The organism is Streptomyces sp. NPDC058257 (assembly GCF_042881845.1).
Taxonomy (GTDB): Bacteria; Actinomycetota; Actinomycetes; order Streptomycetales; family Streptomycetaceae; genus Streptomyces.
In genome coordinates this window covers 1-57,671 of sequence record NZ_JBHVXJ010000033.1, presented here as the reverse complement: position 1 = coordinate 57,671, position 57,671 = coordinate 1, and the positions used below count along the sequence as shown (strand labels likewise).

43 protein-coding genes and 2 pseudogenes (1 of these 45 running past the window's edge) are annotated in these 57,671 nt (G+C 69.7%); 24 read left to right on the top strand and 21 right to left on the bottom strand.

The window, feature by feature from the left end:
• Positions 1 to 6,863, bottom strand: part of the annotated coding region (locus tag ACFVXC_RS40610; protein ID WP_389916551.1) for a type I polyketide synthase (this coding region is incomplete at its 3' end). 5,321 nt of the annotated region lie to the left of the window's left edge; 6,863 of its 12,184 annotated nt are in view.
• Between the two features lie 201 nt (positions 6,864 to 7,064).
• Between ACFVXC_RS40610 and ACFVXC_RS40605 the strand changes: the two genes are divergently transcribed.
• Positions 7,065 to 8,054: an ABC transporter ATP-binding protein gene (locus ACFVXC_RS40605; protein ID WP_389916549.1), complete on the top strand. Its 990-nt coding sequence runs from the start codon at positions 7,065 to 7,067 to the stop codon at positions 8,052 to 8,054.
• Entirely contained in the window at positions 8,051 to 8,869 is an 819-nt protein-coding gene (locus ACFVXC_RS40600) for an ABC transporter permease (protein ID WP_389916547.1), read from the top strand. Before ACFVXC_RS40605 ends, ACFVXC_RS40600 begins: the two co-directional genes overlap by 4 nt.
• A gap of 87 nt (positions 8,870 to 8,956) precedes the next feature.
• Here ACFVXC_RS40600 and ACFVXC_RS40595 read toward each other — a convergent pair whose 3' ends face one another.
• On the bottom strand, positions 8,957 to 10,585 hold the full coding sequence (locus ACFVXC_RS40595; RefSeq protein WP_389916557.1) for a flavin monoamine oxidase family protein: 1,629 nt from the start codon (positions 10,583 to 10,585) through the stop codon (positions 8,957 to 8,959).
• Positions 10,586 to 11,338: 753 nt separating this feature from the next.
• Here ACFVXC_RS40595 and ACFVXC_RS40590 point away from each other — a divergent pair.
• Positions 11,339 to 11,989 carry a hypothetical protein gene (locus ACFVXC_RS40590; RefSeq protein WP_389916546.1) on the top strand — a complete coding sequence of 217 codons (651 nt, stop codon included), beginning with the start codon at positions 11,339 to 11,341 and terminating at the stop codon, positions 11,987 to 11,989.
• Positions 11,990 to 12,053: 64 nt separating this feature from the next.
• Here ACFVXC_RS40590 and ACFVXC_RS40585 read toward each other — a convergent pair whose 3' ends face one another.
• Entirely contained in the window at positions 12,054 to 14,879 is a 2,826-nt protein-coding gene (locus ACFVXC_RS40585) for a LuxR C-terminal-related transcriptional regulator (RefSeq protein ID WP_389916545.1), read from the bottom strand.
• Between the two features lie 1,019 nt (positions 14,880 to 15,898).
• Here ACFVXC_RS40585 and ACFVXC_RS40580 point away from each other — a divergent pair.
• On the top strand, positions 15,899 to 17,164 hold the full coding sequence (locus tag ACFVXC_RS40580; protein ID WP_389916544.1) for a glycosyltransferase: 1,266 nt from the start codon (positions 15,899 to 15,901) through the stop codon (positions 17,162 to 17,164).
• Complete coding sequence (locus ACFVXC_RS40575; RefSeq protein WP_389916542.1) at positions 17,161 to 17,868, top strand: 4'-phosphopantetheinyl transferase; 708 nt, start codon at positions 17,161 to 17,163, stop codon at positions 17,866 to 17,868. The genes ACFVXC_RS40580 and ACFVXC_RS40575 overlap by 4 nt, the downstream gene beginning before the upstream one ends.
• 274 nt (positions 17,869 to 18,142) lie before the next feature.
• Here the strand turns inward: ACFVXC_RS40575 and ACFVXC_RS40570 are convergent, their stop codons facing one another.
• The 4 genes and pseudogenes from ACFVXC_RS40570 to ACFVXC_RS40555 form a co-directional block, all read right to left on the bottom strand.
• The gene (locus tag ACFVXC_RS40570) at positions 18,143 to 18,781 is read right to left on the bottom strand and encodes an ATP-binding cassette domain-containing protein (protein ID WP_389916540.1); all 639 of its coding nucleotides are present in this window, start codon (positions 18,779 to 18,781) and stop codon (positions 18,143 to 18,145) included.
• Positions 18,782 to 18,860: 79 nt separating this feature from the next.
• Positions 18,861 to 19,055: pseudogene (locus ACFVXC_RS40565) on the bottom strand (ABC transporter substrate-binding protein); the annotation flags it as partial.
• Positions 19,056 to 19,143: 88 nt separating this feature from the next.
• Complete coding sequence (tsaD, locus tag ACFVXC_RS40560) at positions 19,144 to 20,202, bottom strand: tRNA (adenosine(37)-N6)-threonylcarbamoyltransferase complex transferase subunit TsaD (RefSeq protein ID WP_389916555.1); 1,059 nt, start codon at positions 20,200 to 20,202, stop codon at positions 19,144 to 19,146.
• Positions 20,203 to 20,436: 234 nt separating this feature from the next.
• Positions 20,437 to 21,501: an aldo/keto reductase gene (locus tag ACFVXC_RS40555; protein WP_389916538.1), complete on the bottom strand. Its 1,065-nt coding sequence runs from the start codon at positions 21,499 to 21,501 to the stop codon at positions 20,437 to 20,439.
• Positions 21,502 to 21,653: 152 nt separating this feature from the next.
• Between ACFVXC_RS40555 and ACFVXC_RS40550 the strand changes: the two genes are divergently transcribed.
• From ACFVXC_RS40550 to ACFVXC_RS40535, 4 genes are all read left to right on the top strand, one after another.
• Complete coding sequence (locus ACFVXC_RS40550) at positions 21,654 to 22,490, top strand: helix-turn-helix transcriptional regulator (RefSeq protein WP_389916536.1); 837 nt, start codon at positions 21,654 to 21,656, stop codon at positions 22,488 to 22,490.
• A 373-nt stretch (positions 22,491 to 22,863) separates the two neighbouring features.
• On the top strand, positions 22,864 to 23,931 hold the full coding sequence (locus tag ACFVXC_RS40545; protein ID WP_389916534.1) for a hypothetical protein: 1,068 nt from the start codon (positions 22,864 to 22,866) through the stop codon (positions 23,929 to 23,931).
• Between the two features lie 2 nt (positions 23,932 to 23,933).
• Positions 23,934 to 25,043, top strand: a complete 1,110-nt coding sequence (locus tag ACFVXC_RS40540; protein ID WP_389916532.1) for a hypothetical protein — start codon at positions 23,934 to 23,936, stop codon at positions 25,041 to 25,043.
• Positions 25,044 to 25,238: 195 nt separating this feature from the next.
• Complete coding sequence (locus ACFVXC_RS40535) at positions 25,239 to 26,141, top strand: NADP-dependent oxidoreductase (RefSeq protein WP_389916530.1); 903 nt, start codon at positions 25,239 to 25,241, stop codon at positions 26,139 to 26,141.
• 80 nt (positions 26,142 to 26,221) lie between these two features.
• Here ACFVXC_RS40535 and ACFVXC_RS40530 read toward each other — a convergent pair whose 3' ends face one another.
• Together ACFVXC_RS40530 and ACFVXC_RS40525 are read right to left on the bottom strand one after the other, a co-directional pair.
• On the bottom strand, positions 26,222 to 26,626 hold the full coding sequence (locus ACFVXC_RS40530) for a rodlin (RefSeq protein ID WP_389916528.1): 405 nt from the start codon (positions 26,624 to 26,626) through the stop codon (positions 26,222 to 26,224).
• A 117-nt stretch (positions 26,627 to 26,743) separates the two neighbouring features.
• A complete protein-coding gene (locus tag ACFVXC_RS40525) occupies positions 26,744 to 26,884 on the bottom strand; it encodes a hypothetical protein (RefSeq protein WP_389916526.1) in 141 nt (46 codons plus the stop codon).
• Between the two features lie 452 nt (positions 26,885 to 27,336).
• On the opposite strand from ACFVXC_RS40525, the gene ACFVXC_RS40520 reads away from it, so the two are divergent.
• From ACFVXC_RS40520 to ACFVXC_RS40505, 4 genes are all read left to right on the top strand, one after another.
• Positions 27,337 to 27,810 (top strand): polyketide cyclase, encoded by a 474-nt coding sequence (locus tag ACFVXC_RS40520; RefSeq protein ID WP_389916524.1) that lies wholly within the window; start codon positions 27,337 to 27,339, stop codon positions 27,808 to 27,810.
• Between the two features lie 377 nt (positions 27,811 to 28,187).
• Positions 28,188 to 28,550, top strand: a complete 363-nt coding sequence (locus ACFVXC_RS40515) for a rhodanese-like domain-containing protein (protein WP_389916522.1) — start codon at positions 28,188 to 28,190, stop codon at positions 28,548 to 28,550.
• 184 nt (positions 28,551 to 28,734) lie between these two features.
• Positions 28,735 to 30,132: a rhodanese-like domain-containing protein gene (locus tag ACFVXC_RS40510; RefSeq protein ID WP_389916520.1), complete on the top strand. Its 1,398-nt coding sequence runs from the start codon at positions 28,735 to 28,737 to the stop codon at positions 30,130 to 30,132.
• Entirely contained in the window at positions 30,129 to 30,878 is a 750-nt protein-coding gene (locus ACFVXC_RS40505) for a sulfite exporter TauE/SafE family protein (RefSeq protein WP_389916518.1), read from the top strand. The genes ACFVXC_RS40510 and ACFVXC_RS40505 overlap by 4 nt, the downstream gene beginning before the upstream one ends.
• Before the next feature lie 100 nt (positions 30,879 to 30,978).
• Here the strand turns inward: ACFVXC_RS40505 and ACFVXC_RS40500 are convergent, their stop codons facing one another.
• The 3 genes and pseudogenes from ACFVXC_RS40500 to ACFVXC_RS40490 form a co-directional block, all read right to left on the bottom strand.
• Positions 30,979 to 31,977 (bottom strand): D-alanyl-D-alanine carboxypeptidase family protein, encoded by a 999-nt coding sequence (locus tag ACFVXC_RS40500; RefSeq protein ID WP_389916516.1) that lies wholly within the window; start codon positions 31,975 to 31,977, stop codon positions 30,979 to 30,981.
• Between the two features lie 234 nt (positions 31,978 to 32,211).
• A pseudogene (locus ACFVXC_RS40495) lies at positions 32,212 to 32,409 on the bottom strand (response regulator transcription factor); the annotation flags it as partial.
• 7 nt (positions 32,410 to 32,416) lie between these two features.
• Positions 32,417 to 32,641 carry an Atu4866 domain-containing protein gene (locus ACFVXC_RS40490; protein WP_389916553.1) on the bottom strand — a complete coding sequence of 75 codons (225 nt, stop codon included), beginning with the start codon at positions 32,639 to 32,641 and terminating at the stop codon, positions 32,417 to 32,419.
• Between the two features lie 224 nt (positions 32,642 to 32,865).
• Between ACFVXC_RS40490 and ACFVXC_RS40485 the strand changes: the two genes are divergently transcribed.
• A complete protein-coding gene (locus ACFVXC_RS40485) occupies positions 32,866 to 33,714 on the top strand; it encodes a helix-turn-helix transcriptional regulator (protein WP_389916514.1) in 849 nt (282 codons plus the stop codon).
• An 82-nt stretch (positions 33,715 to 33,796) separates the two neighbouring features.
• Entirely contained in the window at positions 33,797 to 34,540 is a 744-nt protein-coding gene (locus tag ACFVXC_RS40480; protein WP_389916512.1) for a VOC family protein, read from the top strand.
• A 404-nt stretch (positions 34,541 to 34,944) separates the two neighbouring features.
• Here the strand turns inward: ACFVXC_RS40480 and ACFVXC_RS40475 are convergent, their stop codons facing one another.
• Positions 34,945 to 35,961 carry an alpha/beta hydrolase family protein gene (locus ACFVXC_RS40475; protein ID WP_389916510.1) on the bottom strand — a complete coding sequence of 339 codons (1,017 nt, stop codon included), beginning with the start codon at positions 35,959 to 35,961 and terminating at the stop codon, positions 34,945 to 34,947.
• A gap of 195 nt (positions 35,962 to 36,156) precedes the next feature.
• Between ACFVXC_RS40475 and ACFVXC_RS40470 the strand changes: the two genes are divergently transcribed.
• From ACFVXC_RS40470 to ACFVXC_RS40460, 3 genes are all read left to right on the top strand, one after another.
• The gene (locus ACFVXC_RS40470) at positions 36,157 to 36,537 is read left to right on the top strand and encodes a MerR family transcriptional regulator (RefSeq protein WP_389916508.1); all 381 of its coding nucleotides are present in this window, start codon (positions 36,157 to 36,159) and stop codon (positions 36,535 to 36,537) included.
• A gap of 91 nt (positions 36,538 to 36,628) precedes the next feature.
• On the top strand, positions 36,629 to 36,991 hold the full coding sequence (locus ACFVXC_RS40465) for an SRPBCC family protein (RefSeq protein ID WP_389916507.1): 363 nt from the start codon (positions 36,629 to 36,631) through the stop codon (positions 36,989 to 36,991).
• A 117-nt stretch (positions 36,992 to 37,108) separates the two neighbouring features.
• Entirely contained in the window at positions 37,109 to 38,797 is a 1,689-nt protein-coding gene (locus ACFVXC_RS40460; RefSeq protein ID WP_389916505.1) for an amidase family protein, read from the top strand.
• Positions 38,798 to 39,029: 232 nt separating this feature from the next.
• Here ACFVXC_RS40460 and ACFVXC_RS40455 read toward each other — a convergent pair whose 3' ends face one another.
• Both ACFVXC_RS40455 and ACFVXC_RS40450 read right to left on the bottom strand, forming a co-directional pair.
• Complete coding sequence (locus ACFVXC_RS40455) at positions 39,030 to 39,566, bottom strand: GNAT family N-acetyltransferase (RefSeq protein WP_389916503.1); 537 nt, start codon at positions 39,564 to 39,566, stop codon at positions 39,030 to 39,032.
• A gap of 273 nt (positions 39,567 to 39,839) precedes the next feature.
• A complete protein-coding gene (locus tag ACFVXC_RS40450; protein WP_389916501.1) occupies positions 39,840 to 41,495 on the bottom strand; it encodes a methyltransferase domain-containing protein in 1,656 nt (551 codons plus the stop codon).
• 360 nt (positions 41,496 to 41,855) lie between these two features.
• Here ACFVXC_RS40450 and ACFVXC_RS40445 point away from each other — a divergent pair, with 360 nt between their 5' ends.
• Both ACFVXC_RS40445 and ACFVXC_RS40440 read left to right on the top strand, forming a co-directional pair.
• Positions 41,856 to 43,466 carry an alpha/beta hydrolase gene (locus ACFVXC_RS40445; protein WP_389916499.1) on the top strand — a complete coding sequence of 537 codons (1,611 nt, stop codon included), beginning with the start codon at positions 41,856 to 41,858 and terminating at the stop codon, positions 43,464 to 43,466.
• 235 nt (positions 43,467 to 43,701) lie between these two features.
• Positions 43,702 to 44,517, top strand: a complete 816-nt coding sequence (locus ACFVXC_RS40440; RefSeq protein ID WP_389916497.1) for a phytanoyl-CoA dioxygenase family protein — start codon at positions 43,702 to 43,704, stop codon at positions 44,515 to 44,517.
• A gap of 128 nt (positions 44,518 to 44,645) precedes the next feature.
• Here the strand turns inward: ACFVXC_RS40440 and ACFVXC_RS40435 are convergent, their stop codons facing one another.
• Positions 44,646 to 45,941 (bottom strand): PAS domain S-box protein, encoded by a 1,296-nt coding sequence (locus tag ACFVXC_RS40435; RefSeq protein ID WP_389916495.1) that lies wholly within the window; start codon positions 45,939 to 45,941, stop codon positions 44,646 to 44,648.
• Between the two features lie 260 nt (positions 45,942 to 46,201).
• Here ACFVXC_RS40435 and ACFVXC_RS40430 point away from each other — a divergent pair, with 260 nt between their 5' ends.
• From ACFVXC_RS40430 to ACFVXC_RS40420, 3 genes are read left to right on the top strand one after another with little or no spacing between them, the layout of a single operon-like run.
• Positions 46,202 to 47,575 carry an acetyl-CoA carboxylase biotin carboxylase subunit family protein gene (locus ACFVXC_RS40430; protein ID WP_389916494.1) on the top strand — a complete coding sequence of 458 codons (1,374 nt, stop codon included), beginning with the start codon at positions 46,202 to 46,204 and terminating at the stop codon, positions 47,573 to 47,575.
• The gene (locus ACFVXC_RS40425) at positions 47,572 to 49,611 is read left to right on the top strand and encodes a PEP/pyruvate-binding domain-containing protein (protein ID WP_389916492.1); all 2,040 of its coding nucleotides are present in this window, start codon (positions 47,572 to 47,574) and stop codon (positions 49,609 to 49,611) included. The genes ACFVXC_RS40430 and ACFVXC_RS40425 overlap by 4 nt, the downstream gene beginning before the upstream one ends.
• Positions 49,608 to 50,999, top strand: a complete 1,392-nt coding sequence (locus ACFVXC_RS40420; protein WP_389916490.1) for an MFS transporter — start codon at positions 49,608 to 49,610, stop codon at positions 50,997 to 50,999. The genes ACFVXC_RS40425 and ACFVXC_RS40420 overlap by 4 nt, the downstream gene beginning before the upstream one ends.
• On the opposite strand, the gene ACFVXC_RS40415 is transcribed toward ACFVXC_RS40420, so the two are convergent.
• Positions 50,890 to 51,585 carry a hypothetical protein gene (locus tag ACFVXC_RS40415; protein ID WP_389916488.1) on the bottom strand — a complete coding sequence of 232 codons (696 nt, stop codon included), beginning with the start codon at positions 51,583 to 51,585 and terminating at the stop codon, positions 50,890 to 50,892. The two genes, ACFVXC_RS40420 and ACFVXC_RS40415, sit on opposite strands and share 110 nt — an antisense overlap.
• A gap of 282 nt (positions 51,586 to 51,867) precedes the next feature.
• Here ACFVXC_RS40415 and ACFVXC_RS40410 point away from each other — a divergent pair, with 282 nt between their 5' ends.
• A complete protein-coding gene (locus ACFVXC_RS40410) occupies positions 51,868 to 53,694 on the top strand; it encodes a protein kinase (protein WP_389916486.1) in 1,827 nt (608 codons plus the stop codon).
• Positions 53,695 to 53,744: 50 nt separating this feature from the next.
• Here ACFVXC_RS40410 and ACFVXC_RS40405 read toward each other — a convergent pair whose 3' ends face one another.
• The 4 genes from ACFVXC_RS40405 to ACFVXC_RS40390 form a co-directional block, all read right to left on the bottom strand.
• On the bottom strand, positions 53,745 to 54,551 hold the full coding sequence (locus ACFVXC_RS40405; RefSeq protein ID WP_389916484.1) for an SDR family oxidoreductase: 807 nt from the start codon (positions 54,549 to 54,551) through the stop codon (positions 53,745 to 53,747).
• Positions 54,552 to 54,717: 166 nt separating this feature from the next.
• On the bottom strand, positions 54,718 to 55,263 hold the full coding sequence (locus ACFVXC_RS40400; protein WP_389916482.1) for a TetR/AcrR family transcriptional regulator: 546 nt from the start codon (positions 55,261 to 55,263) through the stop codon (positions 54,718 to 54,720).
• Positions 55,250 to 56,782 (bottom strand): MFS transporter, encoded by a 1,533-nt coding sequence (locus tag ACFVXC_RS40395; RefSeq protein ID WP_389916480.1) that lies wholly within the window; start codon positions 56,780 to 56,782, stop codon positions 55,250 to 55,252. The genes ACFVXC_RS40400 and ACFVXC_RS40395 overlap by 14 nt, the downstream gene beginning before the upstream one ends.
• Positions 56,783 to 57,087: 305 nt before the next feature.
• Positions 57,088 to 57,453: a hypothetical protein gene (locus tag ACFVXC_RS40390; protein WP_389916478.1), complete on the bottom strand. Its 366-nt coding sequence runs from the start codon at positions 57,451 to 57,453 to the stop codon at positions 57,088 to 57,090.
• Positions 57,454 to 57,671 lie beyond the last annotated feature (218 nt).

Sequence of the window (57,671 nt, the reverse complement as noted above, 5' to 3'; positions counted from 1 at the left end):
TGCGCATACCCCGTCCCGGACAACAGCTCGGCATCGTTACCGAACATCACGTCCTTCAACGGCCGCTCAAGAAGCCCGTCCAAATGCGCACACACCTCATCCAACGCATCCGCGAACACCGGGAAAGCCTCATACAACTCACGGCCCATCCCCACCCGCTGGCTACCCTGACCGGTGAAGACAACACCCAGGCGCCCCTCCACCACAGCCCCGGAAACCTCACGCTCCCCCAGAAGCACAGCCCGATGCTCAAGAACCGCCCGCCCCGAAACCAGAGACCAGCCCACATCGACAGCACTCGCCGGGATCAACTCACCGTCACCAGCGGTGCGTTCACTCAGCCGCTCCACCTGCACCCGCAGCGCATCAGCACTCTTCGCCGACACCACCCACGGCACCACGCTCGACGGCGGGGCACTCACTACGGCGTCACTGTCCGAGACGGCCTCAATCGGCGCCTGTTCCACGATCACGTGCGCGTTGGTCCCGCTCACACCGAACGACGACACACCGGCCCGACGCGGGGCGTCGCCGCGCTCAGGCCACTCCCGCGCCTGCGTCAACAGCTCAACACCACCGCGCTGCCAGTCGACTTCGGAAGTGGGAGCGTCCACGTGCAACGTCGGCGGCAGCACACCCGCCCGCATCGCCATAACCATCTTGATCACACCGGCAACACCCGCAGCGGCCTGCGTATGACCGATGTTCGACTTCACCGAGCCCAACCACAACGGCTCGCGCCCCTCACCCCGCTCCCGCCCGTACGTCGCCAGCAGGGCCTGCGCCTCGATCGGATCACCCAACGTCGTACCCGTACCGTGCGCCTCCACCGCGTCCACATCACCCGCAGCCAACCCCGCACTCGCCAGCGCAGCCCGGATCACCCGCTGCTGCGACGGCCCATTCGGCGCCGTAAGCCCATTGCTCGCACCATCCTGGTTCACGGCCGAACCGCTCACCAACGCCAACACCTCATGCCCATTCCGGCGCGCGTCCGACAACCGCTCCAACAGGAGCAGCCCGACACCCTCACCCCAACCCGTACCATCCGCAGCCTCCGCGAACGCCTTGCAACGGCCATCCACCGCCAAACCCCGCTGACGGCTGAACTGCACGAAGGTGTCGGGGGATGACATCACCGTGACGCCGCCCGCGAGCGCCAAGTCGCACTCACCCTGACGCAGCGCCTGCGCAGCCAGATGCAGGGCGACCAGGGAAGCCGAGCAGGCGGTGTCCACCGTGACGGCGGGGCCTTCGAGGCCGTACGCGTACGACAGACGTCCGGACATGACGCTGACGGCATTGCCGGTGAGGACATGGCCCTCGATCTCCGGAGGGACCGTCGCCATGCGGGAAATGTAGTCCTCGCCGTTGGAGCCGACGAAGACTCCGGCGCGACTGCCGCGCAGCGCCGTCGGATCGATGCCCGCGTTCTCGAACAACTCCCATGATGCCTCCAGGAGTTGGCGCTGCTGGGGATCCATGGCGAGGGCCTCCCGCGGGGAGATGCCGAAGAAGTCGGCGTCGAACTCGTCGGCCCCGTCGAGGAATCCGCCTTCACGCACATAGCTGGTGCCCGGGCGGTCGGGGTCGGTGTGGTAGAGACTCTCGAGGTCCCAGCCGCGGTCGGACGGGAACTCCGTCATGGCGTCCCGGCCCTCGGCTACGAGGTGCCACAGCTCTTCGGGCGACCGGACGCCGCCGGGGAAGCGGCAGCTCATCGACACGATGGCGATAGGGTCGTCGGCCGTGCCGTTCACCGTCATGCCCGGGCCCGCCGCGGCAGCCGTGGCGTCCCGCGTCGTGTCCGTGCCGCTCCCGAACAGTTCGGTGGCGAGGTGCTCCGCGAGGCTGGTGGAGCTGGGGTAGTCGAAGACGAGGGATGCCGGGAGGCGCAGGCCCGTGGCGGCCTGGACGCGGTTGCGCAACTCCACGGCGGTGAGTGAGTCGAAGCCCAACTCGCGGAAGGCGCGGGAAGGTTCGATGGTGTCGTGGGTGGCGTACCCGAGCACGGTGGCGGCCTGGGAGCGGACGAAGGCGAGCACGGCAGTGGCGCGCTCGGGAGCGGGGAGCGGTGCGAGACGGCGTACCCAGTCGGGTCCGGTGGCGGCGTCGGGGGCGCTCGTGGGCCCGGTGGAGTCGGCCGGGGCCGCGGGGCGCGCTTCGGGGAGTTCCGCGAAGAGCGGTCCCGGCCGGGCGGCGACGAAGCCGGGCAGGAAGGTGCCCCACGCCACGGACGCGATGACGGCGGTGGTGTCGCCGCGTTCGACGGCCTGCCACAGGGCGGAGACGGCGAGTTCGGGGTCCATGGGCGGCATGCCGTCGCGGCGCGCCCGGTCGGCGCGTACGGCGGTGTCGGCGAGGCCGCCGCCGTCCCAGGTGCCCCAGGCGATGGAGGTCGCGGGCAGTCCGTCGGCGCGGCGCTGTTCGGCGAGCGCGTCGAGGAAGGTGTTGGCGGCGGCGTAATTGGCCTGTCCGGCGCTGCCGAGGGCGCCGGACGCCGATGAGTAGAGGACGAACGCGTCGAGGTCGAGGGTGCGGGTGAGCTCGTGCAGGTGGCGGGCCGCCGCGGCCTTGGGGCGCAGGACGCCCTCGATCCGCTCGGGGGTGAGGGCGTCGAGGACTCCGTCGTCCAGGATCCCCGCCGTGTGCACGACCGCCGTCAGGGGCACGTCGTCGGGGATGCCGTCGAGGAGTCGGGCGAGGGCATCGCGGTCGGCGGCGTCGCAGGCGGCGACGGTGACTCGAGCCCCCAGCTCCTCAAGCTGCGCGGTGAGTTCGGTGGCGCCGGGAGCGGCCGGGCCGCGGCGGCTCGTGAGGAGGAGGTGTTCGGCGCCCTCGCGGGCGAGGCGCCGTGCGATGTGCCCGCCAAGGGCGCCTGTGCCGCCCGTGACGAGGACGGTGCCGCGGGGGGTCCACTCGGTGTGGCGGGGAGGTTCGGCGCCCGCTGCCTCGGCGCGGACGAGTCGGCGCACGAAGACTCCGGAGCCGCGTACGGCGAACTGGTCCTCGTCGCCGGTGCCCGCGATGGCGCCGGCGAGCCGGGCACCCGTGCGGGCGTCCGGTGTCGCGGGCAGGTCGACGAGGCCGCCCCAACGGTCGGGGTGTTCGAGGGCGGCGACCCGGCCGATTCCCCACACCTGGGCCTGGCCGGGGTGGGTGAGCCGGTCGCTTCGGCCCGTCGAGACGGCACCGCTGGAGACCGCCCACAGCCTTGCGTCGCTCTCCGTGTCGCACAGCGCTTGAAGGAGCGCGACCGTGCCCGCGAGTCCGGCCGGGACGTCGGGGTGCGAGGGGTGGGGCTGCTCGTCGAGGGCGAGGAGGGAGAGGACGCCGGACAGTTCCCCGTCCGCGGCCGCGTCACGCAGTCGCCCGGCGAGTGACTCTCGTATCAGCTCTGTGTTTTCGAGGTCGAGTTCGAGAGCGAGGTCGAGTTCGAGTTCGATGGGGTGGGCGCCCGCCTTGGCCAGTGCCTCGACGGCGCCCGCCGCCCAGGGGTGGCCGGATGCCGCTGCGGGTACCACGACGAGCCAGCGGCCGCCCGCGATCCCGGACGGCGCGGTGAGGCTGCCGCGGAGCGGCTTCCACGTGACCCGGTAGCGCCAGCCGTCGACGACGGAGCGTTCCCTGCGCTGCCGCCGCCAGGACGCGAGGCCGGGCAGGACGGCGCTGAGCGAGTCCTCGTCGACGTCGGTGAGCGTGGACGTCAGTTCCGCGAGGTCGGCGCGCTCCACGGCCTCCCAGAAGCGCTCCTCGGCCTCGTCGGCGGCCGGGCCGGCGAGGGCCGCGGCAACGGCAGCGGCCGGTACGGCCTCCAGCCAGTGGCGCTCCCGCTGGAAGGCGTACGTGGGCAGGTCGACGGCGGCGCGCGCGGCCGCGCCGGGGTAGAGGGCACGCCAGTCGAGTTCGGCGCCGTTGACGTGCGCTTCGGCGAAGGACGTGGCGAGCCGGGTAGCGCCGCCCTCGTCGCGGCGCAGCGAGCCGAGGGCGGCCGCCGTGTCCTCGCGGCCCGTGTCCTCGATGGCGGCCTGGACGGGGACGGTCAGGACGGGGTGCGGGCTCATCTCCACGAACAGGTCGTGGCCTTCGTCGAGGAGCCCGTGAACGGCCTGCTCGAAGAGGACCGTCCGGCGCAGGTTGCGGTACCAGTAGGCCCCGTCCATCGGGGTGTCGTCGGCCAGCCAGTCGCCGGTGAGCGTCGAGTACACCGGTACGTCGGGTGTCCTGGGCGCGACGGGGGCGAGGACTCGCTCCAGGTGCTCCTCGATGGCCTCGACCTGCACGGAGTGCGAGGCGTAGTCCACAGGGATGGTGCGGGCCCGGATGTCCTGGGCCGCGCACTGTGCCACGAGTTCCTCCAGGGCCGTCGTCTCGCCCGAGACCACGACGTGGGACGGGCCGTTGACGGCGGCGACGGAGATGCGGTCGCCCCACGTGGTGAGCAGCTCCCGCACGCGTTCCTCGGGCAGGGGTACGGACACCATGCCGCCCCTGCCGGAGAGTTCCAAGATGGCCTGGCTGCGCAGCGCCACGACCCAGGCCGCGTCCTCGAGTGACAGTGCGCCCGCCACGCACGCGGCGGCTATCTCGCCCTGGCTGTGCCCGACGACCGCGGCGGGCTCGACCCCGGCCGCCCGCCACACGGCGGCGAGGGAGACCATCACCGCGAAGAGGACCGGCTGGACCACGTCGACACGGTCGAAGTTGTCGCCGGACAGCTCCTCGAACAGGTCCCAGTCCACGAACGGTCGCAGCGCGTCGGCGCACTCCTCCATGCGCGCGGCGAACACCGGTGAGGAGTCGAGGAGTTCCAGGGCCATCCCGGCCCACTGCGAGCCCTGCCCGGGGAAGACGAATACGGGGCGTGCGGCATCCGAACCCGCCGCCGCACCCGCGTCCGACCGGCCCACGACCACGCCGGGACTCGTCACGCCGCCCTGGGCGAGGTGGGCAAGGCCTGCGAGCAGTTCGGCGCGGTCCTGGCCGACCACGACAGCGCGGTGCTCGAACCGCGACCGCGTCACGGCCAGGGAGTAGCCGACCTCTCCAGCGCCCGTCGCGGGCTCGGAGAGCAGCCGTTCGTGCAGCCGTGCGGCCTGCCCGCGCAGCGCATCCGGTGTCTTGCCGGACAGCACGAGCGGCAAGACGCCCGGGATCACCCGCGAGGGCCCGGCGGGCTCGCCCTCCGCCTCCGGAACGTCGGCCGGAGCCTGTTCGATGATCACGTGTGCGTTGGTCCCGCTCATGCCGAACGACGACACAGCGGCCCGGCGAGGCGTCCCGTCCTGGCGTTGTGGCCAGGCCCGCGCCTCGGTCAGCAGCTCGACCGCCCCGGCGGACCAGTCGACGTGCGAGCTGGGCTCGTCGACGTGCAGCGTCTTCGGCAGGACGCCTTCGCGCATCGCCATGACCATCTTGATCACACCGGCGACACCGGCGGCGGCCTGTGTGTGGCCGACGTTAGACTTCAACGACCCGAGCCAGAGCGGATCCTGGTCCTCGGGGCGGTCCTTGCCGTACGTGGCGAGCAGCGCCTGCGCCTCGATCGGATCGCCGAGCGTGGTGCCGGTGCCGTGCGCCTCCACCGCGTCCACATCGCTCGTCGTAAGCCCCGCACTGGCCAGGGCCGCGCGGATCACACGCCGCTGCGAAGGCCCGTTGGGCGCGGTCAGACCGTTGCTCGCACCATCCTGGTTGACCGCGGAACCCCGTACGACCGCGAGGACCTGGTGGCCGTTGCGGCGCGCGTCCGAGAGCCGCTCAAGGACCAGGATGCCGACGCCCTCACCCCAGGCCGTGCCGTCGGCGGCCTCCGCGAAGGGCTTGCAGCGGCCGTCGGGAGCCAGGCCGCGCTGGCGGCTGAAGGCGAGGAAGGAGCCGGGCGAGGCCATGACGACGACGCCTCCGGCCAGGGCGAGCGCGCACTCGCCCTGGCGCAGCGCCTGCACCGCGAGGTGCAGGGCGACCAGTGAGGACGAGCAGGCCGTGTCGACGGTCATGGCGGGGCCCTGCAGGCCGAGGGTGTAGGCGATGCGGCCCGACGCGACGCTCGCGGCGGTACCGGTGACGAGGTAGCCCTCCATGCCGTCGGCGGCGTCGCCGAGGCGCGGCCCGTACTCCTGGGTCTCGGCGCCGACGAAGACGCCGGTGCCGGAGTCGCGCAGCGAGTCGGGCGTGATGCCCGCGCGCTCCAGTGCTTCCCAGGACGATTCGAGGAGGAGCCGCTGCTGCGGGTCCATGGCGAGGGCCTCGCGCGGGGAGAGGCCGAAGAAGGCGGCGTCGAAGTCGGTCGCCTCGTGCAGGAAGCCGCCCTCGCGGACGTAGCTGGTGCCGGGGCGGTCGGCGTCGGGGGCGTAGAGGGCGTCGAGGTCCCAGCCGCGCTCGGTGGGGAAGCCGCTGATGGCGTCGGTGCCGTCGGCGAGCAACTGCCAGAGTCCTTCGGGGGTTTCGACGCCGCCGGGCAGTCGGCAGCTCATTGCGACGATGGCGATCGGCTCGTCGTCGCGGCGTGCCGCGAAGAGGGGGGCAGTGTCGTCGGCGCTGTCGAAGAGTTCGGCGCGCAGGTGGCGGGCGAGCGCGTCGGCGCTGGGGTAGTCGAAGACGACGGTGACGGGCAGGGCGAGACCGGTGGCCTGCTTGAGGCGGCGGTGGAGCTCCACTGCGGTCAGGGAGTCGAGGCCGAGGTCGAGGAAGGGGCGCGTCATGTCCGGTGCGGGGCGCCGCACTTCACCGTCGCCGCTGCCGCCGAGCACCGCTGCGACCTGCTCGCCCACCAGTTCGCGGAGCCGGCGCCGCTGTTCCGCCTCGGGCTTGTCCTTGAGGGCCGCGTACAAGGGGGCTGCGAATTCCGCGAAGTCGCTCAATGTTCCACTCCGTAGCACCGGCCGAATCATGGCTCACCGATAATGCGCCGACAACGCCCCGAAAAGGCATTGGGCAAACTTGTCCAAAATACGTTCGCAGGCTAACAGGGCTGCTTTTGCCGACGTACCCCTAGAAGTCCCCTATGCAGCCCGAAGGACCGGCAGAGATAGGGGTTCTGCCTGACCGGGACCGCCTCTAGGGTGAGGCTCGTGGAAAATGCTGTCCGGGTTGAAGGCCTAGTGAAACAGTACTCGTCGAATTCGAGGCGCGTAGTCGATGGACTGAACTTTGAAGTGCGCCGGGGCGAGGTGTTCGGCCTGCTGGGCCCCAATGGCGCCGGAAAGAGCACGACGGTGGGCATGATGACCACGCGCGTGCGGCCGACTTCGGGCAGCGTCCTGATCGACGGCGTGGACGTCGTGGCGGAGCCCCGGCGGGCGAAGCGCGTCCTTGCCGTCGTGCCGCAGCGCAACAATCTCGACCGGTCCCTGACGGTCCGGCAGAACCTGCTGTTCCACGCGACGTATCACGGGGTGCCGCGGGCCGAGCGGCGCAGTCGCGCCGACGATCTGCTCGACCAGATGGGTCTCACCTCGTACCGGAAGTCGAAGGTCGACGACATGTCGGGCGGCCAGGTGCAGCGAGTGATGATCGCGCGCGCCCTGATCCACCGTCCGAGTGTGCTCTTCCTCGACGAGCCCGCCACCGGGCTCGACCCGCAGGCACGGCTCTTCGTGCACGAGCGGGTTGCCCAACTCACCGAGCAGGGCGTGACGGTGGTACTCACCACGCACGACATGGACGAGGCGGCGAAGCTCTGTGACCGCGTCGGGATCGTCGACCAGGGCACCATGCTGGCGCTCGACACCCCCGACGGTCTCAGCGCACTGCTGCCCGCGCACTCCACGCTGTCGGTGACGGTGCGGGTCCCCGACGGCCCCGACCAGGTGGTCAAACTGCTCACGGAGCTGGCGGGGGTGCGGCAGGTCGACGAAGTGGACACCCAGGCTCAGTCGGCCCCCGATGACGCCTGCGAACTGCGGATCTATACGGATTCGGAACCGGTCGAGGCGCTGCCGCGGGCGCTCGCGGCGCTGACGGGGCAGGGCTACCGGGTGACCGACGTGGGCATCGGGCGGGTCTCCCTGGAAGACGTTTTCCTTCACCTCACCGGAAAGAACCTGCGATGAGCGCGACGACCGCGGCGCCCGTGAAGAGCGCGCCGACTCCGCCGGCCCAAGGGCAGCTGCATACGTTTCGCGCGATTATATGGCGAGACATCTTTGTGGCCCTGCGTCAGCTCCCCACCTTTATCGGCCAGGCCATCATCCAGCCGTTCTTCACGCTTTTCGTCTTCGGCGTGCTGCTGAGCGACGCGGGTTATGTGGACGGCGACTACAGCGCCGTACTGCTGCCGGGTGTGCTCGCCCTGAACGGATTTCTTGGCGGCATGCAGAACACGGCGCTCCCGCTGGTCGTCGACTTCTCGTACACGCGGGAGATCGAGGACCGGCTGCTCTCGCCGATCTCACTGCGTCTGGTCGCCGTCGAGAAGATCATCTTCGGTGGCCTCTACGGATTTGTGGCGTCGCTGATGATGACGCCGGTCGGCATGGTGCTGCTCGATCTGTCCTGGCCGATCAGCCGTACGGTGCCCGCGCTCGGCATCGCGCTGCTCGGCGCCATCGCGGGGGCGTCCATCGGGCTCTGCCTGGGCACGTCGGTCTCCAGCGACAAGGTGGACGTCATGTTCACGCTGGTCCTGATGCCGCTGCTCTTCACGGGGTCGACGCAGTTCCCGCTGAGCGCCCTCGACGAGGTCCGCTGGTTCCAGGTGATCTGCGGCGCCAATCCGCTCTCGTACGCCAGTGAGGGCATGCGTGCGGTCACATCGCCGCATGTGGAGCACATCCCGTTGGCCATCAATCTGGTGGTGCTCGTCGGCGCGATCCTGCTCTTCGCGACGCTGGGCATACGGGGCTTCCTGCGGCGCGCGCAGACCTGACCGGACCGGATCGCAAAGAACCACAACGCACGGCAGGGGCCCCGGAGTTGAAGGCGAACTCCGGGGCCCCTGCCGTGCGCGCTCGGCTCAGTCGTCGGGCAGGTCGATCGGTGCGAGCGCGGGGAACAGATCGCCGGGGCCCGGGTTGCCCGGCCGGGTGGCGCCGCCGAGGTGGCGCAGGACGCCCCACACGGCGTTGAGCCCCGTCGTCACGGCACCCTCGGCGAAGCCCGCCGTCCAGGAGACGTCGTCACCGGCGAGGAAGAACCCCTTCTGCGCCGCGGGGAGTTGGTCCTGCATGAAGTGGGTGAACAGGCGCCGCTGGTAACGGTAGTGGCCTGGCAGGTTCGCCTTGAAGGCACCCATGAAGTGGGGTTCGGTCTCCCAGGTGACGGTGCGCGGGGGCGCGATGATGCGGGAGCGGATGTCGACGTCGGGGTAGATGTCCGCGAGCGCCTCCAGGACGCTGTCAAGGCGCTCCTGCGCGGTGAGCGGCGCCATCTTCAGAGAGTCGTCGTTCCAGGTGTACGAGAGGCACATGACGCCGGGGCGGTCCGGTCCCTCGTCGAAGAGGTAGACGCCGCGGGGCAGCCGGTCGGTGAGGGTGGTGCTCATGATCTCGCGGCCGGTCCGCGGGTCGCGTTCGCGCCAGAACGGCCGGTCGACGAGGACGAACAGCTTGGAGGAGCCCATGTAGTGGCTGCGCTCCACCGCCGTCCACGTGGGCTGCGGGAGCAGAGCGCGGTCGCAGCGGACGTTGGTGACGAGGGTGCGCTTCTGCGGCGTGAAGACCGCCGCCGGGTAGGTGTGCGAGGCGCCGCTCTCGTCGTGGACGGTGATGCCGCGCGCGGTGCGCGCGATGCGCCGGGCCGCACCCCGGGGGCCGCCGCGGTGCAGGGATTCGAGTGTGGTGCCCGCGGGCCAGTGGGCGAGGTCGTCGGGCGCCGACGACCACAGGCGCAGCGGGAGCTGCTGGGAGCCGCCGACGACGAGCCGGTGGTCGTTCTCGGCGCCGGTGTAGACGACGCGCAGGATCTCCAGCATGGAGTTGGGGAAGTCAGTGTCCCAACCGCCCGCGCCGAAGCCGACCTGGCCGAAGATCTCCCGGTGCCTGAACGAATCGAAGGCGGGCGACGAGGCGACGAAGGCGTAGAAGGACTGGTCATCGAGGCGGCGCACCAGGGGGTTCCAGATGGCCTTGATGGCCTCGGTGTCACGGCGCCTGATCGCGTCGTCCATCGCGAAGAACTCTGCGTCCTCCTGCAATGCCTTGTCCCACGTAGTGCCTACTTCTTGATATATATCCGGCAATTCATCGGCATAGCGTGCGTAATGCCGGTCGTTCCCGAGCGCTACGACGGTGCTGCCGCTGGCCGCGGTGAGCGGGTTGGGGAATGGACGGGTCCGCAGCCCCGTCAGGTCGAGATAGTGCTGAAGCGCGGCCGCCGAAGCGGGGAACCGCATGGCACCGAGTTCGGCCACCGCGTCCGGGCTGCTATCAAAACCGGCCGATCGCATTCGGCCACCCATGTGGCCCGCCTCGTAGACGACGGGGCGCATTCCGAGGCGCATGAGCTCATACGCGGTAACGAGGCCGGACAATCCCGCGCCGATGACTGCGACCGGCGTACCGAACTCGCCCGACGGAATTTGTCCGAGACCCTCCGGACTTGCCAGCCATTCGTCGTACGCGAAGGGGAAGTCCGGGCCGAGCATGGTGATGGATTCTGTTGTTCCGGCGGGCAATGTGCTGTTGAGGGCAACCAACGGATACTCCTCTGTCCGTGGTGGGGCCGGCCCGGCGATACGTTCTCGGACGGCCGCGAGGGCCGGGCTCCGGCAGCAGCGGGAGGGGGGGTCCGCGATCGGCGCGGCACGCACCTCACCAGGGACCGGCGGGCCCGCGAACCGCCTCCGACGCACGGCACGTCCGAAGGTGCACTTTGATTATCCCGGCGCGTGTGGGTCACCGGTAAACCCCTGAGCACCCCCTTGCGTCTCCTACATGTGCAGGCGTAACACGTCGACCCCGGGCAGCCATCGGACATAAAGGCGTGGGAACATGAGCAACGCAAGGCGGCGACACACCGTGGATACGTGAAGGCTTGCATCCGCGAGTTCAACCGAGTGAGTTTGCAGATACAACCCACAGTCTGGTTTCGGACGTTGATCTGCGAGGGCCCGAACTCACCACAACAGCAAAGATGTGCGAGGAATCCAATGACGTTCGGGATGCATTGACTACTTTAGTAGTGTGAACTTGCTCCTGAAGACCGTACGAAATCCAGGCGAAACCTTGAAATAATCCGTTGTGTCCACACGCTTGCCCGGCACGGAGCCAACGTGCGCCGAACTACGAACCGTTCACTTCTAGAGGGAGATTTCATGCATCCAGGGCCGGACAGCCGAAAGTTTCCCGTGCATGACCACCGCCCCGGCGGCGTGCACGGTCGAAACCGGCCTGAACGGTTGGCCCTGGAGGTACGGCACACCGCGGACGGCGCCGCGGGCACGGCGGACGAGCAGGACTGCGAGCTCCGGATCCCTCAGCACACCTGTGTGGCCGTCGTCTCGGACGACACCGCCGCGGACCGGTTCCTGACCGGCCTGCTCAACGAGAACAGACCGGGCCTGTCCGTCTCGGTGTACGGCGTCGACGCGCGCGACGAACCGGAGGCCGTCGAACAGCTCGTCGGGCTCGCCCCCTCGACGGCCCCAAGACCCGACCTGCCGGTGCACGACGCCTTCGTGGAGTCCGGGACACAGAAGGGCCTGCCCCCGGAGAGAGCCGAGCAGCGCACGTCGGAACTGGCGGACGCGCTCGATCTGCACGCCGTCCGGGACACCCCGTGCGCGGGCCTCTCTCCCGGCCTGCTCTCCCGCGTGTCGCTCGGCTGCGCCCTGTTGAACGCACCGCCGCTGCTCCTTCTCCTCCGGCCGCTCGACGACGTGGACGTCGCCTCGGAGAAGATCATCTGCCGTGTGCTCGACCATTACACGGCATCGACCGGGGCCGTGGTGTTCACCACCCGCTCCACCGAGGTCGCGCACCGCGTGACCGACCGGCTGCTCCACGTCGGCGGTGAAACGCAGCGCCGCGAGGGGGACACAGGCTGCTGACCACGACCTCTCCGGGCAACGCTGCCCGGAGAAACCAACGGCTACGCCTGGACCCGCACCGCCGTCAGCACGCGGTGTCCGCGAGCAGGTAGTGCGGCAGATCCTTGCGCCGGGTGACATTCAACTTCCGGTAGACCCGCGTCAGATGCTGCTCGACGGTGCTCACCGTGATGAAGAGCTTGCGCGCGATCTCACGGTTGCTGTGCCCGAACGACGCCAGAGTCGCCACGCGCCGCTCCGCGTCGGTCAGTTCGTCGGGGGCGACGCCCTCGGCCTCCGTCGGCCGTTCCGCGGCCGCCGTCACCTCGCTGTCGCTGTACGGCACGACACGCGCGCAGAGCGCCTCCGCACGGGCACCCCTGGCGATGCGCCAGGCCCGCCGCGCCATCATCCGAGCCTGCCCGAGCTCGCCCAGAGCGTGGTGCGAGCGGCTCAACGCACCCAGTACCCGCACCAGCTCGTGCCGGTCCTCGCACGATTCGAGCTCCTCCACCGCCTCACGCAGCAGATGATGGTGGCGCGGCCCGCCGGCCTCGGCGATTACGCGCAGGGACAGGGCCCGGGTGCGGGACTGCCCGGGGCCGCACTTGGCGAGCTGCTCCTTGGCGAGCCGCTCCGCCTCGGCACCACCGCCGGTGCGCAGGTGGACCTCCGCCGCCGCGGACCGCCACGGCACGAGCGCCGGCTGGTCGATGCCCCAGCGAATCATGAGCTCGCCGCACAGCAGGAAGTCGTCGAGGGCCGGGTGACTGCGCCCCATGGCCGCGTACAACTGTCCGCGTGCATACAGGAGTTCGATGCCGTAACGCGTCTCGCGGTGCCTGTCGGGGACGTACTGGTCGAGGTAGCCCATGGCCTCCTCGTACTGCCCCATCACGGTGTGCGCGGAGATGAGGGTGGCCAGCGGGGAGCCGATGGCCACGCCCCAGCTGCCCGGCGTCATCCACGACAGGGCGTTCTCCGCGAAGCGGACGGCCTCCTCCGTGCTGCCCTGCCGCAGCGCGATCTGCGCCCGGATCGCGGACAGCGGCGCCTGCCAGCCGGGGCCGCCGAGCTTGGTGGCATCGCGCAGCAGCGCGTCGCACCAGTGCGCGGCCCGTTCGAGGCGGTCGGAGTAGATCAGCACGGAGAGGGCGTTGGTCAGCGCGTCCAGGGTGCACTCACCGAGACGGGCGCCCTGCAGGACGGCCTCCGCGAGGTCGGTGACGTGCGGGTCGCAGCCACGGCTCAGGGTCAGGTGCAGGGCCGCGCCTGCCTTGTGCGCGGGGTCACCACCGCGCGCGCTCATACCGTCCGTAGCGCCCTGGGCGGGCGTCCAGTTGTCGGGAGCGAGCCGGTCGCACAGCGCCGGGTAGGTGGCGCGTACGGAGCCGGTCATCAGGTAGAGCGCGGCGACGGAAGTGCCCTCGTACGCGCCCTGGCACTTGCGGGCGACCTCCACGGCCTCCTCGAACCTCCCCTGCCACAGCAGCCCGGAGAGCAGCACGGGGACGGCCCGCTCGCCGAGCCAGCCCTCGTCGAAGGCCGAGCGCAGCGCGCGCAGGTGGGCCCCGAGGGTGGCCGGGCGCAACCGCCATATGAGGCGGGTCAGTTCGGCGAGCATCTCGCCGCGCCGCTCCCCTTTGGGGCAGGCCTCCTCGGCGAGCTGAAGGCAGTCGATGGCGAAGGAGGCGTCCTCGTCGCGCCGGGCGCGGGTGGCCGTGTCCCACAGCACGTCGAGGGACTCGGCATCTCTGGCCTCGCCCGCGGCCACGAGGTGCCGGGCGACGGCGGGCGGTTCGGCGCCGAGACGGCGCAGGAGTTCGGCGGCTCCGCGGTGCAGGGCCAGGCGGTCGACGTCGGCCATGTCGTCCAGGACGGCGGTGCGCGCCACGTCGTGCCGGAACGATCCCGCGTCGATGAGCCCGGCCGCCTCCAGCTCGCGCAGGCCCGCCGAGACGGCATCCGGGCTGCGTTGCAGCAGGTCGGCGAGGAGGCCGGGGGTCGCGGCGTCACCGAGCACCGCGAGGCCCCGGGCGACGGCCGACAGCTCGGGCTCGCCCCGGTGGAGGCAGCTGAGCACGGCCTGCCGGTAGGCGGCGCCGACGACGGGTCCCGCGGGCGCGGGGTGCGGGTCGCCGCTGGTCACGGCGTCTTCGATGAGGTCGTGTATCAGAGCCCGTATGAGCAGCGGGCTGCCGCCGCTGACGCGGTGCACGGCCGGGGCCAGGCGACGGGCGGCCGCCTCGTCGACGTGCTGGTGCAGCAGGTCGGCGGTGGCCCGCTCGCCGAACGGCGTCAGGCGCAGTTGGGTGAGGCGGGGGTGGCGCAGGAGTTCGGCGCCGAACAGCGGCCGGGCGGGATGCGGTCCGGTGCGCAGGGCGAGCACGATCGTCAGAGGCTTGGAGCGCAGTTCACGCATCGCGTACTGCAAGCACTGCAGGGAGGGGATGTCGGCGTACTGGACGTCGTCCACGAGAACGGCGAGCGGGCCGCCCGCGGCCGAGCTGAGCAGCGCGCCGCTCAGCGACCGCATGACCTGGGCCCGTACGTGTTCCTCCCGCTCGGAGTCGGGGTCGCGCAGCATCGCCGTGAACCGGGCGTCGTCCAGGAGCTGTTCCACAGAGGCCGCCGCCCCGCCCGGTGCCGGGCCGGCCGTGTCCATCTGTGCGTCGCCGAGCAGGAGTTGGCCGAGTACCGCCATGGGAGTGCGGCGCTCCGCCCTGAGACCGGTGGCCTTGAGAACCGTGACGCCCCGGGACTCGGCCAGCTCGGCGACTCCGTTGAGGAGCTCGCTCTTGCCAGTCGCCACCGCGCCTCTCACCACTACCACTCGGGAGGACCGCTCTGCACTTTTTGTCAGTATCTCCCCAAAGACAGCGAATTCATCAACTCGCTCGACCAGACTCATAGCGTGGTTTCCTCCCCGTTAGGAAATTAGCTCACTCTGCATCGGCTCGCTATTAGATACAGCACCAGTCCAGTGACCATCCGAGCCGTTTTGCAAGATACCAGGGTAGATCCAAACGCCTCCCCTCCACTCTCGGCCGTCGCTCCAGAATCAACTCAACTATGACTCAATCTTGGCGACAAGGTAGCCCCGAAAGAAGCGTGGTCACCCCCTCAAATCCACGGGGACTCGCAACGTTTAGCCCTCCCCACTCCGGCCGTGAATGTGATAGATGGGCCTCCGCTACCCCGGCCGTATGTTGAATTTCTAATTCCATTTGTGAGGATGACACAAAGTGAACTGGTCACCGCGTGCCGGACACCCGCCCACCTGAGGTGATCCGAACTCCACGGTCCCGGGCGCCCGTCCGCCGACGCCTTCGCGATCTTCATCTGCCTCCCCGGGGAGACCCGACTTACACCTCCGCGTACGGCCGATGGCGGGTAAGCGCCGCCCCCTTCGACCCGTCCGTACAGATTCCATTAAGACAAGCGCCGCGTCGGAACCCGTCACGATGGCGCCCGCCCATCGAATTGAAGTCAATGTGACGGGCTGTTATCCATGCGCAGAACAAGCTGTTTGCATGACCAAGATCACGACGCTGCGCTATGGCCGCGTCAATGCGGTGCGGCGGCCCTCGACGGCAAACTCCGCCCGCCCGGCCCGCCTTGTGAGATACGCCATATTGTTACGCCGCGGTTTCGCGCCGCCGACGCGTTAAACCAAACGCATGTTCACATTCGTTGCCGACCTGTCAGAACGGCCGGATCCAGCCCCTCCGGATCCGAAAAGCAGCGACTGCGGCGCGCTGAGGGGACGGATAGGGGTGGAAGCCGCCCCCCGTCGCGGCTAGCGTCTCGACGTCTCCGCACCGCAGTCGCCTTCTGGTCCGGCTGCCGGACTTCCCGTACGAGTTGCCCCGTTCCCGTGCAAGCAGGCATGCATGCAAGCAGACAGGTGGCGAGAATGAGCGAGCCGCGATGAGCACCTCCCCCACCGGCGCCGAGGAAGCCGGAGCCGACGGCGAGATATTCGCCGACGGTCAGCCGGCCGACGGTCCCGTGCGCACCTCCGTGACGGTGATCGTGCCGACCTTCAACGAGGCCGAGAACGTCGGGGAGTTGCTCGACCGGCTCGCCGCCGGTCTGCCCCCGCACCTGGACTGCACGGCCGTCTTCGTCGACGACAGCACCGACGACACCCCGGCGGCGATCGAACGAGCCGCCCTCACCTGCCCGTTCCCCGTCTCGGTCATCCACCGCAGCGTGCCCGTCGGCGGCCTGAGCGGGGCCGTCGTGGAGGGCCTCAAGGCCGCCACGTCCAGCTGGATCGTCGTCATGGACGCCGATCTGCAACATCCACCGTCACTCGTTCCCGAGCTCATCGAGACGGGCCGCCGCACGGACGCGGACCTCGTCGTCGCCAGCCGGTACGCGGGCGGCGGCAGCCACGCCGGACTCTCCGGCCGCTACCGGGTGGCGGTCTCGCGCACCTCGACGCTGGTCACCAAAGGCCTCTTTCCCTCCGCGCTCAAGGGCATCAGCGACCCCATGAGCGGCTTCTTCGCTATCCGCCGCAGCACGGTCCACGCCCAGGCCGGGATCCTCAAGCCCCTCGGCTACAAGATCCTCCTCGAACTGGCCATCCGCTGCCGCCCGCGCACCGTCGCCGAGGTGCCGTTCTCCTTCCAGGAGCGGTTCGCGGGCGAGTCCAAGTCGACCGTGCGCGAGGGCCTCAGGTTCCTCGCGCACCTGGTGTCCCTGCGCACCGCGACCCCGGCCGCACGCATGATCACGTTCGGTCTGATCGGCGTGACCGGTTTCCTGCCCAACCTGTGTGGCCTGGCCCTGCTGACAGCGCTCGGCCTGCACTACATGGCGGCGGAGGTGGTGGCCAACCAGTTCGGGGTGCTGTGGAACTTCGTCCTCATCGACCTGCTGCTCTTCCGCAACCGCCGCGAACACCGCCATTGGGCGGACCGCCTTGGCCGGTTCGCCCTGCTCGCCAACGCCGACCTGGTGCTGCGCATCCCGCTCATCGCCCTGCTCGTGCACCGTGCCGATATGGCGGTCCTGCCCGCGACGGCGCTCGCCCTCCTGCTCACGTTCGTGGTCCGCTTCATCGCCACGGAACTGCTCGTCTACGTGCCCCGGCGCGGCGGCCGGGCCCGCACCCGGCTCCCCGCAGAACCGGACGGGCAGAAACCGGGGCAGGAGAAAGAGGAAGAGCGGGAGGGCACGCCTTGACCTCCCGCATCGCGGCGCCGTTGTTGGCCCGCGTCGTCCCCGACGACATCGTGGTCGAGGAGTTCCGCACCGATCCCGACGGCATCGTCCTGCACCCCGCCGAGGAGGCCCTCATCGCGCGGTCGGTGCCCGCGAGGCGCCGCGAGTTCACCACCGGCCGGCACTGCGCGCACCGCGCTCTGGAACGCCTGGGGCTGCCCGCTCCCGCGATCCTTCCCGACCCGAAGGGCAGCCCCCACTGGCCCACGGGCGTCGTCGGCAGCATCACGCACTGCGCGGGATACCGCGCCGCCGCCGTCGCCGGCACCGCGCGGGTCCGCTCACTCGGCATCGACGCCACCCCGAACGACCCGCTCCCCGAGGGGGTCCTGGAAGCGATCGGCCTGTCGGCCGAGCAGCGCCGGGTCCAGAAGTATCTCGCCGCGCACCCCTCGGTCCGCTGGGACCGCGTTCTGTTCAGTGCCAAGGAGAGCGTCTACAAAACCTGGTATCCGCTCGTCCGCCGTTCCCTCGGCTTCGAGGAGGCCGATGTGGACTTCCGGCCGGACACCGAATTCCGACCGGGCCCGGACGCGGCGGGCGAAGGGTCCTTCACGGCCCGGATACTTCCTCCCGTACGAGAACTCGGTTTCCCCCAGGAACTGTCGGGCCGCTACGCCGTCCGGGACGGCCTCGTACTGACCGCGATCACGCTCCGCTCGTGAAGCAGGACATGGGCGGGACCGGGTAACCGCATGATCAGAACAGATCCGATCGCCGTTTCCAAAAAGATTTAAGAAGCAACCACAAGTCGCTGAGTGATCACTTCGTCGGCACGGATCATGCCTTCCCCCCTGAAGGGGGCCCGCGTCAAGGCATTCCCTCCGTGCCGGCAATACGCCTGCCGTCCCGCATTCGTTCTGTTCGCGAACGGAGCGGGAACCTGCGCGCACCTCTTCCGGTACGAAGGGGCCTGCCTCAACGTCGGTTCCAGCTGAATCACCGCCCGGCGATCAGCACTTCATCGAGCGGCCCGCGCCGCACGCAACGGCCACCTTCGAAAAGCGCGGCATCCTCGGTGAGCACGCGCACCGCGGGCACATCGTGGCTGATGAAGAGCAGGGCGGTTCCGGCCGGGGCCAGGAGATCAGGCAGCACGTCGAGCACACGCTCCCGGGAAACGGTGTCCAGTGCCGACGTCACCTCGTCGCATATCAGAAGTGCCGGATGTGCCGTCAGCGCCCGCACCAGCGCACAGCGCCGAAGCTGGCCGCCGGACAGCCGGGACGGGGAGCGGCGCAGGAGCGATGTGTCAAGGCCAAGCCCTTCGGCGGTCTCCACCGCCTCAGGCGTCGCCTCCTCGCGGCGCAGACCGCGCAGTAGCCGCGCGGTGTCGGCCAGTTGCTCGATGAGCGGACGGTGCTCCTCGAAGGAACTGGCACTGTCCTGATGCACGTACTGGACGACGCGGCGCTGCGCGGTCGTACGGCGGTCGACGCGGCCAGGGAGCATCCGCCCTTCGAACCTCGTCCCGCCCCCGGTCGGCGTCGTCAGCCCGGCGAGCACGCGGGCGAACGTCGTCTTGCCGGAGCCCGAGGGGCCGAGGAGTGCGGTCCTGCTGCCGGGCGGAAACGTCATCGACACCGGCCCGGTCAGGGGGGGTCGGCGGTACTGCGGCGCACGACTACCTCCTTGGCCACCACCCCTTCGGAGCCCTGCCGGGCCGGGGCTGCGGTGCTCGGACGTGTTTCGCGGTGACGGGCTTCCCGTCGTGGAATTCCGCCGCGCGCAGACGTATGCGCCACCGGGTGCCGGAGGCGTCGCTCTCCCATGACTCCGCGAGCCGCGGCCGGACGGACATGTCGTCCGCGTATGTACCGAGCGTGTCGTAGAGGGCCTTGGCGCGGCCTCGTGTGCCCATTGTGCCCATTGTGCCCATTGTGGCCCACGAGTTGTCGTATACGAGGTGACGGGTGCGGGCAGGGCGGTGAGCGGTGATGTCAAGCGGCCCGCGCCGATGACCTCGGCAGCGGCGTGAGGGACGCGTACTCCAGGGGTGCGGACGGATCGATCGACACGTCGAGCGGAGCGGGTTCGGCGCCGGAGCGGACCAGCAGGTCACCGACGGCGGCGATCATGGCTCCATTGTCGGTGCAGAGCGTCATCGGCGGCACCCTCAGCTCGATGCCCGCGGCCTGGCAGCGCTGTTCGGCCAGGCCCCGTACACGGGAGTTCGCGGCCACTCCGCCGACCACGATCAGGGTCTTCACGTCGTGGTCGCGGCACGCCCGCACGGCCTTGCGGGTGAGGACGTCGGCGACGGCTTCCTGCAATGCCGCCGCCCCGTCGGCGACCGAAGGCTCCGCGCCGCGCTGCCGGTGCTGCTCCACCCAGCGTGCGGCGGCCGTCTTCAGTCCGGAGAACGAGAACGCGTACGGGTCGTCCCCGGCCCGGGTCAGCGGGCGCGGGAAGGTGACCGCCCCAGGGTCGCCGTCACGCGCGGCGCGGTCGATGGCGGGCCCGCCCGGATACGGCAGCCCCAGGATGCGGGCGACCTTGTCGAAACACTCGCCCGCCGCGTCGTCGAGGGTGTCGCCCAGGTGCAGGATCGGCTCGCGCACCAGGTCCGGGACCAGGAGCAGGGACGTATGGCCGCCGGAGACGATCAGAACCACGCTCGGCTCTGGCAGCGGGCCGTGTTCGAGAGTGTCGGCGGCGACGTGTCCGGCCAGGTGGTGCACTCCGTACAGCGGTACGTCCGCCGCGTAGGCCAGGGACTTCGCACCGGCGAGGCCGACCTGCAGGGCGCCGGAGAGGCCGGGCCCCGTGGTGACGGCGACCGCGTCGATCTGCCCCAGCCGCAGACCGGCGTCCGCCAGGGCCTGTCGTACGACCGGAGTGAAGGCGTGCAGATGGGCGCGGGCGGCGATCTCGGGCACCACGCCTCCGAAGCGGGCGTGTTCGTCCATGCTCGACGCCACCACGTGGGCAAGGAGTTTCCCGCCCCGCACGATGCCCGCGCCGGTTTCGTCGCACGACGACTCGATCCCCAACACCACCGGTTCGCTCACTGCGACCCTCCTTCTGCACACTTTCACTACCTGCAATATATGTGCAATAGGAGGATGCTCATTCCCATCACCGTCAATCGGTCGGCGATGCAGGCAACACGGACAGGTCGTGGGAGATGAACACGTACGCGACACCGAGGCGTGAGCGGAGTTCCGACAGGACGTTCGCCGGCGTGGTGCGCGACGGCGCCGCCGAAGCGGCCTGATCCCCTCGTCCGCGTATCAGCGGCGGGCCTCGACCGTCATGGCCCCGCGGGTCAGTGCCCGGATCGTGTCACGGGCGAGCATGTCGTGCGGGAAGCCGAGTCCGATCGTGCTCGCCTCGTCGAGGCGGGCCAGTTGGGCGGCGGTGAAGTCGACCTCGAGGGCGCCCAGGTTGTCCTCCAGCTGTGCGGGGGTGCGGGCGCCGATGATCGGTGCGCTCACGCCCGGGTTCCGCAGGGTCCAGGCAAGTCCGACCTGGGCGGGTGTGCGTCCCAGCTCCGCGGCGACCTGCTTCACGACGTCCACGATGGCGAGGTTGCGTTCGGTGATCGCGCCGTTCGCGATGGTGAGGCTCTTGCGGGTGCCGTCGTCGGACGCGACGTCCTTCGCGGTCAGTTCGTCGCGGCTGTACTTGCCGGTGAGCACCCCGCCGGCCAGCGGTGACCACGGGATCACGCCCAACCCCATCTCGCGTGCCATGGGGATGAGGTCGCGTTCCCCGGTGCGCTCGATCAGGTTGTACTCGATCTGCAGGGCGACCAGCGGCGACCAGCCCCGCAGGTCGGCGATCGCCTGCATGCGTGACACCTGCCAGGCGGGGGCGTTGGAGATCGCCACGTACAGGACCTTGCCCTGCCGGACCAGATCGTCCATGCCGCGCAGGATCTCCTCGACCGGCGTCGTGAAGTCCCACAGGTGCAGGTAGAGCAGGTCGATGTAGTCCGTGTTCAGCTGTCGCAGACTGGCTTCCACCGACGCGAACAGGCTCTTTCGGTGAGGGCCCCCGGAATTCGGATCGCCGGGTCGACGCAGCGTCGTGTATTTCGTCGCGAGGACCAGGCTTTCGCGGTTGTCACGGGTGAATTCACCCAGGAGGCGCTCGGAGCTGCCGTTGGTGTACGTACTGGCGGTGTCGATGAAGTTGCCGCCGCGCTCGACGTAGAGGTCGAACAACTTGCGGGCCTCGCCCTGCTCGGCACCCCAGCCCCATTCGGTGCCGAAGGTCGCCGCGCCCAGGGCCAACGGTGAGACCCGCAGCCCGGAGCGGCCGAGGAGCCGGTAGGTGTCGAGGGTGAGCGACATGTGTCCTCCTGTGCTTGTTGCGCTTGATGCGCTTGTTGCGCCTCTTGCGCCTGTGATCCGCTGTCGAGAACAAGCATGTGACCGCCGCGAGCAGGGGTTAAGGGAAGGAAGTTCCTGGGAACACCGGTCCTACCCTGGCTGTTGGACCGGGCATGACGACCCGCACGGTGGACACGACACATGAGTTGGCCGCGTTCCTGCGGGCCCGGCGCGAGGGCCTCGACCCGCACGATTTCGGCCTGCCGTCCCGTCGGCGGGCCCGGCGGACCCCGGGTCTGCGCCGCGAGGAGGTCGCCGAGCTTGCCGGGGTCAGCACCGACTACGTCGTACGTCTTGAACAGGCCCGCGGGCTACGGCCGTCGGCGGACGTGGTGGAAGCCCTGGCCCGGGCGCTGCGCCTGGCCCCCGACGAACGCGCCTACCTCTTCAACCTGGCCCGGCAGCGCCCCCGTAACGCCGACAAGCCCGCCACCACGGCGACGCCGCCCCTGGCCCGCCTTGTGGCCGACCTCTCGCCGCTGCCGACCATGCTGATGAACCACCGCTACGACATCCTGGCCTGGAACAGCGAGATGGCGAACCTGCTACTGGACTTCGACACCCTGCCGCCGCGGCAGCGCAATGCGATGTGGCTCTGCCTGATGCATCCGGGGATACGCGATCTCTACGTCGACCGCCGACGCGTCGTACGAGAGGGGGTCGCCCACCTGCGCGCCGCGTGGGCCGCGTATCCGGACGATCGGGCGTTGACCGACCTCATCGCCGAATTCACCGCTGGTGACGAGGAATTCGCGCGCTTGTGGGCCGAGCGGGACATCACGGTCAACGGCCGTGGGAGCAAGGTCTTGCGGCACGCTGACGTCGGTGTGTTCGCCGTGGATTTCGAAGTGCTGACGCCACTTCAAGATCCGGACCAGCGGTTGGTGGTCTACCGCGCCGCGGACGACGCGAGCCAGTCGGCGTTGGACCGCTTGTGCGCACGGGGATGACGAGGCTCAGGCCGGATCCGGCGGGTCCATAAACGCGAGCTTGGCCGGGTCGACCACGACGTCGATGTCGGTGATCCGGCCACCGGGTCCGTCGGGTCCATCAGGGGGGTGTCGGACACCGCCTGCTGTCGCTGGCGCATCTGCGTACCCATTGCAGCGAGGGGCAACTGGGCGCGATCACCCTGGAGATCGCGCTGCCCAACCTCTTCAACCGGATCAACCGGATCAACCACACCCTCCGCGAGCAGGCGGGCAGGACCTGGTGAGTCACGGCACGGCGGGCGTCCAGAGTGACCCGTGAACGGCCGAATGCCGTCTGTTCACAGGTGGGGAACACCAATAGAGTCTGCGACCTTCGTGCTCTGGGGGTCTCGTGAACGGTCTCCGTGCGGTCCTTGTCTGCCTGGTGATCACGTGCGCCGCGGCCGTATCGTCGGCTGCGGCTGTGACGTCATCCTCCGCTGTGAAGCCGAGTTGGTCGGCGCTGCCCGTACCGGCGGCGGCCCCGCCGGTGACGGTGTCCGATCTCGCCGCTCGCGGACCGGGCGAGGCTTGGGCCACCGGGTACGAGAACGCCTCCGACGGGCCGCGGCCGATGCTGTACCGGTGGGACGGCACGGCGTGGAGCCGGGACACCACCTTCCCCGGCGCCGGAGAGCCAGGCTGGCTCGGCAAGGTGCAGTTCGTCGGCAAGGAGGTGTGGATCTTCCACAACCGCGCAGGCGAGGGGGAGATCCTGCGCCGGTCGGCGGAAGGGTGGAGTGCCGTCCCGCTGCCGCAGACCCTGTGGACGTACCAGGACTTCACCGCGGTACCGGGTGCCGCATGGGTGGTCGGTGAGGACGAAACCGGGCTGAAGGTGTTGCACTACGACGGTTCGAACTGGACCACACAGTCCACCCCGGACGGCGTGCTGTTCCTGATGGGGATCACCGCGCGTACTGCCACCGACGCCTGGGCCTGGGCGGACACCGACACCGGAACCACCGTCCTGCGCCGGGACGGCACGGCATGGCGGGACGCGAAGGTGCCGCTGCCGCCGAACAGCAATGTGCACACGATCCTGCTCGAACCGTCCGGCCGGATCACGATCGGCGGCAGCCAGTACACCGACGGCGTGGCCCGCACCTACCTGATGAACTGGAACGGGCACGCCTGGCGCACCACCTACCCACCGCTGGGCGACACCTACACCGAGGCCATGGTGCGGGGCCCGGACGGGGCGCTGTGGCTGCCGGTGCGCAGCGACCGCGCGTTCCAGTCGAAGTACGCCCGGGTGGACGGCCGTCGCACCAGCTACTCCTACGGTCCGGAGCGCACGAACGCGATCGACGTCAAACCGCGTGCGCTGGCGAGGGCCGGACCCGCGCTGCTGTCCCTGGGGACCGCCGAGATCTACGGCTCCAAACCGAATCTGATGAGCGAGCGGCTGGGAGGTTGACCATGGCACGCCGTCTTCTTGTCGCGGCCCTCGCCGTCACCATGACCGTCGTGGCCATCATGACCTCGGCCTCGGCGGGAACCCTGTCCTGGCGACACGTTCCCGTTCCGGCACAGGTACGCCCGCAGTCCGGCCTCAACGAGGTCGTCGCGTTCGGCCCCGACCGGGCGTGGGCGGTGGGTGCCGACGCCGTCGGTCGCGAGGCACCGGGCTTCCCGCTGGTGCTGCGCTGGGACGGAACCGCCTGGCAGCGCCAGAGTCTGCCCGGGGTCGGCTGGCAGGGAGAGCTGCTGTCCATCGCCGCGACATCGCCGACCGCGGTCTGGGTGGTCGGCCGTGACTCGGCCGGCGGTGCCCGTCTGCTCCGCTTCGACGGCTCCGCCTGGAAGGAGAGCCGGCCGCCGCGCGGTGTCGTGCTGACCAAGGCCGTCGCCGGTGGCGGTGAGACCTGGCTGATCGGTTCACGGGACGGCGCGCAGATCTTGCTGCGCTGGGACGGGCACGCCTGGCGTGAGGTGCCGGCGCCGCCAGGATCCGTGGACGGCCTGCACATCCTGTCCCCCGACGACGTCTGGGCCGCGGGTGCCACCAACTCGGGTGCGGCCGTGTCGCACTGGAACGGGCAGGCGTGGAAGCAGACGATCGTGGACGGATTCCCGCGGTCGGCCGTGAGCAGTGTGCTGGCCGTCTCGCCGACAGAGGTGTGGGCGGGTGGTACCGAAGGGTTCGTCGGCGGTCCGCCGGGACGGCCGATTCCGCCACTCCTGGTCCGCTGGGACGGGCAGGAGTGGAACCGGGTGACCGTGCCCACCGACTTCGGCTCGATCAGCTCACTGGCACCCGACACGTCGGGCGCGCTGGCCTGGGTCTCGGTGGTCCGCTCACAGAAGTGGGGCCCGCCGGGCAGCAATCCGCCGTTGATCCCCGGTCCTGACTTCCTTGCCCGCAACGACCAGTCGTTCACCGAGTACAGCGAACCGGCGGTGGCCGGGGAGGGCGACTCCTCGGTGCTGCGCCTCGCACCGGTGCCGGGCGCGGAGAAGGTGTGGTCGGTCGGCAGGGCCGACGGTCCCGAGGGCACCTTCGCCCCGCGCATCCTTCGGTTCGGCTGACACGGGCGGTTCGGCTGACACGGGCGCGTGGACCGACTTGCTGGCGTAGACCGACCTGCTGGCGTAGACCGACCTGCTGGCGTGTCCGCCGGCCCGGCGAACGAGACTGGTACCTACGGTGTTCGCAGCGAACAGCGTGGAAGGTCGAACGAACCGCAGCAAGCGCGCTGCCCAGAGCCGGTACCGGAGCGAATCATGAAAGCAGTCCGTTTCCACCAGTTCGGGGGCCCGGAAGTCCTCATGATCGAGGACCTCCCCGATCCGCGTCCGGGGCCAGGCCAGGTGCGGATCGCGGTGCGCGCGGCCGGCGTCAACCCGAGCGACTGGAAGAAGCGCCAGGGCCTGATGGATGAGGAACTGCCGCAGACCATGGGCCACGAAGCGGCGGGCGTCGTCGACGAGGTCGGCGAGGGCGTTGCGGACGTGGCCATCGGCGATCGGGTGTTCGGCTTCTCCGTCGAGGGGGCGGCCCAGGCAGAGCTTGCGGTGCTGTCCTACTACGCGCTCATCCCGCCATCGCTGGACTTCCCCGGCGCCGCCGCGCTGCCTGCCGCCATCGAGACGGCCACGCGCGCGCTCGACCAGCTCGGCGTCGTGAGCGGCAGCAAGCTGCTCGTCAACGGCGCCTCCGGAAGCGTCGGCAGCGCCGCCGTACAACTCGCCGTGGCACGCGGCGCGTACGTCATCGGCACTGGCAGTCCCGCCAACCACGAGTATCTGCGCTCGCTGGGGGCCGACCCCGTCGCCTACGGTGAAGGACTCGTCGGGCGGGTTCGCGCGCTTGCGCCTGATGGCGTCGACCTGGCACTTGACGTCGCCGGTAGCGGCGTACTGCCCGAACTCATCGGCCTCGCGGGCGGGCCGGAGCACGTCGTGACGATCGCCGACTTCAGTGGCGCGCAGGAGCACGGGGTGGCGTTCAGCCGCGGGGACGCGGGCCGTGCGGTCCACGCGCTCGCCGAGATCGGCGGGCTGATCGAGGCCGGACGCTTCTCTCTTCCGGTCGGGCGGTCCTTCCCGCTCGCCGAGGTCGCGGAGGCACACCGCGTCGGCGAGGGCGGCCATGTACGCGGGAAGTTCGTGCTGCTTGTCGGCTGACGCGACCGCGGCGACCGTGCCCGGCGTGGGCCGCTGCTTCCGCGGGCCGGGCGATACCGACCCGCGGAAGCAGCATGGGCTCAGCTGTTGTTCGAGCCGTTGCCCGAGAGCGCCGGGATGTCGCTGAGGATGTGCGACAGCGGCTCGTCGCCCTTGTCCTGCGTGGAGTTCTCCGCGCACTGCTGGTTCTGCGGCGCCGAGAGGACCGGGATGTCCTGGACCGCGATCGGCACGAGGCCGACGAGGGATCCCACGTTCGCCTTGACGGGCACACCGAGGCAGAGCTTGTTCAAGGAGCCCTGGACCAGGCTCCCCTGCGGGCTCATGTTCCCGTCGGTGCTGCTGTTGGCGAACGCCGTCTCGGCACCGTTGCCGCTCAGCGAGGTGGTGCCGTTGTCGTCGCCGGTGGCGGCCGCGCTCCCGGCACTGCCGGCCAGTGCTACGGCGGCAAGACTCAGGGCGAGGGGGAGATTACGGGTACGCATGTCACTCCAGAGCTGAACGTCAGTTACCAGAAAGGCCAGTACATCCGCCTATGACCCCGACATGGCCCTATTCGCCCGTTAGCGGAGTGTCGGCGTAGCGAAGCTGACGCCGGTCGTTCAGCTGGATCCGTACCGTTTGGCGGCGAGACGGCTCTCGTGCACGGCATCCGGCCGTTCCAGCAGCACCGTCCCGGCCTCGCGCTCCCCGTGATGGACGCGCAGCCGCGGACCGTCGATGATCACACGCAACTCAGGCAAGGGGTGCCGCCACAACAAGGCCGAGCGTTCCCACATCTCCAAGTTCCTCGTCGTGAGCCGGAGTTGACACTGAGGCCCCTCGTGAGCAGCGGGCGGGGTGTGCTCGGTGTACGGGGGCCGGACGGCGTAGGTGGCGATCACCGGCCGACAGCCGACAACAGGTGGCGGTGGTACGGCGTTCCGCACGGCACTTCGGCCGCGAACTCCGAGGCCAGATCGAGGGACACCCGGAGGAGCTCTTCGGTGCGCGCGGCACCTCGGCGCCTCGGTGTGGCCAGCGTGTCAGTCACACCGGGTGGCCAGCGTGTCAGTCACACCGGCTTCCTGTCGGCACGCCCCGTGCCGTTGACAAGACCACCTCGGGCCGCGGTGGCCCGCCCGGCTCTCCCCGCGGCGAGCGGATCACCGCCTCTGCTGGTCCTGGGTTCCTTGATCGTGCAAGGGTGACTCATATGACGACAGAGCGATTCGAAGTACGGCGTCAGATTGCGGCATCCCCGGAAAAAATCTTCAGGCTGCTGTGCGACCCCGCCGGACACGTGGCGATCGACAGTTCAGGAATGCTGCAGTCCGCCGAGGGAGAACCCGCGCGCGGGGCCGGCGATGAATTCGTCGTCCATATGGACCGTGAGTCGTTGAACGACTACCCGATGGGCAAGTACGACGTCACCGTGATCATCACGAAATTCGAGCAGGACGCCCTGATCGAATGGACGATCTCCGGCCAAGTACAGCCTCCCATCCGGCACCTCTACGGTTACCGGCTCAAGGCGGGCGAGGGCGAGGACGAGGGCGGCACCCTGGTCACCTCGTACTACGACTGGAGCGAGATCGAGGAACGGTACCGGGACGCGGGCATCTTCCCGGTCATCCCTGAGGCATCCCTGCGCGCGACACTCGGGATTCTGGCGCGGAACGTGGAGTAGTGGAGCTGTGGGGTTGTGGAGTAGCTGTATCGGTGTCCGCCGCATCTAGTTGCGGTATCGGCAAGTTCTTTTGCCGCTCTTGTGGACTTCGCCCACAGTGTGCGTACCGGCTGCACCGGTCACCTCGGCAGGCACTGAGCGCCCCTCAGAACATCGCGACCTGTGCGGCGAAACGAACACCGCACAGGGAGAGTCCTGATGGGGAACCACTATGTCGTGATCATCCCGCTCGAGATCGACGAGGACAACGACGGCGCGTACCTCGGGATGTGGCAGGACGCCACTGACCTGATGGCGTCCCGGCCCGGGTTCGTCCGGACCTATATGTTCCGCACGGTCATGCCCGGGAGCAGGTTCCGTCTCGTGAACGTCGCCGAGTGGGAGTCGCTCGCCCACTGGGTGGTGCCCGCGCCGATGAGGTGGCCGAACTGTCACCGGCGGAGGCTCGGCGCCGTCTCGCCGACGGCGAACTCACCCTGGTCGATGTCCGGCAGGACGACGAGTGGGCGGCCGTCCGTCCCGCAGGCGCCGTACATGCCGCGCTCGGCACGGGACCGGCCTCCCTTCCCGAACTGCCCTACGGATCAGTGGCGTTCATCTGCCGCACCGGCCGACGCAGCACGCGAGCCGCGGCGCAGGCGGTGAGCGCAGGCCGTTCCGCGGTCTTCAGCCTCACCGGCGGCCTCGAAGCCTGGGAAGCGGCCGGACTGCCGGTCGTCTCCGGCCCTACGGGGAAGTAGTCAGACGTCAGGCATTGGACGAGGCCACTCGTTCCCGCGTCTGGCACCCGCGTACAGCACCCGCGTACAGCGCCTGCGTCCAGCACCCGCGTCGCACCTCCGCGTCCGCCGAGCGGTCGGCGAGCAGCGCCCGCTCGGCGACGAGCCGACCGTTCTTCCCCCTCTCCTGAAGGGAATCAAAGCCATGTTCTTCGTCGACACTCTGGTGTTCGAAGGCCTGGGAAACCGCAGCTATCTGTCCGGCGGCACACGTGCCGCGGTCGTCGTCGACCCGCCGCGCGACATCGACCAGGTGATCGCGGCCGCCACGAGGCGCGGGGTGCGCATCGCGTACGTGGCGGAGACCCACGTGCACAACGACTACGTCACCGGGGGCCTTGAGTTGGCCCGCGTCACCGGCGCCGTCTACCTGGTGCCGTCGGCGGCCCAGGTGTCCTTCTCCCACACTCCGGTCGCCGATGGTGACACGGTCGTGGTGGACGAGGGACTGGAGCTGCGTGCCATCGCCACCCCCGGGCACACGCCCCACCACACCTCCTATGTCCTGGAGGAGGACGGCCGCGGTGTGGCGGCGTTCACCGGCGGCTCCCTCCTGATCGGCGCGGTGGGGCGCCCTGACCTGGTGGAGCCGCGGCTGACCGAGCAACTGGCCCGGGCCCAGCACGCCTCCGCGCACCGCCTCGCCGACGCGTTGGACGACGCCGTGCCGGTGCTCCCCACCCACGGCTTCGGCAGTTTCTGCTCGTCCTCCCAGGCAGCGGGTGACGCGACCACGATCGGCGATGAGCGCAGGGCCAACGACGCGCTCACCCTCGATGTCGACACGTTCGTCGCACGGACGCTGGCCGGCCTGGAGGAAGTGCCCGCCTACTACACGCACATGGGCCCGGCCAACGCAGCGGGTCCCGCCCCTGTCGATCTCACCCCGCCCGAGCCCGCCGACGCCGGACAGATCGCCGAGCGGCTTGCCGCCGGCGAGTGGGTGGTGGACCTGCGTAACCGCGTCGCCTTCGCCGAGGGGCACGTGGCCGGGTCGTTCAACTTCGAGGGCGAGGGCAAGCTCGCCACGTACCTCGCCTGGCTGATCCCGTGGGGCAAACCCGTCACCCTGCTCGCCGAGACGGCCGGACAGATCGCGGACGCGCAGCGCGAACTGGTCCGGGTGGGCATCGACCGTCCGGCCGCCGCCGCCACCGGTGGCCCGGCGAGCTGGCTCCGCGAGGGAGAACGGCCTGCGTCGTTCCCGCGCGCCACCTTCACCGACCTCGCCGAGGCCCGTCGGAGGGGCGGGAAGGTACTGGTGCTCGACGTACGCCGCGGTTCCGAACGCGCCGCCGGGCACATCGCGGACTCGGTGCACATCCCGGTCCACGAACTGCGCCTGCGGCTCGACGAGATACCGGACGGCACGGTGTGGGTCCACTGCGCCGGGGGGATGCGCGCCGCGATCGCCGCCTCTCTCCTGGACGCGAGCGGGCGTCAAGTCGTCGCGGTCGACGACGGTTTCGACGCCGCGCGCGACGCGGGTCTGCCCCTCGTCGGCGCGGAACGAACACCCGGGGAGAGCGGCCGAGCGGCGTGAGCACTCTCGTCCTGGCCCTGATCGCGGGGGCCGTGGTCGGCCTGGCGCTCGGCGCGCTCGGCGGCGGGGGCAGCGTCCTCGCCGTGCCCGCGTTGATCTACCTGCTCGGCTTCACCCCCGCGGCGGCCACCACGGCGAGCCTGGTCATCGTCACCGCCACCTCGCTGACCGCCCTGTACGGCCATGCCCGTTCCGGACACGTACGGTGGAAAGCTGGAGCCGTGTTCGCCGCCGCCGGGCTCCTGCCCGCCGCGCTCGCCGGAGCCGTCGCGGGCCGCCTGCCGCAGGCCGCCCTCACCGTCGCTTTCGGTGCCGTCGCCGGTCTCGCCGCGCTCAGGATGCTGCGTCCCGCACCGGCGGCCGGTGCCGGGAGCGGCCCGGTGCGGCCGGCGAAGGCGGCGGTCACCGGGGCCGGTCTGGGCGCACTGACCGGCCTGCTGGGAGTAGGGGGAGGCTTCCTCGCGGTCCCGGCGCTGGTCACCGTGCTCGCGTTCGAGATGCAGTCCGCGATCGGTACCAGTCTGCTGGTCATCTCGGCCAACTCATTGGCTTCCCTGGCCACCCGAGGGGCTACCGTCACGGGCCTCGACTGGTCGGCCATCGGGCCTTTCGCCGCCGCCGCGATCCTTGGCGCGTGGGACGGCAAACGCCTGGCGCTCAAGATGTCAGGGCCCCTGCTGCAGCGCTCCTTCGCGTCCGTGCTGCTGGCGGTGGCTGCGTTCATGCTCCTCGACGCCGTTCTCTGATCCGTCGCCGACCACTCCGCACGGTAGGCCTCCGCTCGCCCGTGGTCAGGGCGAGCGGAGGCCTACCGTGCGGCACATGACATATCCGGGGGCCGTCCGGTCAGTGGGCGAAGCCCCAGTCGAGCATCTTGGCGGCGTCCTCGAAGCGGGTCTTGTCGGTCGCGAGGATCGCGCCGACGAGGGTGCGGTTGTCCCGCTCGGCGGCGAAGACGACGGCGTAGCCGGCTTCCGTGCCGCTGCCGGTCTTGATGCCCAGAGCGCCGTCGTAGGTGCTCAGCAGAGTGTTGGTGTTCTCCCAGGTGTAGTACCGGGTGTGGCCATTGGCTGCCGGAGCCTCGGCCTTGTACTGCTTGTTCTTCACGACGTCGGCGAACACCGGCTGCAGCATCGCGCGCTGGCCGAGCTTGGCCAGATCGCGGGCGGTGCTGCGGTTGTCGCCGTGCGAGATGCCGTCGAAGGAGTCGAAGTGCGTGCCGGTCAGGTTCAGCTGCTGCGCTTCAGTGTTCATCTGGTTCTCGAAGTCGGCGATCCGTGCGTCCACGGTGTCTCCGGCGCCGTAGTTGTCAGCCAGGGCCATCGCCGCGTCCGCCCCGGAGGGGAGCAGCATGGCGTGCAGCAACTGCTTGACGGTCAGCTTGTCGCCGACCTGGAGATCAGCCGTACTGGAGCCGTTCTCCGACACGTAGTCCCGGTATTCCTGCTTCACCGTGATCTGCCGGTCAAGCCACTCCGGGTGCTTGAGCACGACCAGGGCGGTCATGATCTTGGTGGTGCTGGCCATCGACACGCTCTCGTCGGCCTTGGCCCCGGCCCACATCTCCCGCTCCTGGCTGCCGTCGCGGGCGTCCAGGAGGAAGGCGTGGTCAGCCTTGGTCTTGGGGACGTCCGCACTTCTCGTGTCCGGCGTGCTCCGGCTCTGGCCGGCGGGAGCGATGCTCTCGCCACTCTGCTGGTCGTTCACCTCGGCGGAGTGTGTGGCAGGGGTGGCGGCCTGGGCGAGGCCGCCTGCGGTGATCGGCAGGGCGGCGCCGAACAGTGCGACCGTCGCGATCCGGGCCCCCGTCCGGTGGATCCGGTTGGGGCGGGCGTGGGAACCCATGAGGCATCCCTTTCTCCCGGCGCAGGGACGCCGGCTTGTAATGAAAAGATCAGTGCATATCGAACCTACTTAGGTCTTGACGGCCATTTCAAGATCGCTTTGTCATAGCCGGGTAACAGGGCTCACCGACATGAAGATGTCGTGGAGACAACTGGCAGATCCCATGAGGTGAGTTGCGGACCGTGTCTAGTCGACTCCCCTGCGCCTTCATGATTCGGTCGTACTGTCGGCGGTCTACGTCAGCTCGGTGGGCAGTTGGGCGGTCTCGTGCGCACCCGCGCTGATCAGTCCGGTCTCGTAGGCGACGATGACGGCCTGGACACGGTCACGGAGCCCGAGTTTGGCGAGGATGCGGGCGACGTGGGTTTTGACGGTGGTCTCGGCGAGGTGGAGGCGGGTGGCGAGTTCCGCGTTGCTCAGCCCGCGTCGGTCTGCTCCGTCACGAGGACTTCGCCTCGCGGTACAGCACGAGGTGCTCGTGGTGGAGCACTCCGTCCCGGATGTCGCCCGTGGCCGTGAATCCGGTGTCGTCGACGTAGTCCAGGTGGTCGCCGGACACCGTGTACCGGCCGGTGTACGCGCTGCGCCGAGTACCCCGAGCTTCGTCGTAACGGCCGTCCGGCAGCAGTTCCTGGCGGATGTGGCCGTCCTCGGTCACCCACATGCCGACCACGTCGGCGTTCTCCGGCGCGCGACCGCTGCGGACTGCCTCGGTGTCTCCGTCTCCGTTGACGTCTCCGTCTCCACTCATGGTGATCTTCCTTTCTCGGGGCCGGTGTTGTCGTACTCCGACGAGTCTGCGCAGGTCGCAAGCGGTCGACCAGGTTGTGGGCTGCCTGGGTGCGGCACACCCAGGCACGGCGCGAGGCCGCCGCCTAGCCTGAGGGCATGGACGACAACCACCTGGGAGAGTTCCTGCGCGCGCGCCGCGCCGGCCTGCGGCCGGAGGACGTCGGCATGGCGAGCTACGGCATTCGCAGAGTCGCCGGACTGCGCCGCGAGGAGGTCGCCGTCCTGGCCGGCATGAACGCCGACTACTACACCCGCCTGGAACAGGGCCGCGAACGCCACCCCTCACCCCAGGTGCTCGACGCCATCGGCCGCGCACTGCACCTCGACGCCGAGGCCCGGGCCCACCTGTACCGGCTGGCCGGGGCCCCACCGCAGGAGCACACCCCCGCCCACGCCACCGAGCAAGTCAGCTCCTCACTGCGCCAGTTGATGGACGGCTACGCCCACACTCCGGCGTTCGTCATGAACCGGAACCTGGACCTTCTCGCCACCAACGCCCTGACCGACGCGCTCTACGCGCCGTTCACCCCGGCGGACAACCTCGCCCGCATGACCTTCCTGGACCCGGCCGGGCGGCACTTCTACGCGGACTGGGAGCGGGCCGCCCAGGCCGCTGTCGCCAATCTGCGCCAGGCAGCGGGCTTCGATCCCGACAACCCCCGGCTACGGGAACTCGTGGGCACCCTCAAGAAGCACAGCACGGCCTTCACACAGCTGTGGCAGGCGCACACCGTGCGCGGCAAGTCGCGGGACGCCAAGCACCTCCTCCACCCGGACGTCGGCCCCCTCGCTCTCACCTACCAGTCCTTCGACGTCCGCGAAGCCCCCGGCCAGCAACTCGTCATCCATCACGCCGAACCCGGCAGCCCCAGCGCCCAGGCCCTCGACCTCCTCGGCTCCCTCCACGCCACGCGACGCCACACCGAACCCGGTTCCCGCACCTGAGCATTGCGGCTGGTGAGCGAGTTGAGCTCTGTTTGGCGACGGCACCTGCGAAAGTCATTGCAGGGTGCATAGGGTCGCCCGCATGGCGCTGCGACCCGTAAATGTGAACATGAAGGCTCTCGACGACTCGCTGGTCGGTCAGTTCTGGGCGGAGGCGCTCGGCTGGGGTGTTTCCAGCGAGGCCCCCGGCGTGACCAACGTTGAACCCGGAGGCGGCTTCGTCTGGCCGGACGCGGTCGCCGTCTGCGTCGACGTCGTCACCGTCCCGGAGCCCAAGACGGCGACGAAGAACCGTGCGCACCTCGATCTCGCCACCACCTCCGCGGCCCATCAGGCGGAGCTGGTCACGCGACTCCAGGCGCTTGGTGCGACGCCCGTCGACGTGGGCCAGGGCGACGTGCCCTGGACGGTCCTCGCCGACCCGGAGGGCAACGAGTTCTGTGTCCTCGAGCCCCGGGAGATCTACCGGGACACCGGGCCGATCGCCGCGGTGGTGATCGACTGCGTGGATCCGCGGGCGATGGCGCGGTTCTGGGGCGAGGCGATGGACTGGGCCCTGCACGAGGTGACCGACGATCGTGCGGTGCTGCGCTCCGCCAAGGGTGTCGGCCCGTATCTCGAGTTCCTCCGCACGCCCGGCGAGAAGACCGTGCCGGACCGCGTTCACATCGACCTGCTGCCGTACCCCGGTGACGATCAGGAGGCGGAGGTGTCCCGGCTGCGGGCCCTGGGCGCCACCCCTCTCGACCTCGGCCAGGGCGATGTCCCGTGGAAGTGCCTGACCGACCCGGAGGACCACGAGTTCTGCGTCCTGGGCCGCGCCTGACACGTGGCCTTGGCGGCAACCCCTCCAGCTTCTCGTGCGGCAGGGTGAACCCAACTCCTGCCGCCACGATGGCACTCAGCGCGAGCAACCCGGCGAACGTGAACTGCCACTGGCCCTACGAGCAGGCCGATCCAGATGCTCTCCGCGGTTGAACGCCTTACCGTGCTGGTCTCCCCTACCGGCCCCCGCCGCTCACGAGATCGGGCCGCCGTGGAGCAGCAACTCGGCACCGCCCCGTTTGCTTCGTCTCGCTCAGCGCCCCGTCCATCTCCCAGCGGACCAGACCGCAGATGGAATGCAGGCCGGCAGGCTGTCGCACCGGGTGTACCCCGCGCAGGGGAGAGATGGCTGCCGTCCGGAAAGGATGCGCCACCACGGCCAGCGCACGGGTATGTGATCCGACGTCACGCTCCGTTCGACTCCAGCCGCCCCAGTGGGTGGGAACCCTCCGCCAGGGCGGTTCGGGCTGCGGCCCAGTCGGCGTCGGCGATGTCGGTGACGTGGCGCAGGTAGGCGAGGGTGACCTGCTGGATCAGGGCCACGCGCTCGGGGCTCTCGTCGGTGGTCTCCGCCGCCTCGTAGCCGGAGATGCCACCGAGGAAGTGCCGGCCGCCGAAGAGGGTGAGCAGATGCCTGTCGCCGGAGCTCAGGGTGTACGGGTCGGTCGTCCAGGCAGCTCCCCGGGTGGAGAGCGGGAGTTCGTCCTTGTCGCCGGCGACCACCAGGGTCGGCGCGGTGATGTGGGAGAAGTCCTGGTCCCGCAGCCAGGGCAGGTTGTCGTGGGCGAAGGGAGTCAGGCCGTCTCCCCCTCTGCCTGCTGTGGCCAGCAAGATGCTCGCCCGGACCCGTGGATCGGACATGTCTTCCGCGATCCCGGTCCGCGGGTCGACGACGCGCAGACCCACCAGGATGCCTGCCGTCTGCCCGCCGAAGGAATGCCCGGCCGCGACGACCCGACGGCGGTCCACTCGCCCGGTCAGGCCGGGAACGGCGGCCTCCAGTGTGTCGAGTTCGTCGAGGACGCGCTTCATGTCCTGCACGCGGTGACGCCACCACTGAGGCTTGCGGGGGTCGTCCGCGGCGAGGTGCAGCCTCTTGGAGTCGAGATGGGTCGCCTGAATCACCACGAAGCCGTGCGCGGCCCAGTGATCCACCAGCGGCGCGTAGCCGTCCAGGTTCGAGCCGAACCCGTGCGCGAAGAGAACGACCGGCAGGTCGTGCCCGGTGGCCGGGGCTGATACGCGTACGTGCAGGTCCGCGCCGCGTTCGGGGGCGGACAGCACGATCGGCTTCACCGAGACGATCGGGGCGGTGGCGGGGGCAGAGACGGGAGCGGAGGCGGAGACAGACGCGGAGACAGGAGCGGAAACGGATACGGAGGCGCCGGTGACGCCGGTTCTCGCAGGTGCTGGATTGATCATGGGATGCGCTTCTTTCACGTGGTGCGGGCCATGGATGGTGCGATCGGCGGGGCGAGGTGAGCGGCCCCGCACACGAGCTACGCTAAAACCTGACGTCGACGTCAGAGGCAAGTCATGGACGTGCGCCATGTGCGTCATGTGCGCGATGTACGTCATGCGCGCCATGTACGTCATGTGCGTCATGAAGGAGGGCAAGTGCGCATCGGAGAACTCGCCGCCCGGACCGGCGTCAGCGTCAGGGCCCTGCGTTACTACGAGGAACAGCACCTGCTGACGTCCGAGCGCAGCCCCAGCGGTCAGCGCCACTATCCGCAGAGCGCGGTCGACCAGGTCGAACTGGTCCAGCAGCTCTACGCCGCCGGGCTCTCCAGCAAGACGATCGTGGAGCTGATGCCGTGCGTCGTCGACGGCAACGCCACTCCGGGGCTGCTCGAGCGGCTGGCCACCGAGCGCGACCACATCGACCAGCGCATCACCGATCTGACACACGCCAGGAACCGGCTCGATTCCGTGGTCGCCGCCGCCACCGACAACCTGGTCGCGGGCCGATCCTGCCGGCCTGAGGCCACCACGTAGACCGGACGGGACTGCTCAGCAGGCATGGCTCAGCAGGCACAAACCGCCTTTCCGCGAGCATGGTGGGGAGGTGAGAAGAACGGTGCATGCTGTGGGCGCGGCAAGCGTGGAGGCGGTCTGGCAGCGATACATACGGACCGCGGCCTGGCCCGCGTGGGCTCCGCAGATCCGGGCCGTGGAGACGGAGGCCGCGCTGCGCGCGGGCATGCGCGGCCGGGTGGTGCCCGTGGTGGGGCCCGGCGTCGCCTTCGTCATCGAGGCCGTCGACCATCAGGCCCACACCTGGCGGTGGCGGGTCCAGGCGGGCCCGGTACGGATGCGCCTGTGGCACGTTGTCCGGGCCCGCACTCCGTCCGGCACGGAGACCGAGCTGCACATCGAAGGCCCCACGCTGGTCGTGGTGGCGTATACGCCACTGGCGCAGCGCGCATTGCGCCGCCTTGTCCAGAACTGAAGTGCTGGCGGCACGGGCGACCGACACCGGGTGACCGAGACCGGGTGACCGAGACCGCGTGACGACGTCTCTCCACCCCCTTGCGCCGGACGCTGCCCGTGTAGTCCGCTGATCCGCATGGGGAAGAGGAGCATTGCCGCAACGACCGCCGCCCTTGTCGCGGGGTCCCTTCTGACAGGCGTACCGAGTACTGGCGCGCAAGCCGCAACCGGTGCGCAAGCCACAACCGGTGCGAGAGCCGCAACTGGCGCGCGAGCCGCCGAGCTTGGCGCCGACAGCTCATCACCGCCGACCGGGTCACCTCTCGCACCCGGGATCGACCTGGACACCGTGACGATTCCGGAGTTGCAGGCGCGCATGGCAGGCGGCTCACTGACCTCGTCGAAGCTGACCCGGGCCTACCTGCGGCGGATCGAGGACATCGATCCCAAGATTCACTCGGTGCTGCGTACCAGTCCGACGGCCCTGCGCCAGGCGGCCTCCAGCGACGCAAGGCACCGGCGTGGCGAGACACTCGGTCCGCTGGACGGCATCCCCGTTCTGCTCAAGGACAACGTGAACACCCGCGACATGCCGACGACGGCCGGGTCGCTGGCCCTCGCCGGGAGCCCGCCCGACACCGATGCGGCACTGGTGACCCGGCTGCGGAAGGCCGGGGCGGTGATCCTCGGCAAGACCAACCTGTCCGAGTGGGCCAACTTCCGTGCGGCGAAACCGACTTCAGGGTGGTCGGCGGTGGGCGGGCAGACCGGCAACCCCTACGTCCTCGACCGGAATCCGTGCGGTTCCTCCGCCGGCTCGGCCGCCGCGCTCGCCGCGTCGTTGTCGCAGGTGGCGATCGGCACCGAGACGGACGGCTCCATCGTGTGCCCGGCCGGGATGAACGGCATCGTCGGCCACAAGCCAAGCCTCGGTCTGGTCAGCCAGTCGGGTGTGGTGCCGATCTCCGCCGAGCAGGACACGGCCGGGCCCATGGCGCGCAACGTGATCGACACCGCGCTCACGCTCTCGGTGCTGAGCGGTGGCAAGGACACACGCGGCAAGGACACACAAGGCGAGAGCGGGCGTGGCGAGAGCGGGCGTGGCGAGAGCGCGCTTGGCGACGGTGCCAGCCTCCGCGGCAAGCGGATCGGCCTGTGGCGCCTGCCCTCGCTCGGATCCGACGTGGACGCGGTGATGACCCGTACGGCGAAGAAGCTGCGCAAGGCCGGAGCCGAGGTCGTCGAGGTGACACCCCCGTACCAGGCGCGGCTCGCCGAACTCGAATTCCCGGCGCTGCTCAGCGAGTTCCACCGGGACATCGACGCCTACCTCGGTACGCGGGGCGGACCCCGAGACCTTGCCGAGCTGATCAAGTTCAACCGCGACCACGCCGAGGAACAGACCTGTTTCGCCGGCCAGGAGCTCTTCGAGCAGGCCCTTGCCGCGCCGCCCACCACCGACCCCGAGTACCGGGCCATGCGAGCCGAGTTGAAGGACCTCTCCCGGCGCTCCATCGACGAGACCATGGCCACCCATCACCTGGACGCCATCGCCGCACCCACGAATCCGCCCGCCTGGACGACCGACTGCGCGCGCGGCGACAACGACGTCATCCCCTCATCCACCCCGGCGGCCGTCGCCGGATATCCGTCCCTCTCGGTGCCCGCCGGGTCCGTGGACGAACTGCCGGTCGGCCTGCTCCTGATGGCCGGTGACCACCAGGACGCCAAGCTCCTGTCCTTGGGCGCCGCGGTGGTGCACCGGTTGAAGGCCTGGCGAGCACCGCGCTACCTGCCGACGGCCGGGTCCGGCACGCCACGGTGAACACGGGGTCGAGTCACTCGGTGGCGAGCTCCTTCCACTGGGCCCGCGCCACGTCGACAGGGAAAGGCATCTCCGTCGGCGAGGTGTCCGCGCCGGGATACGTTCGGCCGAAGAAGCCGAGCGTGTGTGCCCGGAGCGCACGATCAGCACCATGCGGACGGGGGCGTCAGCACCATGCCGACCGGTGAGCGTGAACCACGCGAACTGACCGGGCTCCGCGACAGTCTCCCCGTCACATCGGAAGCGAGAACAGGCGGACTGGCTCCGCAGGCCAGTACGCGTTGTCGCGCAGGGGCGTCACCATGGTCCGCAGCGGCATGCTCACCAGGCGGTTTTCGGGTTGTTCGACGAGTACGTCCTGGTCGAGCGGGTGCCATCCGAGGCGCTGGTACAGCGGCACGAGAAGAGGTCTGCAGAACAGGAGCGCGTGCCGGGGACCCATCGTGCGCGCGTGGTCAAGTGCCCCTGCCAGGACGAGCCGAGCCAGCCCCCGGCCTTGCATGTCGGGGGCGACGGCCACGCCGCCGACGCCGATCACCTCCGTACCGGCGTCGCCGATCGCGACGGGCAGCCGCAGCAGACCGGCGTGTGCCACGAGCCGGTCGCCGTGTCTGATACCGAAGTGTTCTTCTTTGGGCAGCCAGGCCAAGCCCGCCGCGGCCACGCCGAAGGGGTCGTCGCCGTCGCCGAGAATCTCGCCCTGCTCCGTCTTCGTGTAGCGAGGGAGCCGCACCACGGTCGGTGCCGCGGACGACGGGTTCTCGGACATGGGCCTCAGACTTTGGTGGCACGGGGGCGTTCAGCAGGGCACGGCGAGCGCGGCCAGGGCGATGGTACCCAGCGCCAGCAGGCTACGTGGCGCGGGATCCTCGCCGACACCGGCTCGGTGCTCCCTCCATCAGGCGTTGCCCCGTACGCGGACGGATTCCCCCGGGGAGAGGGACCCGAGGCGAGAAGCGGGGAACAATGACCGCCCCGCCCGCGCGCGGCGGCCCGACGCAGATCTGTGTCGGGCCGCCGCGCGAAGGCACCGCTCAGCCGCTCACTCGCGCACGAAGTGGAAGATGCCCCACGTCAGGTGCCCGCTGCGGCCTCCGTCGATCCAGTGGCCGAGGCCCTTCTTCATCTGGGTCAGATAGTCGTGGCTGATCTGCCGGGCCAGACCGTCCGCCTCCTGTCGCGCCGTCTCCTCGAGCACGCGTGCGTAGTGCGTGGTCAACTGATCGGCGTGCTCCTCGAATCCTCGGTCCGTGTCGTCGGCGGGGGTGAAGCCGAGCCTGCTCAACTCCCGGCGGTAGAAGCCGGGTGAGCCCATGTCGTCCAGGTGGATCCGGTCGAGGATCGGCTGGAGCACGCCCGCAGGGCAGTCGTCCGCGGCCATCGGGTCGGTGAAGATCAGGTGGCCGCCGGGCCTGAGCACCCGGGCTATCTCCTCCAGGACCTTGACGCGGTTTCCGCTGTGCAGGAAGGCGTCCTGGGACCAGACGACGTCGACCTGACCGTCCCCGTACGGAATGTCCTCGAACGAGCCGTCCACGACGTCGATGCGGTCGGTCAGGCCGCGGCCGGCGTTCAGCTCCTTGTGCCGCTGGTTCTCGACCTCGCTGAGGTTGAGCGCGATCACCCGGCAGCCCTGCCCCCCGGCCAGTTGGCGGGCGGAACCGCCGAAGCCCGAGCCGAGGTCGAGGACGACCGACTCCGCGGTCAGGGGCAGTTTGCCCGTCATCCGCTGGACCGTACGGCGGCTGGCGTCGGCGATCGGTTCGCCCGGGTCTTCGTAGAGGCCGATGTGGATGTCCTCGCCGCCCCACACCTTGGCGTAGAAGGTGTCCGCGTCGGGCGAGTTGTAGTAGCTGCGGGCAGTGCCGACCGCGCCGGTGTAGGGACCGCTCTCCTCGTCCTCCGTGCGGTACTCCTTCTCCGCCACATGCACGAAGAAGTCCGGCTGCTCCCCGCGGTACGTGTGCTGGAAGTCTCCGTACGTCTCCACCCGCTGGAAACCCACGTCCGTCATGAGCTTCCTGGTGTAGTCCTTGCGCAGCGGGAACATGTTGAGGTGGTACACGGAGTCGTCCGGGAACCGGTACCGCATGCGGCACAGCCCCTCGTCGACGTATTCCGGCTCTACGGCGACGTCCTCACCGCAGTAGTAGTACCTGTGCTTGCTGGTGTAGCCGTCGTCCAGCATCGCGTCGTAGTTCCGCTGGTCGAGGACCAGAATGCCGTCGTGCTTGAGCATCGCGTAGAACTCGGCGAGCGCCTTGCGGCGGTCGCGCTCCGAGAACAGGTGCGTGAAGGAGTTGCCGAGGCAGACGATGGCGTCGTACTCGCCGTGCACATCGCGGTTGAGCCAGCGCCAGTCGGCCTGGACGACCCGCATGATGTGGCCGCCCCGCTTCATACCGTTCGCGAAGGCCATGGACAGCATCTCGGCACTGCCGTCGGCGCTGACGGTCTCGAATCCCGAGGCGAGCAGGCGCACCGAGTGGAATCCGGTGCCCGTCGCGACGTCGAGGACGCTGCGCACACCCCGCTTGCGCAGCAGGTCGACGAAGAACGTACCCTCGCTCTCCGACCGTTTCTCCCAATCTATGAGTGAGTCCCACTTCTCGACGAAGCTGGGTACGTATTCCTCCGTGTAGTGCCCGGTTTCTCGTACTTCGACAGGGTTGTCGCCGAACTCTTGGGCCGGTTGCACGATGATGGAGAACCCTTCAATTGTGGGGATTCTTCTCTTATGTGGCTTTCTTGCGTCGATCTCATTCAGGATATGGCTGGTTCGCCCGGTTTTGTCCGGGCGACGTGGGTCGAGGTGTTGAGGGCATCGCTATCCACCCTCGGAGGCTTCATTCCTGCAAACGCCGTATACATGGCGGAGGTTGACGTTAAATCGACGCGGTAGATCGTTAAACCCATCCGCCTACGTCCAGAGGATCATGTTCGGCCGCCCCATACCTCCCAGGACGGAGAGGAGTTGGGTCCGCGCGGCGGATGTTCCCGACGCACGCCACCTGAATGATCGTTCCTGACCGAACACCCGACTCAAAGGAACGATCACGTGCGTAGACGATGCCTGGGGCCCCTGTTGGCCGTCAGCGTCACGGCGACGCTGGCTCCCGCGCTCGCCACCTCGACGGCCACCGCCGCCCCGGCAACAGCTTCGGCCGCCACCCCGTCGACCGCCTCCTCGTCCGCCGCCAAGGGCGCGCTGGACCGTTACGCGAAGCAGCGGCCGCGGTGGAAGCGGTGCGACGCCGACTCTCCGGCGGAGTTCATGTGCGCCACGATCAAAGTTCCGCTCGACTACCGGAACCCCGGGGGCAAGCGAATCGACCTGGCCATATCCCGGATCAGGAGCACCGCGCCCGACAAGCGGCACGGTGTCCTGCTGTCCAACCCCGGCGGCCCGGGAATGCGGGGCCGCTACATGCCGATGAGCATGGGCGACAGGCTTCCCGAGTCCGTGCGGCAGAAGTACGACCTCATCGGCTTCGACCCTCGCGGAGTGGGCGAGAGCAGCCCGGTCTCCTGCGCCCTGAAGCCGGAGGAGGAGAACTGGCTGCGGCCGTACAAGGAGGAGACGTTCGACAAGGACGTCGCCTGGGCGCGCGGCGTCGCGAACAAGTGCAAGGAGCAGGCGGGCGGCACGCTCCGGCACATCACCACGCGCAACACCGCGCGCGACATGGATCTGCTCCGGGCGGTCCTCGGCGAGAAGAAGATCTCGTACGTGGGCACTTCGTACGGCACCTACCTGGGCTCCGTCTACACCCAGCTCTTCCCGCGCCGGGCCGACCGCTTCGTACTGGACAGCGCGGTCGATCCGGCACGCGCCTGGCGAGGGATGATGCGGTGGTGGGCGGCGGGCGCCGAGCCCGCGTTCGACCGATGGACCGAGTGGGCCGCCCAGCGCTCGCGGAAGTACGACCTCGGTGACACCCCGAAGAAGGTCGAACGGACCTTGTGGGACCTGGTCGCGCAGGCCGACGAGAAACCCATCGAGGTGGCCGGACAGCCGACCACCGGTGATGACATCCGCAGCGGTATTCGCGAGGCGGTGTTCACCCCTGAGGCCGCCACCGAGGGGGTCGTGGAGCTGAAGAAGGCCGCGGCCGGCAAGCCGACCTCCGCGAAGAAGCTCGCAGCGTTCGCCGGATCCGAGGGAAGCGGGGCGGAAGGCACTGCCGACGACGCCGCCGAGGCGCCGTCCGACAACGCGATGGCGAGCCTCTGGGCCGTGGTGTGCGGCGACAACTCGGCCGCATGGTCCCGCGATCCCGAGAGCTACCGCCGGGACGCCATCGAGGACAAGGGCCGTTACCCGCTCTTCGGTGACTTCGTGTCCAGCGTCAAGCCCTGTGCGTTCTGGGACAAGTCCGTGGAACCGGCGACCGAGGTGAACAACAAGGTCGACTCCCTGATCGTCCAGAACGAATGGGACCCGCAGACCCCGCTGCCCAGCGGTCAGGCCCTGCACGCCGACTTGAAGGGATCGAGAATGGTCACCGTCCTCGGCGGCGAGGGCCATGGCGTCTACCCGAACGGCAACGCGTGCACGGACGGCGCGGTCAACGGCTACCTGCTCACCGGCAAGCTTCCGGCGAAGGACGTGACCTGCGAGGCGACGGCCGACTCGAACAGGGAGGCACGCAAGAACCAGCTCGGATGAATCACATGGTCAAGGGCACCGCGATGAACAGCAACGCCGGCGGTCTGACGCGGCTGACCGCCCCACTGTTCCGGCCGTTCTCCCTCACCCCGGACGAAGGCGTGCGGACCCCTGTCTGGCTCGCCCCTCTCGCGAGGCGACCGTCGGGGCGATGACCAGGAGGGCTCGGCACACCCGACAAAGGCGGTGCGGAAAGTGTCGGGTGACGGGGGCCCTGTCGCCGCACGATGGGGGCATGGACGACACGACCTTGGTATCCCGCTTCCTCCGCGACGGCTTCGTAAAGCTGGAGGGCGCCGTCGCGCCGCGCGTGGCCACCGACTGCGCGCGGCTGCTGTGGCGGGAGACGGGCGCCTCTCCGGACGATCCGGCGACGTGGGCGCAGCCCGTGCACTGGGTGGCCGGCCTGGCGCAAGGGCCGTTCGCGGCCGCCCCCAACTCCCCTGCCCTGCACCGCGCGTACGACCTGCTCGTCGGCGCGGGACGCTGGGAGCCGCGCTACTCGCTCGGCACGTTTCCGCTGCGCTTCCCGCACGAGGAGGAGCCGGACGACGCGGGCTGGCACATCGAGGGGAGCTATCTGCCGGAGGGCGAGAGCTGGTACTTCACCAATCTGCGCTCCCGGGGCCGGGCGCTGCTCATGCTGTTTCTCTTCAGCGAGGTCGGTGAGGAGGACGCCCCGACCCGCATCCGTGCCGGCTCGCACCTCGACGTACCGAAGGTACTTGAGAAGTACGAGGAGGACGGGGCCGACGGGCTGACCCTTGCTCCCGGCCTGGTGGCGGCGTCCGACCACCGGCCACTCGCCCTCGCCACCGGCTCCCCGGGCGATGTCTTCCTGTGCCACCCGTTCCTGGTGCACGCGGCGCAGCCGCACCACGGGACACGGCCGCGCTTCATGGCCCAGCCGCCGCTGATGCCGGCCGCACCCTACGAACTGGAGCGGGCCGACGGCGCGTACTCACCCGTGGAGATCGCGATCCGACGAGGCCTTGGACAAGGCACCCCCGGTCCGGACGGGATCGGCGCCGACTGCGCCCCGCGCTGTTAGCTCAGACGGGCCCGTGGGGCGCAAGGTGCCTGTCGGTGATGCGGTTGGCCGGGAGATGGACGCCCCTCGGCGTAACAGGCGATGGCTCCGGCGGCAACGACCACTACAGCCGGGCGGGCGCGACATCGTCAGACGGTGCTGAGTGGATGAGCCGCCGTCGCTGAACGCGGGGGCCAGGCGCGGGGGGCGAGGATGCCGAGGACATAGGCGCGGGCGACGAGCGCCGGACGGGTCGCGGCGCCCAGGAGTTGCCGCAGGCGGCTGAGGTGGTAGTCGACCGTCTGCCGGGACAGTTGCAGCGAGGTGGCGATCTCGCCGTTGCTGCTTCCTTCCGCCAGGAGGGAGAGGATGCGGATCTGCGCGGCGGTCAGCGACGGATGGGCCTCGTGGGCGAGGCTCTGGTGGGTGACGACGGCCCAGACGTGCCGGGCGCGGGCGGCGGAATGGCCGATCGTCGTCAGGTGGAGCTGCGCGCGGCGCTGCAGACCCTGGGCGTCGACGAGCACTGCGGATGTCTCCACCCTTCTGACACGGCGGGCTATCAGGCCTTTCCACCTGCGGTGCAACCGGTCGAGGTCGGGCTCGGGGGCGAGCAGGGTGTGTGCGCGGCGGCCGACCAGGTCGGGCAGGCTGAGGCGGAACAGTTCGGCGGCGGCCGCGCTCGCCTCGACCACGCGTCCGTTCGCCGAGAGCAGCGCGCAGGGCAGGCCGCTGTGGTCGCGCAGGGCTTGCAGGTTCTCCTCCGCCTCCTGGCGCTGGACCATGGCGCGCAGATGGTCGGTGACATCCACGTAGATCCCCGCGACACAGGTCTGCGCGTTCTCTCGTACGGGGAAGCGGTGGCCGACCGCCCGGCCCGCGCTGCCGTCCTGGCGCCGGTAGCCGAGGGTGTGGCGCACCGCCGTCCCCCGCGTGAGGATCTCTTGGTCGAGGGCGCGGAACTGATCGGCGTCGGCGGGCGCGTCGAAATCCTCGATGCACCTGCCGACGACTTGCTCCGGAACGGTGCCGTATAGGTGTGCGTAGGCGTGGTTGGCCCACAGGTAGCGTCCGTCGCAGTCCCGGATGAAGGCGGCGGCCGGGGCCAGGTCCACGAGTTCCGCGAAGGCCGCGTACCGGCGCGGGGCCGCCGCTCGGGCATCGACCTCCACCGCGAGGCCGCGCGTACGGCTGTGGACCCCTCCCTCGTCCAGGGGCCAACTGACGTCGAAAGTACGGCCGTCGAAACGGGCCTGCCAGCGGCCCTCCTGCGGCGGGTGCCCCGGTGCCGAGAGTTCCTGGCGCATCCGGTCCAGGAAGCGCTGCGCCGTGCCCGTGTCGGCGAAGGCGCCGCCTCCCCGCTCAAGGACCTGCCACGGCTCCTCGACTTCCCACCAGAACACGGGAAGGTGCTCGAGCAGTGCCTTGAGGCTGGAATCGTCCACAGCGGTCTCCGTCCGTATGCGACTGGCTGACGCGCAGTCACAGCGCATTGGATATCCCGCCGGGTCCCGCGCATGCCCGGTTCTCGGCCGATGTCCCGAATTGGAGGTGCGCCCCGGGGAGCCCGGCACGGCCTGCGACTCAGGCATTTGCCTGAGTCGCGGGGGCCCACAGTGGCGCTGCGGACCCCTGACACCTGGTCCCCTTGAGTGAGCGGGTGAACACACCCCGCCACCCCCCGGATGAATGGAGACGAACTTCAGTGAGCAAGGTGCTGTTAGTGCATGCCAAGGGTGGTCCGCCGCTCGGCCACGTCCTGTCCCGGACGGCCGCGAAGGCGGAAGTGCACCTTCTGGCGCTCAGCGCTCTTCCTCCTGCCGTGGAAGGCTCCGCCCGGCGACTGTGCGCCTCGGTCGTGACTCCTTCCGACGCGCAACGCTCCGACCTGGTGTCCCTGATCGTCTCGGAGGCCAAGGCCGCGGGCGCGGACGCGGTGCTCACCTTCTCCGAGTACGCGGTCGTGGCCGTCGCCGAGGCGTGCGAGGCACTCGGTCTCGCCGGGGCGGGCAGCGCCGCCGCGCTCGCCCGCGACAAGCGGCTGATGCGGCGTACCTGGCGGGAACACGGCCTGCCGCAGCCCGAGTTCCGTCCCGTCGCCACGGAGGCGGAGCTGCACGCGGCGGCCCGATCGCTGTCCTGCCCGCTGCTCCTCAAGGCGGCCTGGAGTGCGGGGTCCACGGCACACCAGATCATCGCCTCCCCGCAAGAGGCGTCCATCGCCTGGACCCGGTCCCGTGAAGTGATGGCCGAGTCGGCGCGGTTGGGGTACGCGGAGCTTCATGTGGCCGAGGCCGAAGCGGACTTCGTGGTCGAACAGATCGTGACCGGTACCGCGTCGGCCTGGTTCGACGAGCCCGGCTGGGGCGACTACGTCAGCGTCGAGGGCGTCGTGGTGGACGGCACCTTCCACCCGGTCTGCCTCAGCGGCCGGATGCCGACCATCGAGCCGTTCACCGAGCGTGCGGGCATCACCCCCGCCCTGCTCCCGCAGGGCGCCCAGGACCGGATCGTTGATCTGGCACGCCGCGCCGTCGACGCCCTCGGCCTGCGCGACTGCGGGACGCACACCGAGATCAAGCTCGGCGCGGACGGCAGCATGTGGCTGATCGAGACGGCTGCCCGGTTCGGCGGCGCGATGACGGTGCCCCAGATCGAGGAGGTCTTCGGGCTCGACCTCGTCGGCATGCTCGTCGACCACCTCATCGGGCGTCCGGTCCAGTGGCCCGGGCAGGCCCTGACCCCGGCGCAGGCGCGCGGCGCGGCGGGCTCCCTGGTCGTCCTGGCGGTCGACGGCCGGGGCGAGGCCTGGCAGGACCGCAAGGTCTGGGACTTCCCCGCGGTCGCGACGCGCGTGCCCCTCAGCCGGGGCAGCGAGCTGTCGGTGGTCGAGGAGAGTTCGCTCGTGGACGGCAGCGTCGTGCCGGTCTACGACCCCGCCGCGGGCGCCAACACCATGGCGGCCCTGTGCCTGCTGTCCGCCGCCGATCCGCGGACGGTGCTCCGCGACTTCGAGACCCTGGTGGACGCCCTGCCCCGGGTACTGCCCGCCGCACACCCCGAGAAGGTCTCCGCATGAGCGCCCGACCGCTGGCCGGCGCCGCCGAACCGGCCACCGACCGCACGGTCGTCGGCGAGAACCTCTCCCTGCCGCTCTTCCGTACGCTCTCCGGAGTCCTGGCGGGGCACCCCTACCTCAAGGTCGTCGTCGACCGCGCCGAGAACACCTGGCACCTGCTCGACACCGCCGCGCACCCCTTCCACGTCAACTACATCGCCACCCGCGTCCTCGGCATGGAACTCGCCGCCCTCGACGCGGGGCTGGACGCGTTCAACGCCTCCGTCTACATGGACCCCGGGCGCCGCTTCCTGCTCGGCGTCCTGTCCCTGCACACGGAGCAGGAAGCGGCGGGCCGCGAACGTACGTTCCTCGTCCTGGAGACGACCGAGGCCGACACGATGCACAGTGAACTCCTCGACTTCTTCTACGAGTTCGTACGCGCACGAGTCGACGGCCGACTGCCGCTGCTGCTCAAGCCCGCCAACCACGGGCAAGAGGAGGCACTTGCGGCCATCAGCGAACTGCGCGTACCGCGCGTCCTGAGCCACGAACTCTTCGGCTCGAGGGCCCGGACACCGCTGAACCCGGGCGAGGCCACCGGGCGGCTGCGGTTCTTCCGGACACACGAGGAGTACGCGTCAGCCGAGGCCGGGCTCGGCTGGGCCGACATCGTGGCCATGCCGTGCCTGCCGGACGACGTGCCCCGGGTGGCCGGATTCCTCAACACCGCGCCGATCACACCTCTTTCGCACACCAATGTCCTCGCCTCCGGCTGGGGCATACCCAACGCGATCGTGCGCGACCTGGAACAGCTCGTCGAGAAGGACGGCCTGGACGGCGCGTGGGTGCGCTACCGGGTGCGCGAGGACGAGATATCCCTGGAACGCCTGGACCACGAACCGACCCTGCACGCTCCGGCCTGGCACCAGCAGCGCATCCGCCTCGAACCGCCCCTGCTCCAGGACGCTCCCGTACTCGCCCTGCACCGGCTGCGCAGCACCGACCGCGACCGGTACGGCACCAAGGCGGCCAACCTCGGCGAGCTGCACCACGTGCTCGACAGCCGCACGGCCGACCTGACCGCCTTCTATGGTCGGCCACGGCCGCCGCGCGACGACCTCTTCGGGCACCTCGCGGCCCGCCTGGGCCTGAGTGCGCCATCCGCCGGTGAACTCCGCGCCAGAGCGGCCGAATTCGTCGCCGGAGCGGTCGGCGCCCCGGAGGGCGTCGCCCTCCCCTTCGCGCTCCAGCAGCGCTTCCTCGCCTCATCGCCCGCACTCCAGCAGGGCATCGGCAAGCTCAAGATGGCACTCGAACTCGACGCCACCGATGTCCTCGACTCGCTCTGCCTGCAGATCCAGCACCTGATCCGGAGCACGCCCGTCCCCGAGTCGGTCACCCGGCAGATCAGCCAGGCCTTTCCCGCCGCGGCGGACTCGCGCGGGCGCCTGGTGGTGCGCTCCTCGTCCAATGCCGAGGACCTTCCCGGATTCTCCGCGGCCGGTGTCTACGATTCCGTCACCACCGTTCACGGCACCGGCGAACTCCTGGACGCCGTACGCCAGGTATGGGCGTCCTTGGTGTCGCCCCGCAGCGTGCGCCTTCGCCACCAGGTCGGCATCTCCCTGGACGACACCTACATGGGCGTGATCATCCAGGAGTACGTGCCCGCCTCCCTCGGTGGCGTCCTGGTGACCTGCAACCCGACCCGCCGCGAGGACTTCCGCAACGTCTACCTCAACTGCTCCCCCGGCTCCCCGGAGCAGGTGGTCGACGGTTCGGTCCTGCCGCAGCAGTACCTGTACAACACCGTCGAGGGCGGCGGCCGCACCGTCGCCCTGGGCTCCTGGAGCGACGGGCTTCCCGCCGCCACCCGCGCCCGCCTCGCCGATCTGTCCCTGACCGGGCGACTCCTGCAGTCCCACTTCAGCGGGGCCGACGTCAGTGGATCCGACGTCAGTGGATCCGACGTGGACAGGCCGCTGGACATCGAGTGGCTGATGACCGAGCGCGGCGACTTCCGCCTGGTCCAGATTCGCCCGTACGCGCTGTGAGGCCGCGCTCGAGCCGACCGGCGACGGATACCGGCCTGACAGCCACCGCTCGCCGCGTCATCCACCTCAACTACGGCTTCCAGCTGCTGTTCAACCTGCTGTGGTGGATGCCGGTGTTCTACGCCTACCAGAAGGCGGCCGGTCTCTCGGACGGGCAGATCTTCGGCATCCAGAGCATCTACTACGTGGCCTTCTGCCTGTTCGAGATCCCCACCGGCCTTATCGCCGACCGGATCGGCACCCGCAACTGCCTGCGGGCCGGAGCCGTGGTCATGACGGCGGCGAACCTGGCTCCGGTGGTCAGCGCCTCCTACACCGGCTTCCTCATCCACTTCCTCGCCATCGCAGCAGGCCGTTCACTCACGTCGGGAGCGGCGAGCGCCTATCTGTACGACGGTCTGCGGGCGGAGAAGTGCGACGAGCACTACCTGAAGGCGGAGGGCACCGCACGGGCCCTGGGCCTCGCGGCGAAGGTCGTGTGCTGGCCACTGGTCGGGCCCTTGATGGCCGTCGCCCACTCGGCCCCGTACGTGCTCAGTGCCGCGAGCGCGGCGGGCTCTCTCGCCTGCGCCGTCGCGCTGCCACGGCTCGCGGGGCCGGGCGGCGGTAAGGACAGAGCCGCCGACCGGGCGGACGGAGGGCGCAGGAGCGGCGCGTTCCTGCGGGACGCGGGCTCCGCACTGCGCCTTGTCGCGTCCTCGCGGTGGCTGGCCCTGGTGATGGTGCAGGGCGTGGGGCTCTTCACGCTGTCCCGGATCTGCCAGGTCAACCTCTTCCAGCCGATCCTCATCGACCACGGCATCGCGGAGTCCTCGCACGGCGGGGTCCTCGCCGCGATGACGGTGGCGGAGGCGGTGGCATCGGCCCGCCCCCAGTGGCTGAGCCGACGGCTGTCACCGGTCGCCTGGGTCTCGATTCTCAGCCTGGCGCTCGCGGGCACCTTGGCGGCCATGGCGCTCGGCGGGCCGTGGGTCGTCGTCGCGCTGCTCTGCGTGTTCGCCGCCGCGACCGGCTTCGCGTACCCCGTCCAGCGCAAGCTGGTGAACGACGCGGTACCCGCCAACGCCCCGCGCGCCACGCTCCTCTCGGTCGAGAGCATCGTGGACCGCGGGGTGTGCGCACTGGCCGCGGTCGCCGCGGGCGCGTATCTCTCCGCCGGTCACCTGGACGCGCTGCTGTGGCACAGCGCGCTCGCGACGGCGGTGCTGCTCGGGGCCTTCCAACTGCTCGTACGACAGCGGGTCCGGCGACAGCGGGTCCGGCGCGAGCGGACTTCGGTCAGCCGGACCGATGGCCGAGAAGTTCGACCAACCGGACCGGGAGGAACGCGGGCCGGTGGACCCGGCCGACCTGGTACGACACGAAGCCCAGTGAGGAGGCCACGGTGATCTCCTCGGCCGTCTCCGCCTGGTAGACGACCCGGCAGCGGCCCGAGTCGCCCTTCGCCCGCTGCCAGAGGGTGAGAGCCGGCTTGCGTTCGGCCTCGGTCCGCGGAGTGAGGATCCGGTCGCCGAAGTCCTTCCAGGCGAAGGGCACGGCACCCTGCCACGTGGCGTCGACCTCCTTCTTCAGCCTGGCGGCACGCTCGGCGTCGGTCGTGCCCCAGGAGGCCGGAACGTTGGTGATCAGGCCGACTCTGATATGACGTTCGCGCAGGGCCCGCAAGTAGGAGGCCGCACCGGGCTGATAGGAGGTGTTGCCCTCCTCATCGGTGTGTACGAGGGTCTCGCCCAGGTCGAAGTACGCGATGGGGCAGGCGCGTTCGGTACCCGCACGCACAAGGGTGGCTGTTCCCTTCGCGCCGCTCGCGCTCGCGGGCACAGCCGCACTCGCCGCGGCGCAGAGCACGGTCGACACCAGGGCTGCGCCCATCGCGAGGCCCACACGGGCCGAGCTCTTCGAGACGGTTCTGTTCATGGCGTCTTCGCCCTTCTCCTTGCGCACCACGAGCGTGCGCGTCTCCTTGCGCACCACGAGCGTGCGCGAATGTCCCGTGGCTCTTGCTCCGGCCGGTTCGCTGGTCTACCTCGCTCTACCCCTGAACACCTCGCGGCACTCGGGCCCCGTGGTGCCGTGGCGCCGACTGACCCGCCGGGACCGCGAGACCGTCGACGCCTCGCTCGACCGGCTCGGCATCGCTGAGAACCGTCCCGCTCGTACAACGCGTCCCTCAACTTCACCAGGTGCATCAACAACGCCTATTGTCATCCGAGTTACACCGTTGACCAGGTGAGAAGAGCCAGGAGCCACAGCATCATGAGCGGTACGAACGGGGACGGGAATGACGAGCGGGACGACAAGGTCGACGGGGGTATCAAGCCGCTCGCGGTGAGCGACCCCGCGCGCATCGGTCCATATCTGCTGCTCGGGCGGCTCGGCGCCGGTGGCATGGGGCGGGTGTTCCTCGCGCGGGCGGACAGCGGGCGAACCGTGGCCGTGAAGGTGGTGCACGAGGAGCACGTGTCCGACGAGCACTTCAGGGAGCGTTTCCGGCGGGAGATCGAGGCGGCGCGGAAGGTCGGGGAGCAGTATACGGCGCCGGTGCTCGACGCGGGGCCGGGCGACGAACCGCCGTGGGTCGCCACGGGGTACGTCCCCGGGCTCTCACTGGAACAAGTCGTGCGGCTGCACGGCCCGTTGCCGACCGCGTCCCTGCATGCGCTCGCCGACGGGCTGCTGAAGGCGCTCAAGGACATTCACGGCGCCGGAATCGTGCACCGCGACCTGAAGCCGTCCAACGTGATGCTCACCGTGGACGGCACGAAGGTCATCGACTTCGGGATCGCTCGGGCACTGGAGACGTCCGTCGAGTCCTTGTTGACCAGTACGGGTATGGCCATCGGCTCGCCCGGATTCATGTCGCCGGAGCAGGTGCGCGGGCAGCGGGCCGGGGCCAGGAGTGACGTGTTCACTCTCGGGTGCGTACTGACGTATGCGGCGACCGGGCAGCTTCCGTTCGGGCAGGGGGCGAGCAATCAGCACGCGGTGATGTTCCAGATCGTGGAGGGCGAGCCCGATCTGACGCGCGTCGAGGACGCCTCGCTGCGGGCGCTCATCGCCCGGTGCCTGACCAAGGAGATCGACCAACGGCCTGACGTCGACGAGCTGTTGGCGGACCCCGGGCGGACGCTCCCCCGCGCCGCGTCCGGCGCCTGGCTGCCTGCCGGAGTCGTCGCGCACCTCGCGCAGCAGTCCGCACGACTGCTCGACGCCGAGGCGGAACCGCTGCGGGAGGAGCCCGTGGACCTCGCCACCATCGGGCTGCGACCGAAGGACGGGCCTCCCGGAGACATCCCCGCCGGCAACGGCTCCACGCTCCGGGCGCGGGAGCACGAGCAGCGGCCCAGCCGACGCCGCAAACTCGTCGTGCTGCCCATTGTCGCCGTCATCACCGTCGGCGGCGGCACGGTCGCCCTGATCCAGCCCTTCGGAGGTGGCGACGGGGACGGATCACACGCCCAGCCGCCGGGCAGCAGCGCGAGCGCCACTCCCGGTGGCAGCACATCGCCCAGCCTGCCCAGCAGTTCGCCTTCCAAGAAGGGAAAGGGGAAGGACGCGGACGCCGGCAAGGACAAGGACGACAAGAAGGAGCAGAAGGGCAAGGACGGGCGCGACAAGCCCAACGCGGTTGAGGACGAAGGCAGTTCACCCGTCGGTGACAGCGGACCCGACAGCGACGGCACCGACACCAGTGACGGGTCAGGCCCTGAGGGGGCATCCGGCTCCTCGGGCTCGGACGGCGGAGGCTCGTCCGGCTCCGGCGGCTCGTCCACCGGCTCACGGCCGCCCGCGATGAAGAGCTACAAGGCTGTGTACACCAACTCCTGCGTCGGCGCGTGCGACATGCCGATCAAGATGAGCTGGTCGGCGATCTCCCGAGCTACCAAGTACGACGTCCACTACACCAACAAGGGCAGCAACTTCACCAAGAAGAACGTCGACACCGTCTACTCCACGGGCAGCACCAGCTACACGATCAAGGGTCCGTACTCCGGTGACGAGATCTGCGTCACGGTACGCGCGGCCAACAAGTACGGCGCCTCTGCCTGGGCGGAGACCTACTGCGACACGGTGCCCTACTGACCGGGGCGGCATGACGGCGTCGGCACACCGCTTGGTACCGGGCTTGACGGCTAAGCGAGGCCACCGTTGCTCATCAGCAGCTGTCCGTTGATCCACTCGCCTTCCCTGGAGCACAGGAAGTCCACGAGGTGCGCGGTGTCCTGCGGAGTGCCGAGCCGGCCGAGCGGGGAGCTGCGGACGCAGTGCTCCCGGACCTCATCGGGCATCCAGCCGGTGTCGACCGGACCGGGATTGATCGCGTTGGCTGTCACGCCCAGGTGAGCGAGCTCGTGGGCGGCGGCCAGGGTGATGCGGTCCAGGGCTCCCTTGCTCGCCCCGTAGGGCAGGTTGCCGACGGTGTGATCACTGGTGAGGCCGATGATCCGGCCGGTTCCCCGTTCTGCGGTGAAGCGGCGGCCGAACTCGCGGATGAGCAGCCAGGTGGCGCGCGCGTTGACGGCGAAGTGCCGGTCGAAGCTCTCGACGGTGGTGTCCAGCAGCCCGGAGTCGACGGACTCGCAGTGGCACATCACGAGGCCGGTGACGCCGCCCATCCGTTGTTCGACCTCGTCGAAGACGCGTGCCGGGGTGTCCGGGTCGGCGAGATCCGCCTCGATCGCGGTGGCGGACGCACCCTGTTCGGCCAGAGCTTGGCTGATCACTTCGCTCGCGCCGGGCTCGCGTCCCCAGCTCATACGGTCGTCGTAGGGGGTCCAGTAGGTGAAGGCGATGTCCCAGCCCGATGCGGCAAGTCGACGGGCGACGCCCGCGCCGATCCCGACTGTGCGGCCCACACCGGTGATGAGGGCGAGTGGGCGGCGGTCGGCCGCAGGGCCCTGTCCGCGGGCGGGCTTGTCATGGTCGGAGTTCGTCGTCACGGTCGGGAATGGTTCACGAACGGCATCGCAGCGTCAATCGCTTTCCTACGACGTCGCGGTGGACGAAAGGGGCGGCACGCGCGCCTCGCCCCATGGAACCGATGCGCCGATGCGCCCGTTCGCCGATGCGCCGATGCGCCGGTTCGCCGGTTCGCCGCGGAGTGGTTCAGCTCTCGCCACGGGTGAGGGTGTCGGCGATGCGTTCGGCGACAGCGCGCCGCAGCTCGGGGCTCAGCCGTTCCGTGGTGAGCGATTCGTACAGCCATAGGCCGTCGGCTGCGAGGCGGGCGATGAACTGGTCGAGTGCGGCGGGGCCGCCGGCGCCGGTGGGCAAAGGCGGGGCCCACCGTTCCATCACGGCCTCCCAGGAGGCCGCGTGCGCGGCGGTGGTCGACCCTTCGAGCATGAAGAGAAGCTCGGCCCGTGTGGCGCTCTGGGTGGCGACGCGAGTGTAGGCGGTGAGCCGTTCGGTGGGAGTGGCGTCGGCGGCGGGCTTGCCCGCCGCCGCGGCCAAGTCCGCTTCCCACTGGTCGGCGAGATGCTGGTGGATGGCCTGGACGAGGTCTTCGCGGGAGGCGAAGTGGTACAGGAGCCCGCCCTTGGTCAGGCCGGCCTCGGCGGCGACGGAGTCGAAGGTGACGCTCTTGACACCTTCGCGTTCCACGACGCGGGTGGCCGCTTCGAGGATCTGGGTTCGTTTACTGGTCCGCATGGATTCTCCCGGACGGGTCTCGGTGGTGTGCGGGGACGGACAGGGCTGATCCGGGACCGTGGCGGCGCAGGAGGAGTCCGGTCACGATCGCGCCGACAGCCATGACGGCGATGACCACGATCATCACGCAGAAGTAGGCGCTGTCGAACGCGTCCGAAGCCGCGGCGACCAGCGACGGGTGGTCGTCCCCGGCCAGCGCGAGCGCGGCGTCGAGGCTGTCGCGCGCGGAGCCCGGGACTCCGGCGGGCAGATCGATCGTCGCGGTGTAGACAGCGGTCAGGAGACTACCGAGTACGGCGACCGCGATGAGGCTGCCGAACTCATAGGACACTTCCTCCACCGATGACGCCATACCGGCCCGTCGGGCCGGAACGTTGCCCATGATCGCGCTGGAGGCGACGGACATGGCCGCTCCGAGACCGGCGCCGGTGATGAGCAACCCGGTGATGAGCAGCCCCATGTTCGTGTCGAAGTTCAGCAGGACCAGCACGGAGCCGACGGTACTGACGGCGAGACCGCCCGCGACGAGGGGCAACAGGCCGATCCTGTGCAGGCTGGCACCGCCGACCATGGCCGTCGGCAGCGCCCCCAGGGCAACGGCGGCGACCAGGAGACCGGCGCGCAGCGGAGTGAAGCCTTCCACGAGCTGGAAGCGCTGTGTGGTGACCAACTGGACACCGGCGATGGCGAACATGGAGAACCCGGCGGCCAGGACTCCGGCGAGGAAGGCCCGGTTGCGGAAGATCGCAAAATCGAGCAGGGGGTAGGGCAGACGGCGCTGCCGCCGTGCGAAGGCCCACCCGCCGACAGCGGCCGCGAGGACGGCGGCGGCGATGACGAGCGGGGCGGGGTCCGTCTTCGCTGTCTCCTTTATCGCGATCACGAGGCCGACCAGGGCGACGAGCGCAAGGAGCGAGGAAGGCAGGTCCCAACGCTTGGTGGGGTCCGCGTCGTTGGGCGGGGCGAGGACCAGCGTGGCGACGAGCGCCACGATGACGACGGGGACGTTGATCAGGAAGACCGACCCCCACCAGAAGCTTTGCAGCAGGAGCCCGCTGATGATGGGGCCCAGCGCACTGCCCACGATCGCCAGGGTGCCCCAGACGGCGATGGCGACATTGCGCTCGCGCTCGTCCTCGAACGTGACGCGGATCAGGGCGAGCGTCGCGGGCATCATCGCCGCCGCGCCGACGGCCAGGAACACCCGTGCCGCGATCAAGGCCTCCGGAGTGGGCGAGAACGCGGCAGTCAGCGAGGCGACCCCGAAAACCACCAGGCCGATCAGGAACATCCGCCGGTGCCCCACCCGGTCGCCCAGCGTTCCGCTGCCCAGCAGCAGTCCGGCCATCACCACGGGATAGGCGTTGATGATCCACAAGCCTTCGGAGCTGCTCGCGCCGAGCTCCTCCACCAGCGTCGGCAGCGCCGCGTAAAGGATCGAGTTGTCCAGCGTGATCAGCAGCAGCCCCGCACTCACCACAGCCAGCAACAGCCAGCGCCGCCCCGTGCTCAGAACCATCGCCCACACCTCTCCATCAGCACCGCCACAACCTCCATAACTGTACCTTACGGAAGGTACAGTTATGGAGGGCTGCGGATGGCTGTACGCGGCTGAACAGCCCGTATGAGCGTGTGAGCTGGGGCGTTGGCGTACGTCATCCGCACCGGGGGCGGACGTGGCGGAGACGCCGTTCGACGGGCCTACATCGCCACCTTCGACTGGGGCGCGACTACGTCACTCCTTGAATGAGGTTGCACGAGGTAGCGGGCCCTCTGCCGTAACGCCCGCTCCGACCCGCGCCTGCAAGGACCGGGTCCGACTTCTCAGGCGCGGTCCGTCAGGTCCTCGGCGAACACCTGCGACAGAGGCTGCGGTCCCACGTATTGCTGGCAGTTGCACTGACCGGCCTCGTAGCTCAGCGGCTTCTTGTTCTCGTCCCAGGCCGTTGGAACCTCTACGGCTTCGTGGCACCGGCCCCGCTTGTCGTGCTTGGCGAGATGGTGCGTGCATCCGCACACCGCCTCCGGCGGCTTGTGCGCCGCTTCGACGGCCAAACGTTCCTGCTTCGCCACCTCCCGCAACTGCAACTTGCGCTCATGCCGATTGCGCAACGCAGTGCGGACGTTGTCGGCTGCCCACGCGAATCCACCCGTCCAGAAGATGATGAGAATCCACCAGAACCAGTCCATCAACTGCCCCTTCCCCCTGTTTTGCTGTGGGTCAGCATAGATGGCTCATCGAAGGCGTCTGCGTTGTACGAGACGCTCGGCCGGAAGGAGCACTCACCGCCGGCGGAGTGCGTCTACCGGCCTCGGCGCCAGGAACGCGGGCCGCACGAGAAGGCCGGCGCGCGGGTTCTCACAGTCCAGGCCCCGCGCAGCACCCCCGTACGGACCGGGGTGCTGCG

Excerpts from the sequence above, each read along its gene's own strand:
- ACFVXC_RS40395 (WP_389916480.1), bottom strand. The coding sequence starts at position 56,782 with ATGGTTCTGAGCACGGGGCGGCGCTGGCTGTTGCTGGCTGTGGTGAGT.
- ACFVXC_RS40480 (WP_389916512.1), top strand. The coding sequence starts at position 33,797 with ATGGCGCTGCGACCCGTAAATGTGAACATGAAGGCTCTCGACGACTCG.
- ACFVXC_RS40400 (WP_389916482.1), bottom strand. The coding sequence starts at position 55,263 with ATGCGGACCAGTAAACGAACCCAGATCCTCGAAGCGGCCACCCGCGTC.
- ACFVXC_RS40410 (WP_389916486.1), top strand. The coding sequence starts at position 51,868 with ATGAGCGGTACGAACGGGGACGGGAATGACGAGCGGGACGACAAGGTC.
- ACFVXC_RS40390 (WP_389916478.1), bottom strand. The coding sequence starts at position 57,453 with ATGGACTGGTTCTGGTGGATTCTCATCATCTTCTGGACGGGTGGATTC.
- ACFVXC_RS40595 (WP_389916557.1), bottom strand. The coding sequence starts at position 10,585 with ATGCTCGGCCCGGACTTCCCCTTCGCGTACGACGAATGGCTGGCAAGT.
- ACFVXC_RS40510 (WP_389916520.1), top strand. The coding sequence starts at position 28,735 with ATGTTCTTCGTCGACACTCTGGTGTTCGAAGGCCTGGGAAACCGCAGC.
- ACFVXC_RS40540 (WP_389916532.1), top strand. The coding sequence starts at position 23,934 with ATGGCACGCCGTCTTCTTGTCGCGGCCCTCGCCGTCACCATGACCGTC.
- ACFVXC_RS40460 (WP_389916505.1), top strand. The coding sequence starts at position 37,109 with ATGGGGAAGAGGAGCATTGCCGCAACGACCGCCGCCCTTGTCGCGGGG.
- ACFVXC_RS40555 (WP_389916538.1), bottom strand. The coding sequence starts at position 21,501 with ATGTCGCTCACCCTCGACACCTACCGGCTCCTCGGCCGCTCCGGGCTG.
- ACFVXC_RS40440 (WP_389916497.1), top strand. The coding sequence starts at position 43,702 with ATGGACGACACGACCTTGGTATCCCGCTTCCTCCGCGACGGCTTCGTA.
- ACFVXC_RS40530 (WP_389916528.1), bottom strand. The coding sequence starts at position 26,626 with ATGCGTACCCGTAATCTCCCCCTCGCCCTGAGTCTTGCCGCCGTAGCA.
- ACFVXC_RS40535 (WP_389916530.1), top strand. The coding sequence starts at position 25,239 with ATGAAAGCAGTCCGTTTCCACCAGTTCGGGGGCCCGGAAGTCCTCATG.
- ACFVXC_RS40570 (WP_389916540.1), bottom strand. The coding sequence starts at position 18,781 with ATGACGTTTCCGCCCGGCAGCAGGACCGCACTCCTCGGCCCCTCGGGC.
- ACFVXC_RS40475 (WP_389916510.1), bottom strand. The coding sequence starts at position 35,961 with ATGATCAATCCAGCACCTGCGAGAACCGGCGTCACCGGCGCCTCCGTA.
- ACFVXC_RS40485 (WP_389916514.1), top strand. The coding sequence starts at position 32,866 with ATGGACGACAACCACCTGGGAGAGTTCCTGCGCGCGCGCCGCGCCGGC.
- ACFVXC_RS40585 (WP_389916545.1), bottom strand. The coding sequence starts at position 14,879 with ATGAGTCTGGTCGAGCGAGTTGATGAATTCGCTGTCTTTGGGGAGATA.
- ACFVXC_RS40455 (WP_389916503.1), bottom strand. The coding sequence starts at position 39,566 with ATGTCCGAGAACCCGTCGTCCGCGGCACCGACCGTGGTGCGGCTCCCT.
- ACFVXC_RS40425 (WP_389916492.1), top strand. The coding sequence starts at position 47,572 with ATGAGCGCCCGACCGCTGGCCGGCGCCGCCGAACCGGCCACCGACCGC.
- ACFVXC_RS40550 (WP_389916536.1), top strand. The coding sequence starts at position 21,654 with ATGACGACCCGCACGGTGGACACGACACATGAGTTGGCCGCGTTCCTG.
- ACFVXC_RS40600 (WP_389916547.1), top strand. The coding sequence starts at position 8,051 with ATGAGCGCGACGACCGCGGCGCCCGTGAAGAGCGCGCCGACTCCGCCG.
- ACFVXC_RS40490 (WP_389916553.1), bottom strand. The coding sequence starts at position 32,641 with ATGTGGGTGACCGAGGACGGCCACATCCGCCAGGAACTGCTGCCGGAC.
- ACFVXC_RS40520 (WP_389916524.1), top strand. The coding sequence starts at position 27,337 with ATGACGACAGAGCGATTCGAAGTACGGCGTCAGATTGCGGCATCCCCG.
- ACFVXC_RS40500 (WP_389916516.1), bottom strand. The coding sequence starts at position 31,977 with ATGGGTTCCCACGCCCGCCCCAACCGGATCCACCGGACGGGGGCCCGG.
- ACFVXC_RS40580 (WP_389916544.1), top strand. The coding sequence starts at position 15,899 with ATGAGCACCTCCCCCACCGGCGCCGAGGAAGCCGGAGCCGACGGCGAG.